The organism is Streptomyces sp. PT12 (genome assembly GCF_003311645.1).
Lineage (GTDB): Bacteria > Actinomycetota > Actinomycetes > Streptomycetales > Streptomycetaceae > Streptomyces.
Window position 1 is genome coordinate 1 of sequence record NZ_QEST01000149.1, and the last position, 56190, is coordinate 56190.

A 56190-nucleotide genomic window follows, 5' to 3' on the forward strand; every position below is an offset into this window, starting at 1 on the left:
CCCCGCCGCCCGCGCCTCCAACCCCACCGCGTCCACACCCGGCAGACCATGGAGGTAGGAGCGCCAGGCGGCGCGCGTGGCGCCGGGTCCTGGTGAGAGTGCGATGTCAGGCACGGGAACCCCGCTTCTCGATAGCCATGTTGAGGATGAGCGCGACGACCAGGATGAGCCCTGTGACGACCATCTGGAAGAAGGAGCCGAGGCCCATCAGGTTGCAGAGGTTGCGCAGCACGGAGAGCAGCAGCACGGCCACGAACGTGCCCATGACGCCGCCCCTGCCGCCGAAGAGGTTGGTGCCGCCGAGGACGACGGCCGCGATGGCGTCGAGTTCGAGGCCGTCGAACGCGGTGGGCTGGCCGATGGTGAGCCTGCTGGTCAGCAGCACCCCGGCGAGGGCCGAGAGCATGCCGGAGATCGCGAAGACGGCGGTGATGACGCCGCGGACCGGCAGCCCTGAGAGCCGCGCGGCCTCCTTGTTGCTGCCGATGGCGTAGATGTACTCGCCGAACGTGGTGCCGCGCAGGACGAGGCCCGCGACGATGGCGATGCCGACGAAGATGAGCCCGGCGATCGGTATGTAGCCGATGAAGCCGCCGCCGATCAGCTGGAACGTCTCGGAGGTGTCGGCGTTGGCCGGTTCGCCGTCCGTCAGCAGATAGGCGAGGCCGCGGATGGCGGTGAGCCCGGCGAGGGTGGTCATGAACGCGGGCAGCGACAGATAGGCGGACAGGCCGCCCATGATCGCGCCGAAGCCCGCTCCCGCCGCGAGGCTGATCGCGATGGCGAGGACGAAGTGCATGTCGTTGTCGATCAGCAGGGCGACGGTCATGCCGCCGAACGCCGCGACGCTGCCCACGGACAGGTCGATCCCCGCGGTCAGGATGACCATGGTCATGCCGATGGCGACGATGCCGGTGAGCGCCGACTGCTGGAGCAGGTTCGACATGTTGCGCGTGGTCAGGAACTCCGGCGCGAGCACGGTGGCGACCGCGCACAGCGCCAGGAAGACCAGCACCAGGTTGAACTTGACGATCAGCTCGGCGCCCCGCCGTCCGGCGAGGTTTCTGCGGACCACGCCATCCTGCCGCTCGTCGGTGGAGGTCGCGGTGGCGGTGGCGGTCATGCGGTCACTCCAGTCATGCGGTCGCTCCAGGGTCGGAGGGGTCGGGGGCGCCTGGCGTCGTTCCTGTGATGACGGCGTGGGCGATGTCGTTCTCCGCGGTGGTGCGGGGGTCGAAGCAGGCGACGTTGCGCCCCTCGTGCAGGACCCACACGCGGTCGGCGTTGGCCGTCAGCTCGTTGAGCTCGCTGCTGGCCAGCAGGACGGCGACGCCGTCGTCGGCCAGGCGGCGGACCTGGCGGTAGAGGTCGGCCTTGGCGCCGACGTCGAGGCCGCGGGTCGGCTCGTCGAGCAGCAGGAGCCGCACGCCGCCGCGGGTGATCCACTTGGCGAGGACGACCTTCTGCTGGTTGCCGCCGGAGAGCTGGCCCACCAGCTGCTCGGACGAGGAGTGGCGGACGCCGAGTTCGGCGAGCACGCCCGTGGCGCGGCGCTTTCCCCTGCGGCGCGGGGCCAGCCAGGGCGGGGCGCCCAGGGTGGTGATGCCCGCGTTGCGGCCGACGGACAGGCCGAGCATGAGGCCCTGCTCCTTGCGGCTCTCCGGCACCAGGGCGATCCCGGCGCGCACGGCGGACGCCGGGCTGCGCGGGGCGAGGCCGCGGCCTTCGAGCCGGGCCGACACGGTCGCCGTCGAGTCGCCGAAGAGTGCCTTGAGCAGGGTGGTGCGGCCCGCGCCGCCGAGCCCGGCGAGGCCGGCGATCTCCCCGGCGCGCACGTCGATGTCCCGCACGTCGATGAGGCCATCGCGGTGCACGCGGCGGATCTCGAGCAGCGGCGGGCCCTTGGGGCGGGGGCGGTGGGTGGTGCGGACCAGCTCGCGGGCCTCGCCGATCATGGCGGCGACCAGCTGGTCCGCCGTGGTGTCGGCGATGTCGCGCACGGCGACGGTGCGGCCGTCGCGCAGCACGGTGGCGCGGTCGCCGATCTCCATCACCTCGTCCATGCGGTGGGAGATGTAGATGACGGAGCGGCCCTCCGCGGTGAGGGAGCGGATCAGGTCGAGGACCTTGCGCAGGTCGCTCTCGCCCAGGGTCGCGGAGGGCTCGTCCATCACGATGATCCGCGCGTCGCTGGTGAGTGCCTTGGCGATGGCGGTCAACTGCTGGGCGGCGATGGGGAGTTCGCGGACCTTGGCGGTGACGGGGAAGTCGCCGCCGACGCGTTCGACCGCGGCCCTCGCCAGCTCGGCGCGGCGCCTGCCGCGGACGAGGGGGCCATAGGAGGGGGTGCGGCCGAGGAGGAGGTTCTGGGCGACCGTGAGGTCGGGTATCAGGTCGAGCTCCTGGTAGATGACCGCGATCCCGGCGGCGAGCCCGGCCTGGGGGCTGGTGATGCGCACCGGCTCGCCGTCCACCAGGATCTCGCCCTCGTCCGGCTGGTAGGAGCCGGAGAGGATCTTCATCAACGTGCTCTTGCCCGCGCCGTTCTCGCCGAGCAGGCAGTGGGTCTCGCCGGGGCGCACGGTCAGCTCGGCGTGGTCGCACGCGAGCGTGCCGGGGAAGCGCTTGACGATGCCGCGCATGGTGAGCCGGGGTATGCCGGTGGGCGGCGCCTCCCGGGGCGCGGTGTCCGCGGTGCTCATGGCGCTCACGACTCCTCGCGTGGGTCGGGGTGGAGCAGGTGGTCGGCGGTGTGGTCGTCGGTGACGAGGGTGTTGCACAGCCCGCTGGTCACCACGGCGCGGCACACCGCGTGCTTGGCCGCGCCCGAGACGACGGCGACGGAGACGGGCCGCCCGCGCAGGTCATCGAGCGGCATGCCCAGCGTGCGGGCGTCCAGGGCCGGGTCGACGATCCGCCCCGCGGCGTCGATGAAGCGGCCCGCCACGTCCCCGACGGCGCCAGCGTCGGCGAGGCGCCGCAGGTCGGCGGCGTCGAGGTAGCCGGACCCTACGAGCACCGAGTCGTTCCCTATGCCGCCGGGGCTGAACAGCGCGGTGTCCGCCGCCGACGCCTGGCCGAGGACCTCGGCCACGGCCGCGTCGTCCTCCAGCACCTGCCGCGTGGTCTCCTGCTCCACGATGGCGGGCGCGGGGAGCACGGTGACGGTGCCCTGGCCCAGGTGGGCGATGCGGCTCGCCATGTCCTGCGCGGAGCTGGGCCGCCGCGAGCGGCTGAGGCCGCCGTTTATCTGCACCACGTGCACGCCGTGGGCCCAGCCGGGGGTCAGGGCGCGGGCGAGGTGGTCGAGGGTGCGGCCCCACGAGACGCCCAGGAGGCGGGGGGATGGCCGCAGCCTCGACAGGTAGTCGGCGCCCGCCTCGGCGACGCGGGTGCGCAGCTCCTCGTCGTTCTCCGTGGCGGCGCGGGCGACCACGACGGCGTCGCGCAGGCCGAACGTCTGGGTCAGCCGCTCCTCCACGTGGTGCACGCGGGTCTTGGGGTGCACGACCTCGATGCGCACGATCCCGGCGTCGCGGGCCTCGTGGAGCAGGCGGCCGACCTTCCAGCGCGTGAAGTGGAGCTGGGCGCCGATCTGTTCCTGGGTGAGGTTGCGCTCGTAGTAGAGGGTCGCGACCTGGTAGAGCAGGGCCTCGTCCGTGGGTCCGTTCATCGGGCGCCTCCTCTCGCGGCGGCGGGCGTGGGGGCGGGGGCGGCCTGGGGCGCCGCGGCCCGGGTGCGGTCGGGCGCGCTCAGGCGGTGGGCGACGGGCCCGGTGGCGGCGGTCGCGGCCAGGTAGTCGGCGTAGCCGCGCTCGTGCAGGTCGCGGGTCGCGGGGTCGGGCTCGACCAGCTCGGCCGCGGGCGCGAACCCGGCGGCGGCCTCGGCGAGCGAGTCGGCGCCGCCGCCGATGCCCGCGGCGGCGATCACGGCGCAGGCGCGCAGGGTCAGGTTGTCGCCGCGCACCAGGTGGAGCGGGCGGCCCAGGACGTCGGCGGTGGTGCGCAGCCACAGGGGGTTGTGCCGTATCCCGCCCGAGATGAACACCTCGTCCACCGGGACGCCGCCCGCCACGAACGAGTCGAGCACCTGCCGCGTTCCATAGGCGACGCCCTCGACGGCCGCGCGGTAGACCTCCTCGGGCCTGGTGCCCGCGGTGAGCCCGAGGATCGCGCCGCGCAGCCTGGGGTCGCGCAGCGGGGTGCGGTTGCCCATGAAGTAGTCCAGGACCAGCAGGCCGTGCTCGCCCGGGGGCAGCGCGGCCGCGGCGGCGATCAGCCCTGGCAGCTCGGCGCGGGGGCGGCCGAGAAGCTGCTCGCCGACCCAGGTGAGCACGGACCCCGAGGTGACCTGGCCGCCCTCGACGAGCCAGCGGCCCGCGGTCAGCGCGTCGGGGTAGGGGCCCCAGACGGTGGGCGGGAAGACGGGCTCGGCGATCTCGGTGACGAACGCGGTCGACGTGCCGGAGACCACCGAGACGCGGCCGGTGCGGGGGCCGCCCACGGCGAGCAGGGACAGGTGGGCGTCGATGCCGCCAGAGGAGACGACGGCCTCGCCCTCGATGCCGAGCTCGGCGCGGGCGGCGGCCGAGACGGGGGCGATCGGGTCGCCCACGGCGACGATGCGCCCGGGGAGCTTGGCGCGCAGGTCGGGAACGCCGAGGTCGGCGTAGAGGTCGGCGGGGAGCCCGGCGCCGAGCGGGTCGTGGTTCCACTTGCAGACGGCGTTCATGCGCGAGGCCGCCCATGTGCCGGTGAGGCGGAACACCAGATAGTCGACGGCCTCGACGACGCGGTCCGCGGCGCGGTAGACGTGCGGCTCGTGCCCGGCCAGCCACATGGCCTTGGGGACCAGCCACTCCACGGCGTCGCCGCCGCCCGCGTAGCGCAGCACCGGGTGCCCGGTCGCGGCGGTGCGCTCGGACTCGGCGCTGGCGCGTGAGTCCATCCACAGCAGCGCGGGGCGCAGCGGGCGGCCCTCGGCGTCGAGCACGGCGACCGTGGACGCGGTGGTCGCCACGGCGACGCCCGCCACGCGCGGCGACCCGGCCCGCGCGACGGCGGCGCCCGTGGCGTTCACGACGGCGCGCCACCAGTCGTCGGGGTCCTGCTCGGCCCAGCCGGGGTGGGGGTAACGCGTGGGGTAGCCGCTCTGGCCCTCGCCGATGACCGTGCCGTCACCGGCGTAGAGCGCGACGCGCGCGCTCTCGGTGCCCAGGTCGATGGCGAGAAGGGCCTCGGGTGGGGTCATGGACGGTCTCCCGTGGGCTGGCGGACTCCGCCTGGCAGGGCGTCGGGCAGGGCGCCTGGCAGGAAGAGCACCTTCGAACTGAAGACGGACCGCTCGCCGAGCTGGTGCATGAGCCCGGGCAGGGCGTCGAGGCCCAGCTCGTGCGTGATCATGAACTTCCAGTGCAGCCGCCCGTCGCACATCGCCCGGGCCGCGACACGCCACTCGTCACCTGGGAAGGGGGCGGAGAAGGAGTTCCACGCGCCGTGCAGGGAGACCTCGCGGCGCAGGAAGTTGCTGAACGACGGCTTGGGCAGGACCACGGGGTCGTGCGGTATGCCGATGAAGACGGCGTGGCCGTGCCGAGCGGCCAGGGCCACGGCCTGGTCGGCGGTGGCGGGGACGCCCGCGGACTCCACGATGACGTCGTAGCCGTCGCCCGCGAGTTCTCTCGCGCGCTCGGGGCTTGTGGCGGTGTGGGTGGCGCCCGCCTCGACGGCCATGGCGGCCTTCCGCTCGCTGACGTCGATGGACAGCACCTCGGCGGCGCCCGCGAGGCGCGCCCACTGGATGGCGAACAGCCCGATGGGTCCCGCGCCGACGACGGCCACGCGGTGGCCGGTGCGGAGCTTGGTGCGCCAGATGGCGTGCAGGGCGATGGCGGCCGGGTCGAGCATGGCGGCGGCGCGCGGGTCGAGGTCGGCGGGCAGCACCATCAGATTCCCTGCGGGCACGGTGGCGTACTCGGCGTAGGCGCCCGCGCGGCGGCTGCCGAAGTAGTCGTAGTCCTCGCACAGGCTGAAGTGGCCGCGGGCGCAGGAGGCGCAGCGGCGGCAGGGGATCAGCGGGGGGACGGCGACGAGGTCGCCCTCGGAGACCGTACCGGCCGCGGCCAGCTCGGAACCGAGGGCGATCACGTGCCCGGCGAACTCGTGGCCGCAGATCAGCGGCAGGTGGTAGGCGCCGCCCGGCCGCAGCATGCGGTTGAGGTCGGAGCCGCACACGCCGCAGGCGGCCACGCGGACCAGCGCCTCGTCGGGTCCCGGTGTGGGCACGGGCACCTGCTCGACGCGGATGTCCCCGGGGGCGTGCAGGACCGCGGCTCGCATGGTCTCCGACATGGTGGTGTGGTTCCTCTCGTGCGTGGGGTGGTGCTCGGCGACGTGCCGGGCGGGGGTCACTCGGCCGCGGCGAAGGTGGTGTCGGCCGTCAGGTCGGCGGCGTTGTCCGGGTCGACGAGGGCGGTGCCCGCGTCGATGGACTCCTCGACGTCCTCGCCGTCCGCGATGGCGACGGCGGTCTCGACGGCCTTCTCGGCCATGGCGACCGGGTCGTTGAGGGCGGTGGCCAGGTAGGGGCCGCCCTCGGCGATGGCGTCGACGGCCTCCATCAGGCCGTCGACCCCGGCGACCATGACGTCGTCACGGCCGTTCTCGCGGAGCACCTGGAGGGCGCCCAGGGCCATGTCGTCGTTGTGGGCGTAGACGACCTCGACATCCGGATTGGTCTGGATCAGGTCCTGCATGGCGGTGACCGCCTCGGACCGGATGTAGTTGCAGTAGGGACCCTCGACGATCTCGATGCCGCCCACGGCGTCGATCGCCTCGTGGAACCCGGCGCTGCGGTCGCGCGCCACGGCGCCGCCCGCGTCGCCCATGATCTCGACGACCTTGCCGCCGTCGTCCCCCATGGCCTCGGCGACGCGCTCGCCGACAATGCGGCCCATCTCCTCGTTGTCGCGGCCGACATAGGAGGTGGCGCCCTCGGGGACGGGCCGGTCCACGGTGACGACCTCGACGCCCGCGGCCTCGGCGGCGGCGAGCCCCGGCCTGACGCCCTGCGGGTCGACGGGGTTGACCAGGAGAACGTCGACACCGCGGGTGATGAGGTCCTGGATGTCGTTGTTCTGCTTGGTGACGTCGCCTCCGGCGTCGGACACGAACAGCTCGGCGCCCGCGGCGTCGGCCGCCTCCTCGGCGCCCCGGCTCAGCTGCACATAGAACGGCGACTGCTGGGTCGCCTGGCTGAAGCCGATGGTGACCGACCCATCCCCATCCGACCCCCCGCCGTCGTTGTCGTCACCACCGGGAGTGGTCGAAACGGAACAGGCCGCGATCGCCAAAAACCCGGATATGGCAATAGAGGCTCTCAAGCCATGCTTGATACGCATATGACCCTCCACAAGTCGTCCTGGCGACGGACAGTAGGCAGCGGGAGGGGCGGAAGGCAACGGATGCGGATTTTTTTGCTCACGTGAGCAGCGGCTCGGGCCGCCGGGCCCAGCACGCCGAGGGGGTGGTGCCCGCGCTCACGACGCTCGGCATGTCGGGCGCTGGCGAGGACGACGCGGGTCTGGTGTCGGGGCTTTTCAACACCACGCAGCAGACCGGCGCGGCCGTCGGCGTCGCGGTCCTCTCCACGCTGGCCGCCTCCCGCACCGAGGGGCTGCTCGGCGACGGCGAGGCCAGGGCCGCCGCGCTCACCGAGGGCTACCGGCTGACGTTCACCGTGGGGATGGGACTCGTGGTCGCCGCCATCGCGCTCGCGCTCCTGGTGCTGCGCGCCCCGCGGGCCGACGAGCGCGCGGGGGGCGGGCGTTCGGCGCCCGAGGCGCCCGGCGTGCCCGAGGCGCGCGCCGCCACCGCGCTGTGACCGGGACGCCCCCGCGCCCCGAGGGCCCGCGTCAGGAGCGGCGGGCCAGGACCACGCGGGCGCGGGGGCTGCCGTCGGGGCGGGTGCCAAACCCCGGCAGCGGCACGGTGGTCACCGCGAAGCCCGCGCGGGTCAGCTCGGCCCGCACCGCGGAGAGCGGGAACGTCCGGTAGTACATGACGAACGGCGGGCGCCACACGGCGTTTCTGACCCGCATCGCCGCGTCGAAGCCCCACAGCGCCCAGTACGCCCGCGAGCCCACGCGGGGCGGGGCGCCCACGGGGAACGCGAAGAGGCCGCCAGGCCGCAGCGCCCCATGCGCCCGCGCGAACAGCACGGGCCGCTCCTCGGGCAGGAAGTGCCCGAACGCGCCGAAGCTGACGGCCAGATCGAACGAGCGGCGGAACGGCAGCGACCTGGCGTCCGCCCGCACCCACCCCACCGATGGCCCGCCTGGCGGCAGCGTCGCGGGCACCGCGGCCCTGGCCACCCCGAGCATGCCCGCGCTGAAGTCGACGCCCGTCACCTGCCGTTCGCACAGCCGGGCGAGCGCCGCGACGCCCGCGCCCGTGCCGCAGCAGATGTCGAGCCCCGAGGGGAAGGGGCCGAGCGGGCGCAGCGCCTCGACCACCGCGTCGAGGACGACGTCGGGGGTGCGGAACGGGGTGAGGTCGAACTTGGGCGCGAGCAGGTCGTAGCCGTGCTCGATGGAGGACAGTGCCTGCACGGCGAGTTCGCGGAGGGAGGGGCCCTGCGGAGTGAACACGGAACTCACAGTAGTCCGTGAAAGCCACCCCGCGTTCACCCGCGTGTGGTTGGCTTGCCCGGGACTTGGAGGCGCCGGTGATCTGTCCGCACTGCAACGCCAGCCTGTTGTTCAAGCAGCGCGCCGGGCGCCGCTGTTCCCTCTGCGGCAAGCAGTTCGCCGTGGAGCCGCGGGACAACGCGCTGCGGCTCAACGACCGGCGCGTGCGCCGGGCCGTCGAGGGGCTCACCGACGGCGGGCGGCTGGCGTGCACGGTCACCCAGCTGTGGTGGGCGCTGGCGCACCAGCCCGCGCGGGTGCCCGAAAGGCTCCCCTGGCGCACGCCCGTTCCCCAGCAGCGCACGCCCCCGCGCCCCCCGCACACGCCGGAGTGGTACACGCGCTGGGGCGCGGCGGGCCTGCTCTCGGGCGTCGCGCTGCTGGTGACCGGGGTGCTCAGCGAGAATGGCCTGCTGACCACCGCGGCGGCGGCCGCGTTCGTCTTCGGGGTGGTGATGCGCGGCAGGCGGTGGAAGGGGCGGCGGCACCGCGTCAGCCTGCTCAAGCGGCCATGGCCGTCGACGTACACGGGGATGACGCGGGCCACGTTCGAGGCGAAGGTCATCGCCCCGTGGAAGCAGGTCTATGGGCGGCTACCCCAGGGGCTCGTCGACGATGACCACAGGCCAGCGCGCACGCGGGCGCGCGAGCCTCGTTTCGCGCTGCTGTGCGAGGACGCGTCCGCGACCACGTGCCTCGCCGCCAACGGCGCGCCCGAGCGGCACGGGCTCGCGCTCGTCGCACAGGTGGCCGATGTGCCCGCGGGGCTGCCGGTCATCGTCCTGCACGACGCGGGCGCGGGCGGCGTGCTCCACCCCTCGCGGGTGCGGGAGGCGCTGCCGGGGCGGCTGGTGTTCGACGCGGGGCTGCCGCCGCGCGCCGTCATGGACCGGCGCGGCGCCGCGGTGGCGCGGGCGGTGCCGCCAGGGGCGGGCACCCTGCGGCTGCTGCGGGCCCTCGGGACGCTCAACGACGCGGAGCGGCGGTGGCTGGCCGGAGGGTGGCGTTCGCCGCTCGCCGCCCTGCCGCCCAAGGTGCTGCTCGCCGGGGTGGAGCGGGCGGTCGCCGAGGCACAGGCGGCGGTCGGCCGACACGGGCCCGCGGACATGGGATTCCTCGACTGGCCCCCGCCGCCGGTCACCGCAGCCGGGCCGTGACCGTCTTGGGCCGCTGGTACTCGTCGAGCGCAAGCACGCTCAGGTCCGTGCCCGCGCCCGAGGCGCCGCGCCCGCCGTGCGGCAGCTCGGGGGTCTGCACGAGGTGGCAGTTGAGCCACGCCTCGCCCGCGTCCAACCGGCCCGCCAGGTCGAGCCCGGTCGCCAGGTCGCGCGTCCAGACGCTTCCCGCGAGCGCCTGCGGAACGCCGTTGGCCAGGGCAAGCGCCTCATCGACGCCCGCCGCGCGCTGCACGGTCAGCAGCGGGCCGAAGACCTCGTCGACCACGGCGGGGTCGTCGGGCGGCACATCGGCGAGCAGGGTCGCGGGCCGCCAGTGCCCCTCGCGCTCCCCGGTCCCAGGGGCGATGCGGGCCGCGCGCCTGACGCGGGCGGCGGACGCGCCGACGATGCGGTCCCAACGGGCGGCCTGCTCCGCGTTGTTGAGCGGCCCGAAGTCGCGACCCGCGTGGCGGCGGGCCAGGGCGGCGGTCAGCCGGGCGACGGCGGTGGCGTAGTTCTCGGGGAGGGTGATGACGCGGGCGGGCGCGGCGCAGCTCTGCCCGGCGTTGTAGGTGACCGCGGCGGCGAGGTCGTCCCACGTGTGCTCGGGGGCGTCGGGCAGGACGAGCGCCGGGCCGTTGCCGCCGAGCTCAAGGCTGACGCGGCGGGTCCCCGCGGCCGCCGCGACGTGCGCGCCCGCGGCGGCGCTTCCGGTGAACGCGACCATGTCCACGCGGGCGGCCACCAGCAGGCGGCCCGTCTCGCGGTCGCCGGGCAGCGTCACGAGCACCCCGGCGCCCAGCGCCTCGGCGGCGTGCTCGGCCAGCAGCGCGGCCGAGTCGGGGGTGGTCTCGGCGGGCTTGAGCACCACGGTGTTCCCGGCCGCCAAGGCGGGGGCGCAGCGCCACGCGGCCATCATCAGCGGGTAGTTCCAGGGGACGATCGCGGCGACGGTGCCGAACGGCTCCCAGCGGACCCAGCTCTCGTGGCCCTCGACCAGGCGGCCAGCGGCGGGCGCCGTGCGCGCCCTCGCGGCCCCGGCGTAGAAGCGCAGCAGCTCGGCCGCCCCCGCCACCTCGGACTCCGCCTCGGCCCGCGGCTTCCCCGTGCCCGCGCGCTCGCGTTCGGCATAGGTGGCGGCGTGCCGCTCGACGAGCGACGCCAACCCGCCGATGCGCCCGGCCCGTTCCCCCGGGGTGAGGGCGCGCCAGGCCGCGGCCGCGTCCCGCGCCGCGGCGACGGCGGCCCCCACCTCGCGCTCGCGCCCGAGCACCGAGGTGCCGCGCGGGCGCCCCGTGCGGGGGTCGGTCAGCGTGAGGGCGGGGGCGTGCGGCCTGTGCGGGTCGGCCTTGGGTGCGTTCATCAGGGCTCCTGGGGTCCCGAGGTGTCCATATCCCTCATATCCCTCATATCCCTCATGTCGGGGGCAGGTCGTGGGCGCGCAGCCACAGCTCAAGGGTCAGCAGCAGCCACACCTTGGAGCCGTGGCGCGGCAGCAGCGTTCCGCGGCGGCGGGTCCATTCACGCACGGTGGAGGCGCGGAACAGGCCGCGGGCGCGGGCCTCGCGGCCGAGCAGCAGCTCGGCCGACAGGTCGCGCAGCGGCCCTTCGAGCCAGCGCTGCACGGGAACGCGCATGCCGCTCTTGGGGCGGTCCACCACGGTGCCGGGCAGCAGGTCGCGCACGGCCTCCTTGAGCACCCACTTCTCGATCGTGCCGCTGAGCTTGAGGCGCGGCGGGGTGGCGAACGCGTGGTCGATGACGCGGTGGTCGAACAGCGGTGCGCGGCCCTGGAGTTGGCGCGACGCGGTCAGGCGCTCGACCTTGGTGAGGATGTGGTGGGCGCCCTTGGTGCGGAGGTTGCAGTGCAGCAGCTGGTTGAGCAGGGCGTTCATCCGGCCCGGGCGCAGATAGGGGGCGACGAGGCGGCGCGGGTGCGGCGCCTCGGCCAGCGCCTCGGCGGCCTCGGGCGTCAGCAGGCGCGGCAGGTCGGTGTAGCACTTGCGGTACGACCTGAGGTACGCCTCGGCGCGCGCGTCGCCGTCGCCGTGGGGGCCCGCGGGGTCGGGGGCGCCCACGGCGAGTGACGGGGCGTCGGGGTCGGCGGCGCGGTGCATCTCGAAGACGAGCATCGGGAGGTTCTTGGGGCCGCCGAAGACGGGGTCGCCGCCCTCGCCGTTGAGGACGACGCGCAGCCCGTCCTCGGCCGCGGCCTCGGCAAGCATCAGGTTGGGCACGGTCAACGGGTCGCCCACCGGGGCGTCGAGGAGCGCGACGGTCTCGGCCAGCCGCTCGGCGACGGTGCGGCCCGGCACGGTCAGCACGCGGTGGCGGGTGTGGCAGTGGGTGGCGACCAGGCCCGAGTAGCCCAGCTCGTTGGGGAGTTCGGAACCGAAGCTGATCGAGTAGGTGTGCACGGGGTGGGCGTGCCGCTTGGCGGCGATGGCCGTGACCAGCGAGCTGTCGATGCCGCCCGAGAGCAGCACGCCGACCGGCTCGGCCTCGGGCAGGCGGCAGGCGACGGCCTCTTCGAGCAGGGCGCGCAGGCCGAGGACATAGGGCTCGGGGTCGTGGGGCCCGAGGTCGTGGGGCCCGGGGGCGAGGGGCCCCGGATCGTGGGGCCCGGGGGCGTACGGCTCACGCCCTTCGGCCACGCGCCCCGCGGGGGGCGGGAGGCGTTCCTCGGGCTCCCAGTAGCTCTCCTCCGTGGCCGAGCCGTCCGCGGCCAGGCGCAGCACGCGCCCGGGCAGCGCCTCGTGGACGCCGGTCAACAGCGTTTCGTCGCCCGGGAGATAGGCGAACGTGAGGAACGAGCGCACCGCGGCGAGATTGAGGCCCGTGGCGAGCGCGGGCCAGCGGCGCAGCGCGCGGAGCGAGGTGGCGGCGGCCCAGCAGCCGTCCGCGCGGGCGTAGAACGCGGTGCGCGCGCCCGCGTGGTCACGGATCACCACCAGGTCGCGGCCCTCGGCCACGAGCAGCGCGAACATGCCCTCGGCCGCGCGCAGCCCCACCGCGCCGAGCCGCGCCCAGCAGCGCAGCAGCAGCTCGCCGTCCGTGCAGCCCGGCGGGGCCTGGGCCCCCGCGGCGGCGAGCGCGGCGCGCAGCTCGGCGGCGTTGTGCAGCGTGACCTCGCCCACGGCGCTGAGGCCATCGGCGGTGAAAGGGCCCGCGGCATGGCCGGGTTCGCCGTCGAGCAGCGCCAGGGCCTGGCCCTGTGCGGGCACGGTGGCGCCCATCGCGGCGAGGTGGTCGCGCAGGCGGCCGGGCGTGGCGTCGCCCGCGCAGGCGCAGCAGCGGGGCATCAGCCGAAGTCCTCTGACCAGTCGGCGTCTGACGTGCCGGTCCAGGCGTCGACGACCAGCACGGCCCCGACCCCGGCGTCGCCGCCTTCACCCCGCTCGCCCCGTTCGCCCCGTTCGCCCCGTTGTTCGGCGCGGTACGCGGCGCGCAGCCGCTCCTCCTCCTCGGGGGTGAGGCGGGTGGGCGGCAGCAGCCCCGGGCCAAGGGCGCCGAGCCCTCGTCCGGCGCGCAGCCTGGCCCCCGGGGCGGTGGCGGCGGCTCGGTTGACGGTGACGCGGGCGCCCCCGTCCCACACGGTGCGGCCATAGCCGATGTCACGGCCGTACTCGACGCCGCCGTCGTCGTGGGTCCGCTTGACGAGCCGGTCACCCAGCGGCTCGTCCGTGCCGGAGCGGCCCCGGTCGTCGCGCCAGCGCACGGACCCGTCGGGCGCGCGCGTGCGCCACTCGCTGCGGCCCTCGTCGTAGCGGCGGTGCACGGTGCCGTCGGCGAGCAGTTCGTCGGTGTAGACGATCTCGCGTGGTCGCTTCGCCATGTCCATGGATCGGGTCCTCGGTGTCCTGGAAGTCCTTGGGCGGCTCGGGGAGTCGGGTCGGTCGTCGGCGGAACGGGCGGGCGCCGGGTCAGGTCGGGCGCCGGGTCAGCGCGTGGGCCAGGTGAGGAAACCGGTGTCGCGTGGGGCCTCCACTCCCCCGGTGGCGGCGCCGGGCGGGGACGCGCCGCCGTCGCGCACCAGCCGGTGGAGGGTGCGCAGCAGATGGGCGGGGTTGACCGCGGCGACCTCGGCGTACCGGCCGCGCGCGAGCCAGCGCAGCTCGCGGCGGTCGAGCGACGCGGCGGGCAGCGCGGGCCCGGTGGCCCGGCCGCGGGCGAGGTGCAGGGACGCCGCGTGCCGAGGGGTGAGGCCGAGGGCGGCCACGCGGGGCGCGCCGGGGCCGAGTTGGGCCCTGACGCGCCCGGGGAGCGCGGTGCCCTGGGCGCTGGCGTCGTGCAGCACGAGGACGACCGCGTCGGGGACGCGGCCGAGCGCGGCGGTCAGCCGGGGGTCCAACGGCAGGTCGTCGGCGGCGAGTACGGGGCAGGCGGCCTCCAGGTGCCAGTCGTTGGCCACGAGCATGCGGGCGATGGCCGGGTCCTGGCACACCAGCAGCCGGGGCAACCCGTAGTCGTACAGGTCGGGTTCGGCGGGCGCGCCGGGTCGTGGGCGCCGGTGCGGGGGCGCGGCGAGCAGCCCGGGAACGTCGCCGAGCCGCCCGAGCGCGGCGGCGAACCGGCCGTGCCCCAGCGGCGGCGCGAGCGTGAACGGCAGCCGCCGCGGCAGGAGATGGGCGGGCAGGAGAACGCGGCACAGCTCGTAGTAGAGCTGCCGCTCCGTGAACTTGAGGTCCCCGGGCGCGGCGGCTCGCGCGGCGGCGACGCGCAGGGCGCGTTCGAGCAACCCCGACCTCACGGGCGCCTCCCTCGGGAACAGCCGGGCCAGGGCAGGCTCGTCCGCGGCGGCGACCACTCCGTTACGGCGGCGCGAGGTGCGTGTGAACGGCCCCCGGCCGTCCGGGGGTTGTCGGCCCCGGCGCTCATCGGGGGCGCTCCAGCGCCGTGGCCAGGCCGCGCAGCCGCGCGGCGAGGCGTTCGCGGAGCCCGAGCGGCCCTGGGCCCGCGCCGCCCTCGCGCTCCAGGGAGCGCAGCGCGGCGGCGAGCGGGCCGAACTCCGGGGCCCCGGGCGCCCGTTGCTCCGCATCGTCGGCGGTGATGGCGTAGTCGTCGTGGTCGATGCCATAGCCGGTGTTGGCGGCGAGGATGTGCAATGGGCGGGGTCCTCGGTTCCCGAACGAGTGCGGCATCAGCTCGGGTATGCGGATCATCAGACCCGGCGGCAGGGCGATCGAGGCCACCCGGCCCTCGGTGGCGTCCCACAGGCCACACTCGGCGTGCCCGAGGCTGAGGACGATGTGCTCGCCGCCGTGCGCGTGGGGCGTGAACGCGCTGCGCGGGGCGACGACGCCGAGCTTGTAGGTGGCGTTGGACGGGCGCTCGGGGGACGTGGCGGCGTCGCCGACGAGGTAGTGCGCGAACTGGCCCTCGTCGATGAAGCGGTGCGTTCCGTCGGGCGGGCCGAGCTCCCTGGCCCCCGCGCGGTCGGCGACGAGGGCCCGGCCGTCCGCGCCGAGGGCGTACAGCCTTACTCCCTCGGGCAGTCGAGGGCAGAGCCTGGCCAGGTGGGTGAGCCGCCGCGGGCCGGTCCCACCGGAGCGGTCGACCACCCGTGCCCCCTCGGTGCGCTGTACCTGACCGCCACAATAGCTGCCCGGGGCGCCCGCGCCGAGATCGTCTCCGCCTCACCGCCCCCCGGGCGTGCGCGGCGCGGGCAACTCCGGGGGGCGGCGGGGGTGTTGGGGTGTTGAGGGCGCGGGCAGGCCCGGGCCCGGGCCGATCAGCCGATGCGGTCGCGGATCCAGACGCCCGCTTCCTTGAGGGCGCTCGGGTCGGCCCAGTTGCCGCTCGCGCACGTGCCGGTCCTGAAGACGGCACCACTGCGGAAGTCGTCGGAGTAGTTCCAGTTGGTCCAGCTGATGTTCTTCTCCGCGAGCAGGTCGAGGTAGCGCTGGGCGAACGCGAAGTCGTCAGGACCGTCGCCCGTGTACTCCTGAGTGCCGAACTCCGTGACGAACACCGGCACTTGGTCGGCCGCCCTGCTGAGCGCCGCCAGGTAGGCGTCCTGGTGCGAGGCCGCGTAGAAGTGGAAGGTGTACATGATGTTGTCGGCGTTCACGGGGTTGGCGACGACCTCGGACTCGTCGGAGCCCTCCGAGACGCCGAACGAGGACCAGGCGCGGGTGCCGACGAGGACGACGGCGTCGGGGTCGCCCGCGCGGACCACGGGGACCATCTCCTCGGCGTAGCTCTTGATGCTCGACCACGGGACGCCGCTCGGCTCGTTGGCGATCTCGTAGAGCAGGTTGTCCTGGTCGCCGTGGCGGGCGGTGATGTCCGTGAAGAACCGCTTGGCCAGGTCGGTGTTGGCGTTGGGGTCGCCCGGGCTCAGCATGTGCCAGTCCACGATGACGTACATGCCGCGCTCGGTGGCCTGGTCGATGATGCGGCTCGCGAGGTCCGTGAAGTACTCGGGGTCGCTCTCGTAGCCGTCCTCCTGGACATACGTGGACACGCGCAGCACGTCCGCGCCCCAGTCGTTCGCGAGCACGTCGAGCGAGGCGGGGGTGACGCAGTGCTCGAACCACTGGGTGCCATGGGTGCTCATGCCCCGCAGCTGAACGGGCTGGCCGTTCTCGCCGCACAGGGTGGTCCCGCACACCTCGAGGGCGCCGTACTGGGCGAGCGGGCTCACCTCGGCCGCGGCCGGAGCCGCCTCGGGTGCTCCGGCCGCTTGGGGCGGGGCGGGCGCGGTGACGGCGGGCGCGGCCGGGGCGGTGGCCGCGGTGGCCGCGCACACGGCCAGCAGTCCCGCGGCCGCGAGCAGGGCGCGGCGGCGGCGGGATGGGCGGGCGGACTGGGGTGTCGCCATGGTCGTCCTCTCCGATCGCCAGGGGCATGACACCCCTGGGTGGGGGGCGAGTGGGTGAGGGTGCAGGGGTCGCTGTGACCGTAGAAGGGGCCTGACGGTTGGTCAAGAGGTCCACACCAGTGGAGTGGAGATCCGGAACCGGGCCGGGCGGCGCAACGGCCGCCCGGCGTCCGGCAGTTCGCGGGCGTGGCGGGGGGGTGGCGGGCGAGGGGGCCCTCACCGCCCGGCGGCGGGGGCGGGCTCGGCGGGCTCGGCCTTCGTCTCGGCCGCGGGCTCGGCCTTCGTCTCGGCCGCGGGCTCGTCCGTCCCCGTGCCCGGTCCGGTCGCGCGCCGCACCGTCCATGGCAGCTGGGCCCCGATCGGGAGGCACAGGAGGAGCAACGCCCCCCACATCACCAGGACGAAGCTCCACAGGCCCATGACGAGGCCGATCCCCAGGTGGAGCGCGAAGCCGCCCACGAGGAGGTGGCGCCTGACCCGCGGCGGCATCAGCAGACAGATCGCGAGCGCGAACTCGATCACCAGGGGCGACCACGTGAGCAGGGCCACGGTCGGGCTCCACTCGACGAGCGGCCCCAGCAGCGGAGCCAGCCAGTCGGCGGCGCCGAAGGCCACGTCGTTCCCCCAGTAGTACAGGGCGGTGCCGTCCGCCCACTCCTGGTGGCTGAGCTTGGCGATGCTGGACTGGAAGTAGATCCCGGCGACCTGGAGCTGGGCGGCGAGGGTGAACGCCACGGCCGCCGTGACCGCCCACGCGCGGGCGCCGCGGGCGTTGCGGTGGCGCGCGACCGCTCCCTCCTGGATCCGTTGCCAGTGCGAACGGCGGGGATCGGCCAGGGTCACGGGGATCAGCAGGAGCGTCAGGACGACCGCGACCTGGTCGCCGCCGTCGGGGATGGAGATGCCGTTGTGGACGCTGAACGCCACATACCAGTGCGCGACGCCCGTCCAGCGGGGCCGCCAGCCCGAGGCGACGAGCAGCAGCACCGCGACGCACAGCCAGCGCGCGAGGCCGAGCTGCCCGTCGGGCGCCAGGCAGAACGCGCCCGCCCGCTGGATGCCGTCGCAGTAGGGCGCGGGGTCGCGCCCCACGACATGGCTGAAGAGCGTTCCCGTGCCGCTGAAGGCGAGCGTGCCCGCGGTGCCGAGCGCGATCAGGGTGCGGGCCAGGCCGTAGACGGTGCCCCAGGGGAGGGCGGCGCGAACGGTCGGGGCCGGGGCGGGGTCATGGGCCGGGCTCTGGTCCTGGGCCTTGGCCGGGTCCTGGGTCTTGGCCGGGTCCTGGGCCGGGGTCTGTCGCCCGCTCATGCCAGGCACTCCACGTCGATCCTCAGCACGCGCTCCGCGCGGTGGGTGTCGTCGACCAGGTCGCGCCAGGCCCATGGCTGGGGCTCGAGCGCGATCACGAAGAGGTCGCCGCACAGGGTGGGCGAGGGCACGTCGTTGACGACGGGCCGCGCGGGCAGCGACGGGTCGACGCACCCCTCGACCTCGGCGGTCTCGCAGTCGCGCCAGGCGTCCAGCGGGAACTCCGCCAGCAGGAGCGCGTATTCGGTACCTTGGGTCCTCGACTGCCGGTCGAACCCGAACGCGTTGTGCGGGGACGAGTGCGGGGTGAGCGAGGCCATGACGACATCGCCCGCCTCGTCGAGCCGGTGGATCTGGAAGGACGGGTCCCGCGGTGACTTGGTGAAGAACGCCCAGCCCTGGGGGAAGACCCTGGGCGCCTGCGCGCGCAGCTCCTGGCCCGCGCCAGGCAGGCGCACGGCCGACGGGGGCAGCTGCGCGTGGATCGCGTAGAGGGCGAGAAGGGCGATCACGGCGCCGACGGCGAGCGACCTGGCGCGGGAGAGCGGCAGCTCCGCGGCGGCCGTGGAGGCGCGGACGACGGTGAACTTTCCTGGTGTGCTGATCCTCAACTGAACTCCTTGCGCTCCTGCGTTTCCTGCGCTCCCTGCGCTCCGTGGACGACTCGACGAGAGGCGACCGCGCGGGCCGGGGTGAGGCCGGTGCGGGGCGGGCTGCCTCCCCGCCCCGCACCGGCCGGTCACGAGGACCGCGCGGTGGGCGTCAGAGCTGGAGCGCCGAGGTCACCTGGGCGATCGCGGCCTCCTGGCTGAGCCCTTCGGCCCCACCCGCGGGCGCGGACCAGAACCAGTTGGCGGCCACGACGAAGTTCGCCGCCGCGGCGACGACGGCGGCGTTGGCGACGCCGGCCACGTTGACGGCCGCGACGACGTTCACCAGGTAGACGCAGGTGGCGCCGCCGTCGATCTCCGTCTTCTCGATCTCCAGGGCCTCCAGGTCCTCCTGGGAGGCCAGGAGCGCGGCCTCGACCCGCTCGGGGGCGCCGGAGCGCAGCTCGGTCGAGAACGACGCGAAGTAGGCCGCGTCGTCGCTCTCCAGCAGGTCCAGGACCGCCGTGCCCCCGGCGATGGCCTCCTGGGTGTTGTTCTCGGCGTAGAAGTCGCCGACGGCCGAGAAGAGTTCGCCGTCGCGCTCGGCGAGCGCCTTGGCCGTCCCGCCCTGCCCGAAGAAGATCGCCCGGAACAGCTCGCGCCCATCCTCGGCGGAGCCCGGCGCGAACGCCGTCCTGACGGCCGCCGCCTGGGCGGTGCCCGAGCCGCCGCCGACGGCGTAGGCCGTCGAGGCGCCACCGGCGACGATCGCGACGGCCGCGATCACGGCTGCCGTTCTGGAAGGCTTTCTCAAAGAACTCACTCCCTCATTCGGTGAAGCCCGGCCGAAGCAACCGCGCAGCCCGCGTCCAACGGACCGCGCGCCCGTTATCGGGAAAAACAGATGGAAGTCTTCGACCAAGCCCCTGATGGTCGCTAGGAGATTAGCAACAGGGCATCGGCTGAATTCCGCGAATAAGCGGAACATTACAATCAGCAATGCGTGCAACTCGGACATTGACCGACGAAGAGGAAGCGAGGGCGCTCCTTCGCCCGAGAGGACGGGTGACGAACGTCACGACAACCCCTCTCCGTTACATTCGTGCCACACGAGAAGCGCGGGCGCTTCACCCCACGCCCGTCGGCCATTCACGAACTCCCCCTGGAGAGACGGCACTTCGCAGGTGAGCGCGCCCGCGAGGCGCGGATGCGCGGCCCCGTCGGACGCCGCTCACCGCCGCTCACCGCCGCTCGGCGCCGAGCGACACGGAATCCGCATTCCGGATCGGCGGCCCCGGAATAGCCGCGTGCTTTCCCCTCTGAAATGCCGCCGTGATTCGCCCCGCCGTTCCTGGGTGCGTTGAGGGGGCATTCAACGATCGTGGCATTGCTTCGACATCGCGCTCTGCCTCGCACCGGACCCTCGCACCGGACCCTCGCACCGGACGAAGCCGGGCGGAAAGGCGGCGCGTGGGCGACTTTGTGGGGATGAGTCGTCATGTGCCGGGCCGGGGAACCGGGAAGCGCAACGGGAACGCGCCGACGCCCCGCGGCGCGGGCGCGCGACGGGGCGTCGGGGGCGAACGGCGGTGTCGTCCGCGGGTCAGGAGTCGACCCAGCCGTGCGAGTGGGCGAGCTGGATCAGCCGCTGCCTAATCGCAAGGATCTGCTCGGAGGTGGCGGTCGGCGCGGCGTGCAGCAGTGCCTCGGTGATCTCCTCGACGAACTCGCGGGCCGACAGCACATCACACAGGTCGTCGCCCGGCGCGCCCGACGAGCCGCGCGACGGCGGGGCCAACTGCCGGTCGGCGCCCTCCTGGAGCCGCACATGGCTGGCCTTGAGCCCTCGGTCCCCCTCCTCGACGTCGAACGTCACCAGCATCCCTGGACCGAGGAGCCGCTTGTCGAACTCCAGGTCGTTCACATGGATGAAGACATCCTCACCCCCCGTGTCGGGCGCGACGAACCCATAGCCTCGGAGCTCGTCGAACCGCACTACCTTGCCCGTGACCATCACACACATCCAATCCCAGCCAACGCATGAACCCACGTGCCGGCTCGGGGCGCCAGGGCGGCCTCGCCGACGGGGGCCATCATCTCACCCGTCCGAGCCGCGGACATGGGGCCCCGACGCGGGTCAGGGCACGCCGCACAGGCGCAGCGCCGCCGTGGTGACCGCGGCGGCGATGACGACCAGCGGGAACGGCGCGCGCCGCAGCGCGAGCGCTCCCCCGGCGAGCACCCCCGCGGGACGGGCCCACCCCGCGAAGGCGGCGCCCTCGGCGGCGGATCCGTTGGCGAGTGACGCGGTGGCGACCAGCGCGACCAGCAGCACGGCCGCCGCCACGCCGAGGCGCCAGTGGGTGCGCTCGCCGATGCGCAGCCGGTCCCCGAGCGCGGGGCCCGCGAGGCGGAACGCGAAGGTCCCGGCGGCGAGCAACAGGATGGCGTAGAGGGGCATCAGGGGGCTCCCGGCAGAGGCTCGCGCGCCGGTCGGGGTGGTATGAGGGGGCCGCGCCCGGCCGCGAGCACCCCCAACAGCGCGCAGAGCACGGGCAGTCCTGGCGGCAGGAACGGCGTCGCGGCGACGGCCACGGCGGCGCCGACGAGGGCGGCGCGACGGGTCGCGCGGTCGGCGAGCGAGGGCAGGACCAGGGCGAGCAGGACCACGGGGAAGGCCGCGTCCAGGCCGAGCGCCCCGGTGTCCTCGATGCCGCCGCCCGCCAGGGCGCCGAGGACCACCGCGCCGTTCCAGCAGACGAACAGCGCGACGCCGCTCACCCAGTACGCCGCGCGGCGCGCGCCTGGCTCGCGCTGCCTGAGGGCGAACGCGACCGCCTCGTCGGTCATGAGGTGCGCGCCCATGAGCCGGGTGCGTATGCGCCCTTCACGCCCGCCGAAGAGGTCGGCGACCGCGAACCCGAAGGGCAGCAGCCGGGCGTTGAGCACGAGGGCGGCGAGCACCGCGGCGACCGCGCCGCCCCCGGAGAGCACGACGGCGACCGCGGCGAACTGCGCGGCCCCGGCGAAGACCACGAGCGACATCACCACGGGCACCCAGGGCGGCAGGCCCCCCGAGACGGCGATGGCGCCGAAGGAGGCGCCCACGAGGGCGTCGGCACAGCAGACGAGCGCGATGTCGCGCAGGGTGGCACGGTCAAGTGTTCGACAAAACGAACGCATGACCGGTATAGTGAACCCCAGGGCGCCCGTTCGTCAAGTCGAACGGTTGGACGTCCTGAGCGAACAGGAGCGGACACATGACCACGGGGAACGGACCGGCCGATCCGGCCGATCGGCCCGCGAGCGGGCTCATCACGCTGATCGCGACGGCCATCAGGCGGGAGCGGGAGGGCGCGGGCCTCTCGCTGACCGAGCTGGCCCGGCGCGCGGGCATCGCCAAGTCGACGCTCTCGCAGCTGGAGTCGGGCAGCGGCAATCCGAGCGTCGAGACGCTGTGGGCGCTCGGGGTGGCGCTCGGGGTGCCGTTCAGCAGGCTGGTCGACCCGCCGAGGCCGCGCATACGCGTGGTCAGGCGCGGCGAGGGCCCCGTGACGCACTCGGATCAGGCGGACTACTCGGCGGCGCTGCTGGCCGCGGGGGCCACGCACACGCGGCGCGACCTCTACCGGATCGAGGCGAGCCCAGGGCGCCCCCGCCTCTCGAAGCCGCACCTGCCGGGGACGACGGAGCACGTCGTGCTCTGCACGGGCCGGGCGCTCGCCGGGCCGACGGAGGAGCCGGTCGAGCTCGACCCCGGCGACTACGTCGCCTACCCCGGGGACGCCCCGCACCTCTTCGAGGCCCTGGCGCCCGACACCACGGCGGTGATCGTGACGGACCACATCTGAGCGACCCGTTCGGCCGCCGCCCCCGAGGCGGCCTTGGCAACGGGCGCGGGCGCTCGGCACACTCGCGCTGTCAAGGGCATGACGACCGCATGCCCACCACCTCAGGCCGGAGGACACCATGACACCCCCACACCCCACCCCCGACGTCGGCAGACGCGGGGCCCGCTGGGCCAGGTCCCTGGCGGCCGCCGCGTGCACGCTCGCCCTCGCCGCCGCCATCGCGCCGGGCGCGACGGCCCACCAGGCCACCGCCGCGCCGGAGTACGGCCAGGAGCACGGCCCGGAGCGGCTCGCCGCCGCGAGCGAGGCGGTGCGCGCCGCCGATGTCCCCGGCACCGCATGGACCGTGGACGCCGCGACCGGCAGCGTGCTGGTCACCGCCGACTCGACGGTGTCGGCCGAGGAGATCGCCCGGATCGAGCGGAGCGCGGACGAGCTGGCCGGGGCGCTGACGTTCGAGCGCACGCCGGGCGAGCTGCGCCCCCTGCTGGCCGGTGGCGAGGCCATCTTCACCGGGAGCACACGCTGCACCGCGGGGTTCAACTCCACATCGGGCGGCCGTGAGTTCGTCATCACCGCGGGGCACTGCACGATCCTCGGGAACACGTGGTACGCCGACCCGTCGGGCACCACGTCCATAGGCCCCACCGCGGGCTCCAGCTTCCCCGGCAACGACTACGGCATCATCCGGCACGCCAACGCCTCGCTGCCGCGCCCCGGTTCGGTGGTGTGCAACGGCGAGGAGATAGACATCGTCGGCGCGCGGAACCCCACGGTCGGCGAGGTGCTCTGGGTCGCCAGCCCCACCGGCTGCACAAGCGGCACGGTCACCGCGCTCAACCAGACGGTGAACTACGGCGGGGGCGACGTGGTCAGCGGCCTGGGCCGGTTCACGGCCTGCTCCGAGCCAGGCAGCAGCGGCAGCCCGGTGTTCACCCTGGACGGATACGCCGTCGGCATCGTCTCTGGCGGCTCAGGGAGCTGCTCGTCGGGTGGCACCACGTTCTTCCAGCCGATCCTGGAAGTCCTGAGCGCCTATGGGCTGACGCTCACCTGACGATCCGGTGCGGCCGCCGCGCCCCACGGGGCGGGCGGGCGGCGGCCGTTCGCTTATTATCGGCGCCGACTCCTATCCCGCGCTCGGCCCGTACGACGCGGGCGATCCCGCCGTCGTCGACCAGCACATGGCCTGGGTGCGCGGGGCGGGCGTCGGCGTGGTCGCCACCACCTGGTGGGGCCAGGGCGGCTTCGAGGACCAGCGGGTGCCGTTGCTGCTCGACGCCGCGGCCGCGCACGGCGTGCGCGTCGCCTGGCACCCGGAGCCCTACGGCGGGCGCACCGCCGCCTCGACCGTCGCGGACATCCGGTACGTCAACGCCCCCTATGGCGCGCACCCGGCGTTCCACCGCGACGCGGGCCATGGCGACCGGCCGGTGTTCTACGTCTTCAACAGCCTCTCGATCGCCGACCGGTCGCCCCTGTCCTCGGTCAACCAGGACAGCATCGTCCTGACCCAGACCACCGACAACTCCCGGGCCACCCACTTCGGCGGCATGACCGGCTGGAAGGGCATCGCCGACTGGTGCCGCGCCAACGGCCGGATCTGGGCGCCCTCGATCAGCCCCAGCTATCTGGACGACCGGGCCGTCCCCGGCAACACGACGCCCGAGCTGCCCCACGACGACGGCGAGACCTACGACCGGCAGTGGTCGGGCGCGCTGGCCCCGGAGAACGGCGGGCTGCCCGACCGGGTGTCGATCACATCGTTCAACGAGTGGCACGAGGGCTCGATGGTGGAGCCCGTCTCCTCCGACCCGCCGGCGGGCCATGGCTACAAGACGCTCGACGGCGCCTACGGCACCACGGGCGCCGCGTCGGAGACCGCGTATCTGGACCGCACGGCCCACTGGACCGCACGGCCCACTGGGCGGCGCGGTTCGCGGCGGCCCGCGCCGAGGACCGCCGCTGACCGCAGCACCGGCACCAGCACCAGCACCGGTGTGAACGGCCCTCGGGCGGCGGACCGTTCACACCGAACAGCCGGAACACCGGAACGCCGGGCTCAGGCCCAGGGGTCGAACGGAATGCCCGAGGGCTTCGCGCGCTCCAGGTGGCTGCCGAGCGTGTCGTCCTTCAGGCCGAGGACCGCGCTGCCGAAGTCGGCCTGGCTGAGCCGGTCGCGGTAGTCGGAGGGGAAGCCGTTCCAGCCGACCAGGTCGGGGAACTGCCAGCTGCCGTAGTGGTTCTCCGGCGGCTCGTCGTCGCCGTTGGCCAGCCGGAACGCATGCGTGCTCACGCCGTCCTTGTGATAGACGATCTTCGGGTGCGTGCCGTCGAACAGCACCGAGGACCGCGGGTGGATGTCGAAGCCGCCGTGCGCCGACGTCGAGACGTACTGGACCTCGTCGTTCCGCACCCAGACCACCACATGCTCCCAGTCGTGCCGGTGGCCGATGGCGCCAGGGCCCAGGGTGGCCTGGTCCTTCTCGAAGTAGAGGCCGTAGATGATCGCGCACCAGCCGTTGTTGCACTTCTCACGCGCGTAGCCGTTGGTGTTGTCCAGGTCCCACTGGTCGCGGCACTGGCCGTTGACGTCGCCGCCGAGGGCGAGGCCGGGGGCGATGGTGCCGTCGGCGCCGATGGCCGGGGTGGGGTAGCAGCCGTCCCCGTCGTAGTCGTAGGCGGGCTGGAAGGTCTGTTCAAGGCCGCTCGCGTTGGCGGGCAGTGCCTGTGGCGGGTCCGCGAGTGCGGTCCCGGGGAAGCCGATGAGCAGCGCGGCGGCGGCGCATCCGACGGCCGACATCCGGCCGAGCCGCCTGCGCCGCGAGGGCGCGGCCGACAGTCCGAGGTTCACGGCGGTGTCCTCCTGGTCGGCCCCGGCGTGGGCCGACGGGTTGTGGGGGGAGACGTCCTCCGAGACGGAGAAGCGAGCATGTGACGCTATCCCAAGTCCTCTGTGAGGGTGAAGAGTTGGCGAACGTCTCGCCCCACGCGCACGATCGGCCCCGCCCGGGCGGCGGCTAGCGCAACGTGATCACATTGCCCGTGATCAGGGATGCCTCGTCCGAGGCGAGATAGGCGATCACCTCGGCGACCTCGTCGGGGGACGCGACGTGGAAGTGCGACGCACTCGACGCCACGAACTCCCTGACCTCGTCCGTGACCCAGCCCGTGTCGGTCACGGGTGGCAGCACGACGTTGGCCGTGATGCCGAGGTCGCCGAGCTCGAGGGCGGCGGACATCGTGTAGTTGTTCTGCGCCGCCTTCGCCGCGCCGTAGGACACCTCGCTGGGAAAGCCCAGATCGCCCCCCGACGTCAGCCCGATGATGCGTCCCCACCTGGCGCCGCGCGCCCGGCTCCGGCGGGCCAGCTCGCCGATCAGGAGGGCGGGGGACATCGCGTCCACCGCGAACTGCCGCGACCATGTCTCGGCGGACACCGGCCGCATCGGGCGGCCGAGCGCGTCGACCGCGTCGGGGGTGAAGGTGTCCTGAATCCAGCCGGAGGCGTTGTTGACGAGGATGTCGACCGGGCCGAGCCGCTCCTCGGCGGCGTCGAAGAGGGCGGCCGCCGAGGCCGGGTCGGCCAGGTCCGCCTCGAACGCCGCCGCCCTGCCGCCCTCGCGCCTGATCTCCTCGGCCACCGCCTCGCCGCTGGCCGCGCGGGCCTCGGCGTAGCGTTCCCCCTGCTCCGCCTCCTCGGGGTCGCGCAGGCGCAGATACGCGCACAGCACGGCGACGCCGCGCACCGCGAGCGCCCTGGCCGTCGCGGCGCCGATGCCATGATTCGCGCCCGTGACGATGGCGACATGGCCGTTCGCGCTGGTACCGACCGGTGCTGATGGGGTGTCAGTCATGCCGCATGTCTAGCAAACGGCGCCCGCTCAGCGATAGTCGCAGCCCGAGGCCGCGGGCGATGACAGCACGGGGGGCACGCCCGCGAGGCGGCACACGGCGATGTACAGGAGCAACGGGTGCGTATAGGGCGTCGCGTCGTCGTCGGGCCAGTGGATCAGCCGGGGCGCCAGCCTCGGCAGGCGGCCCCTGCGCTGCGGCCCGGGGCGGCACGCGCCCGTCCAGTACCGCGCGGTCGACGGCCACATCAGGCCGACCTGCGACTCCGACGGCACCACCCACCACCACTGGAACCCCGTAGCGAACACCGCGCCCGCACGCGGCAGGCTCGTCATGATCGAGCGCCCGTGCTCCTCGGAGACGCCCACCGCGTCCCCTGATCTTCCGTCGGGCATGGTGACCGGCAGATACAGATGGGTGCTGACTCGTGGTCGATCCATGCTGGCGTCCCGTCAAGGGCGCCGGAGCGCGACCGTCCGGACCGACCGGCGGGCGCCGTCGGCGGGCTCGGCCACGCACCAGGCGGTGCTGAGAAGTGGCCCTGGCGAAGGGGACCACGGCGCGGCGAACCGACCCTGCACCGACACCGGCTCGCCGCGGCCGAGGGGGCGCGACCGGGCAGGGCCGGAGGGAGGCGCCGTGGCGGGAAAAGCCATGCTGCCGCCTTTCGTCTGGCCGATGAGCCGCGCACCCGTTCACTCAGGTGAAACGCGTCACTTCACTATGTCACTGCCAAGTTCAGGTCGCAACAAGAACTTTGAGAATTGCAGGGTGCGGGATGCGGAGTAGCCATGGCAACCTGGAAGGACACGCACGGGTGCGCCGTTCCGGTTACCGTGCGTGGCCGTGATGGCCCCCCCGGCGTCTACTGTGCCCATGGCCGCAACGCCCCCGACACGCCCAGACGCCGTCCCCGACGCGATCCCGCCGATGCTGGCCATCGACGCCGAACTCCCCACCGGCGCATGGGCGTACGAGTACAAGTGGGATGGTTACCGCGCCTGCGTCCGCGTCGCCCGCGACGGCACCACGCGGCTGACCAGCCGCAACGGCAACGACCTCACCGCCACCTACCCCGAGCTCGACGAGCCTCCCGGCCGGGCGCTGCGCGGCAGGGCCGCCGTCCTCGACGGCGAGATCGTGGCGCTCGACCAGGCCGGACGCCCCGACTTCGGGCTGCTCCAACGCCGCCGCCGACGCGGCCGCGAGGGCGGCGGCTCACCCGTCACCTACTTCGTGTTCGACGTCCTGCTGCTCGACCGGGCCACCCTGCTCGACCAGCCGTACGAGCGGCGGCGCGCGGTCATCGACGAGCTCGCGGCCGAGGTGGAGGGGACGGACGCGGCGGCGCGGCTGGCGTTCCCGCCGAGCTACTCGGGACCCGACGCGCGCCCCGACGAGCTGTTGGGGGTGGCCCAACGGCACGGCCTCGAAGGGCTGATGGCCAAGCGGCTCGACTCGCCCTACCAGCCGGGCCGCCGCTCCAAGCTGTGGATCAAGAAGCCGCTGATCAGGACGCAGGAGGCGATCATCGGCGGCTGGCAGCCGGGCGAGGGGCGGCGCGGGGGAACGCTGGGGTCGCTGCTGCTCGGCGCGTTCGACGAGGGCGGCGCGCTCCGTTACCTCGGCCATGTCGGCACGGGGTTCCGCGCGGCGGCGCTCGCGGACCTCATGGAACGGCTCGCCCCGCTGGCGCGCCCCACCAGCCCCTTCGCCGACCCGGTCCCCCGCGCGCACGCCCGCACCGCGCGCTGGGTGGAGCCGCGGCTGGTCGGCGAGGTGGCGTTCCGCAGCTGGACGCGGGACCGGCGGCTGCGCCAGTCGTCTTGGCGCGGGCTGCGGCCCGACAAGGACGCCGAGGAGATCGTGGTCGAGAGGCCCTGAGGGAGTCGAGAGGCCCTAAGGGAGCGGCGGCCAGGCGTGGGCGAGGAGCGACGCGAAGTGCTCGGGGAACCACTCCCCCACCGCGGGCCCGCCGCGCAGCGCGCCGCCAGGCGAGCCGCACGCGGTGCAGAGGCCGGAGCCGGGGTCGCCCTCCGGCGCGTCGGCGCCGTCGAGCCCGACCCCCGCCTGGTTGCACCAGTGGGCGGGGCTGAGCCGACGGTCGAGGCGCCCGTGTTCGACGTACTCGTCGGCGGTGGTCAACGGGCCAGGGCCCATGGGGCGTTCGGGGCCGCCCCAGCCGTTGCACGAGGTGTCGACCAGCATCCCGATGCCCGGGTCGAAGCCGAGGCCCACCAGCTCATCGCGCAGCGCGAGGGCGAAGGGGACTTCGTCGGCGAAGCGATCCCCGGCGATCCAGCTGCTGCCCAGGCGCACCGGCTCGCCGCCCACGACGAGGTGACGGCGTCCCGCGCCAGCCGGGCGGTGGGGCCGAAGGTGTCGTCGAAGCCCACGGGCTTGTGGCTGCCGAGGTCCAGGTAGACATAGACACGCGGAGGCGCGCCCAGCGTTTCCACGGCATGGTCGATGCCGCGGATGTGGTGGCCATTGGTTGCCATCTCCTGGCACTCGGGCGTGGCGCCCGCGCGGCCCCCGGTGTGGGCGACCAGGAGCGGCAGCGCGCGGCTCGACGATGACGACCACGCGCAGCCCCGCGTACTCGGGCGGGCGAGCGTCCCGGCGATCGGATCGACGAAGTCCGCCTCGTAGCGTTCGATCTCGTCCGGGCCCAACTCGCCCGTGGAGACGGCGCGGTGGCAGTCGCGGCCCGGGAGGTTGCGCAGCACCAGCCGAACGGCGTCCGCGCCCTGCGCCAGCCCCTCGACCAGGTGGTCGCTGCAGGCCAGGGGCGCCGGGCTCGCCGGGAACGTCCGCCAGCTCGTCGAGCCATACCGCGGTGGGCTGCCCGGCGATCGCGCCGCCGGGGACGGAGGCGGCGAGGAGCGTTCCCAGCGGGGCGCGCAACGGCATCGGGGCTCTCCTCGGGGTGATGGGAGCGCTCCCAAGATAGCGGCACGGAACGGGGAAGGGAAAGACTCGGGGCATGGAACTCACGGAGCGGGCCCAGGTGATCGAGGCGGCGCGGGCGCTGGTGCGGGAGGACCGGCGCGCGGTACTCGGCCTCGCGGGGGCGCCGGGGGCGGGGAAGTCCACGCTGGCGCGCGCCGTGGTGGAGGCGCTGGGCGAGACGGCGGCGTATGTGCCGCTCGACGGCTTCCACCTGTCCAACGCGCAGCTGGACCGGCTCGGCCTGCGGGACCGCAAGGGCTCCGAGCCGAGCTTCGACGTGTGGGGCTATGCGGCGCTGCTGCGGCGGCTGGCGCGGGACGACGGTCGGGACGTGTACGTCCCCGACTTCGACCGCGACCTCGACGAGCCGGTGGCGGCCAGCCACCGGGTGGCGCCGGGGGCGCGCCTGATCGTGACCGAGGGGAACTATCTCGCGTGCGACCTCCCCGGCTGGCGCGAGGCGCGCGCCCTGATGGACCGGCTGTGGTACGTGGACGCGCCGCCCGATGAGCGCGACGAGCGGCTGATGCGGCGCCATGTGGCGCACGGCCGCACGGAGTCCGCGTCCCGCGCGTGGATCGACGCGAACGACGCGCCCAACGCGGGGCTCGTCGAGGGGACGGTGGTGGGGTGCGACGCGTGGGTTCGCCTTGGGGGTGGGGGGCGGCCGTCCCGGTCGCCGAGCGGCTTGTAGGCGCCTGAGGCCGTGCGCCGAACGGGCTCGGCGGATACCGTCGGCACTCGTGCGCACACGGTGTGGAGGGCGCCAGCACCCCGCACCCATTCCACGGCACCCCGCCTTCATCCCACAGCCCCCCGTACCGTGGCTAGGGTCACAGCGACCGCGGCGTTCTGCTTTGGGGCGCATTTAGCCGTGCGGCATAGAGTCGGTGCATGACGGTCGTGACTGATGAGGGGCTCCCGCTGGCCGCCGAGTTCCCCGAGGCCACCCGCGAGCAGTGGCAGCGCCTCGTGGCCGGGGTGTTGCGCAAGGCGGGCAAGGGTGAGCTGGCGGGGCGCGCGGTCGAGGACGCGCTGGCGACGCGGCTGGAGGACGGGCTCGTCACCCGGCCGCTCTACACCGCGGAGGACGCGGTGGACGACGCGGGGCTCCCCGGCTTCCCGCCGTTTGTGCGCGGGGGCAGGGCCGCGGGGACCGCGGTCTCGGGGTGGGACGTGCGGCAGCGGCATGTGGACCCCGATCCGGCGCGGACCAACGAGGCGGTGCTCGCCGATCTCGAGGGCGGCGCCACGTCGGTGTGGCTGGCGGTCGGCGCCGAGGGCATTCCCGTGGGCGACCTCGGCAGGGCGCTCGACGGCGTGCTGTTCGACCTGGCCCCCGTGGTGCTGGACGCGGGCGCCGACACGGAGGCGGCGGCGCGGGAGTTGATCGCGCTGTTCGCCGCGCGGGGCGTCGCGCCCCAGGACGCGCTTGGCCACCTCGGCGCCGACCCGCTCGGCCTGGCGGCCCGCACGGGCGACACGTCGGGCCTCGCCGAGCGCTCGTCGGCCGCGGCCGATCTCGCCGCGCGCTGCCACCGGGAGCTGCCCAGGGTGACGGCGCTGACCGTCGACGCGCTGCCCTACCACGAGGCGGGCGGCTCCGCCGCGCAGGAGCTCGGCTGCTCGCTGGCCACCGGCGTCGCCTATCTGCGGGACCTCACGGCGGCCGGGCTGCCGGTGGACGCGGCGTGCGGGCTGCTCGAGTTCCGCTACGCGGCCACCGCCGACCAGTTCCTGACGATCGCCAAGCTGCGGGCCGCGCGGCGGCTGTGGGCGCGGGTCGCCGAGGTGTGCGGGGTCGCGCCCGCGGGGCGGGCGCAGCGGCAGCACGCCGTGACGTCGCCCGTGATGATGGCGCGCCGCGACCCGTGGGTGAACATGCTGCGCACCACCGTGGCCTGCCTGGCCGCGGGGACGGGCGGGGCCGACGCGGTGACGGTGCTGCCGTTCGACGAGGAGCTGGGCCTGCCCGACGCGTTCGCGCGGCGCGTGGCCCGCAACACGTCGGCCGTGCTGATAGAGGAGTCGCACCTGGCGCGGGTCATCGACCCCGCGGGCGGCTCGTGGTACGTGGAGCGGCTGACGCACGATCTGAGCCAGGCGGCGTGGGCGTGGTTCCAGGAGATCGAGGGGGCGGGCGGCCAGGCGGCCGCGCTCGGCTCTGGCCTGGTGGCCGCGCGGCTCTCGGACACGTGGGAGCGGCGTTCGGCGCGGCTGGCGACGCGCCGGGAGCCGGTCACGGGCGTCAGCGAGTACCCGGAGCCCGAGCAGGCGCCCGTGGTGCGCGAGCGCGCGCCGAGGCGGCCGGGCGGCGGGCTGCCGCGGGTGCGCAGGGACGAGGCGTACGAGGCGCTGCGGGCGCGCACCGACGCGCACCTTGCGTCGACGGGCGCGCGCCCTAGGGTGTTCCTCGCGGCGCTCGGCCCGCCCTCGGCGCACACGGCGCGCGCGACGTTCGCCGCGAACCTCTTCAAGGCGGCGGGCATCGAGCCGGTGCACGAGCCGGTGACGGTGGACGCCGCGTCGGCGGGCGACGCGCTCGCGGCCAGCGGGGCCACGGTGGCGTGCCTGGTCTCGAGCGACGCGCTGTACGCCGAGCGGGCCGAGGCGGTCGCCAGGGCGCTGACCTCGGGCGGCGCGAGCCGGGTGTTCCTCGCGGGTCGGCCTGGGGACGCGCGGGAAGCCTATGAGAAGGCTGGCATCGACACGTTCGTCTTCGCGGGCTGCGACGCGGTCGCCGTCCTCACCTCCGTCCTCGACCACCTGGGAGTGGCGTGATGCAGATCCCCGACTTCGCGGGCATCGGCCTGGGCCCCGCGAGCACCGAAGGCACGGTGGAGCAGTGGCGTTCCGCGGTGAAGGAGGGCGCGGGCCGCGGCGTCGAGGACCTGCTGTGGGAGACCCCCGAGGGCATCTCGGTCAAGCCGCTGTACACGGCGGAGGACCTGGAGGGCCTTGACTTCCTTGGCACCTACCCGGGCGTGGCGCCGTATCTGCGTGGCCCCTACCCGACGATGTATGTGAACCAGCCGTGGACCATTCGGCAGTACGCGGGGTTCTCGACGGCCGAGGAGTCCAACGCGTTCTACCGCAGGAATCTGGCGGCGGGCCAGAAGGGCCTTTCGGTGGCGTTCGACCTGCCGACGCACCGCGGCTACGACAGCGACCATCCGCGGGTGACGGGTGACGTCGGCATGGCGGGCGTGGCGATCGACTCCATCTACGACATGCGGCAGCTGTTCGACGGGATCCCGCTGGACCGGATGTCGGTGTCGATGACGATGAACGGCGCGGTGCTGCCCGTGCTCGCGCTCTACATCGTCGCGGCCGAGGAGCAGGGGGTGCCGCCCGAGAAGCTGGCGGGGACCATCCAGAACGACATCCTCAAGGAGTTCATGGTCCGCAACACCTACATCTATCCACCGCGGCCCTCGATGCGGATCATCTCCGACATCTTCGCGTTCACGTCGCGGCGGATGCCGCGGTACAACTCGATCTCGATCTCCGGGTACCACATCCAGGAGGCGGGGGCGACGGCCGATCTCGAGCTGGCGTACACGCTGGCCGACGGCGTGGAGTACCTGCGGGCCGGGCTCGGCGCGGGGCTCTCGGTGGACGCGTTCGCGCCGCGCCTGTCGTTCTTCTGGGCGATCGGGATGAACTTCTTCATGGAGATCGCCAAGCTGCGCGCCGCCCGGCTTCTGTGGGCCAAGCTGGTGCGGCAGTTCGGCCCCGAGAACCCCAAGTCGCTCTCGCTGCGCACCCATTCGCAGACCTCGGGCTGGTCGCTCACGGCGCAGGACGTGTTCAACAACGTCACCCGCACATGCGTCGAGGCGATGGCCGCGACCCAGGGGCACACGCAGTCGCTGCACACCAACGCGCTAGACGAGGCGCTGGCGCTGCCGACGGACTTCTCGGCGCGCATCGCGCGCAACACCCAGATCCTGCTCCAGCAGGAGTCGGGCACCACGCGCGTGATCGACCCGTGGGGCGGCAGCGCGTATGTGGAGCGGCTCACGCACGATCTGGCGCGGCGGGCGTGGCAGCACATCGATGAGGTCGAGGCGGCGGGCGGCATGGCCGCGGCGATCGACGCGGGGCTGCCCAAGATGCGGGTCGAGGAGGCGGCGGCCAGGACGCAGGCGCGCATCGACTCGGGCCGCCAGCCGGTCATCGGCGTCAACACCCGGCGCGTGGACGCCGACGAGCAGATCGAGGTCCGCGCGGTCGACAACTCCGCGGTCCGCGCCCAGCAGATCGAGAAGCTGCGGCGGCTGCGCGAGGAGCGCGACGAGGACGCGTGCCGCTCGGCGCTCGCCGCGCTGACGGCCGCGGCCGGGGACACCTCGGGGCGCGGCGGCCTCGAAGGCAACCTGCTGGCGCTCGCCGTGTCGGCCGCGCGCGCCAAGGCCACCGTGGGCGAGATCTCGGACGCGCTCGAGAAGGTCTTCGGGCGCCACTCGGCGCAGATCCGTACCATCTCCGGGGTGTACCGGGAGGAAGCGAAAGAGGCGCCGAGCGTGGACCGCACCAGGCGTCTTGTGGCCGCGTTCGCCGAGGCGGAGGGGCGGCGCCCGAGGATCCTGGTGGCCAAGATGGGCCAGGACGGGCACGACCGCGGCCAGAAGGTGATCGCCTCGGCCTTCGCGGACCTGGGCTTCGACGTGGATGTCGGCCCGCTGTTCCAGACCCCTGCCGAGGTCGCGCGGCAGGCGGTGGAGGCGGATGTGCACGTGGTCGGCGTCTCGTCGCTGGCCGCGGGGCACCTGACGCTGGTGCCCGCGCTGCGCGAGCAGCTGGCCGAGGCGGGCCGCGAGGACATCGTGATCGTGGTCGGCGGGGTGATCCCGCCCGCGGATGTGGCGACGCTGCACGAGATGGGCGCCGCCGCGGTCTTCCCGCCCGGCACGGTCATCCCCGACGCCGCGCACGACCTGCTGATCACCGTGGCGGCGGCGCTGGGCCACGAGCTGTAACGGCCCGCCGCGCGATGGTGTCAGGGCAGGTGTCAGGGAGGAACGCGTCCGAGGAGCCGAGGGTGCCGCGCGCTATCGACATCGACGCCTATGCCAAGGGCGTCCTGGAGGGGTCAAGGGCCCATGTGGCCCGGGCCATCACGCTGGTGGAGTCCACGAGGGCCGACCATCAGGAGCTGGCCCAGCGGCTGCTGCTCGACCTGCTGCCGCACGCGGGTCAGTCGCGGCGGATCGGGATCAGCGGGGTGCCGGGCGTGGGCAAGTCCACGTTCATCGACGCCTTCGGCTCGATGCTGACCGGGCTCGGGCACCGGGTGGCGGTGCTGGCCGTCGACCCGTCGTCCACCAGGACGGGTGGCTCGATCCTGGGCGACAAGACGCGCATGGAGCGCCTGGCCGTCGACCCCGCCGCGTTCGTCCGCCCCTCCCCCAGCGCCGGAACGCTGGGCGGGGTGGCGCGGGCGACACGCGAGAGCGTCGTGGTGATGGAGGCGGCGGGGTACGACGTGGTGCTGGTGGAGACCGTGGGCGTGGGGCAGTCGGAGACGGCCGTGGCGGGCATGGTCGACTCGTTCCTGCTGCTGAGCCTGGCGCGCACCGGGGACCAGCTCCAGGGCATCAAGAAGGGCGTGCTCGAGCTGGCCGACGTCATCGCCGTCAACAAGGCGGACGGCGAGCACCGTGGGGACGCCAAGGCGGCGGCGCGCGAGCTGGCGGGGGCGCTGCGCATGATGCACCCGGCCGAGGAGGGCTGGACGGTGCCGGTGCTGACGTGCAGCGCGCGGGAGTCCACGGGGCTCGACACGGTGTGGGAGCGCCTGGAGAAGCACCGGGCGACGCTGGACGCGTCGGGGCGGCTGACCGCCAAGCGGCGCGAGCAGCAGGTGGACTGGGTGTGGTCCATGGTCCGCGACCACGTGCTCGGCGCCCTGGAGCGGCACCCCGCGGTGGCCGCGCTCGCGCCCGATGTGGAGGAGCGGGTCAGGGAGGGCAGGCTGACGGCGACGCTGGCGGCGGGGAAGCTGATCGAGGCGTTCCTCGGCGAGCGGTGAAGCGCCGAGGCGTCAGGGCGTCAGGGCGTCAGCCGTCGAGGACGGCGGCGGGTCCGCGTTCCGCGCGCACAAACGCCGGGAACTCCCCTGGCCCGCACCGGACTTCGTGCCAGCCGGGGCCGCTGAGCGGCGGGCAGCCGAGCAGCGGTGTCCACTCGCCTTCCGGCACCCACAGGGCGCGGTGGCCGCCCGGCTCAAGGACGGGGGCGACCAGCACATCGGGCCCGAAGAGGTACTGGAGGTCGGCGTCGCGCGCGGCGCGGTCGCCCGGGTAGGCCAGCGGCATGGGGCGCATGAGCGGCGGGCCCCCGGCCGCGGCGCGCGCGATGTAGGAGCGCATCCGGTGGCGCAGGCGGCACGCGGCGACGGCCGCGCCGCGCGCGGGCTCGGGGTAGGCGGTGGGCTCGCGGCGGCCCGTTCCGTGGAAGCGCATGATCGGGGAGAACGCCGCCCACTGCGCCCAGCGGCCGTACAGCTCGGGCTCCACATCGGCGAGGACCCGGTCGGGCTCCATGGTCTTCCGCAGCCGCCCGGCGAGCGCGTAGGACTCGGGGGTCCAGTAGCCGCCCGCGTCATAGGTGACCACGCCCACGCCGGAGAGCGCCATGGAGAGCACGGCCCGCAGCGTGGAGACCATGCCGCCCCAGGTGGAGGGCAGGTCGCCGGCCCAGTGCGCGGGGTCGCGCTGCGAACCGGCCGTGCCCGAGCGTGAGATGGCGAGGAAGTCGCCGTCGCGCGCGGCCAGGCCCGCCTCGCTGATGGCGTCCTGGTAGATCAGTCCGTAGCTGTTGCGGCGCTCCCAGCCGAGCGTGCCATCGGCGAAGACGGCCTCCTCGGGGATCTCCTCGCCGAAGTCGGCGAGGAACGCCGCGTTCCCCTCCCGCTCCAGGGTGTGGGCGACGCGGCGGTTCCACCAGGCACGGGCGGCGCCGTTGGTGAAGTCGACGACAAAGGTGTCGGAGTTGTCGGCCGTGGGCACGGGCGTTCCCTCGCCGTCGGTGACGAGGAAGCCGCGGTCGGCGAGCTCGGCGGCGAGTGGGGTGCCGCGCTTGACGTAGGGGTTGATCCACAGGCTGGTGCGCACGCCGCGCTGGGCCAGGGCGCGGGCCCAGCCCTCGGGGAAACGGGCGCGGTCGGGCTCGGTGCTCCAGGCGGCGTCGTCGAGGACGGACTCCGAGAGCCACTCGTCGACGTGGATGACGTCGACGGGGCAGCCCGCCTCGCGCAACTCGTCGACGGTGGCGACCACTTCGTCCGCGGTGAAGTAGGAGGAACGGCTCATCCAGACGCCGAAGGCCCATGCGGGCAGGTCGCGGGGGCGCCCGGTGAGGGCCTGGTAGCGGTCGAGGATCTCGGTGGCGGTGCCGGAGAGCAGGAAGAGGTCGAGGCTGCGGGAGCCGATGGCGACCTTGGCGGCCTCGGAGTGGGTGGCGCCCAGGTCGGCCTCGACCGAGCCCCCGGTGTGGGCGAACAGGCCCCAGCCCGCGTCCGACCAGATCAGGGGCACATTGAGATAGGCGGAGTCGCGGCCAGCGGCCCTGCTCTCCTCGGTGTTGCGCAGCCTGCGGTGCCCGCCGCGCAGGTTGATGCCCTGGTAGCTCTCGCCGCCGCCGTAGACGGCCGCGTCGGGCGCGAGGTGGATGGCCTCCACCCAGCGCCCCACGGGGTGGCCCGGCGACGGTGGCTCGTATCCCGCGCTGAACGGCACGGTGTCGGCCTGCGGGTCGGCGAACCGCTCGTACGCGCCGAACCGCAGGCCCTGCCCGCCGCGCCACGTGGCGCGCACTCCGGGCCCGGTGATCTCCACGCCGCCGCGGACGGCGACGACGCGGGCGGGGCGGGTGGCCACCGGGGTCATCACGGGCGAGCCGTCGTCGGACGTCGCGTCGGGGCCCTCCTGGCGCAGCCGCAGCACCCCGGTCACGGGGATCGTGCACGCGAACCGCACCGCGCGCCCCGAGGCGAGGGTGACCCGCAGGGACCCGCCGTCGGTGGCGTCGGGGTCGGGCTCGACCGCCGCGTAGGGGTCGATCTCGGCCGTCGTCTCGCTCACCGCCTGTCGCCTCCCTCATGTGTCGGTGGCCCCGCCCGGGTACCCGCCGCTGGCCTGCGGAAACGGGCCACGCGCCCTCAAGGCGCCGGGGGCGTGCGCCGATGAGTCGGTAGGGGGGTTCCCCGTCCGGCGGACCGTCGCGCGCATGGCCGCCGCCAGGGTGGGAACCTTCAGGAGTCGCTGGCCACGCGCGTGTCCCAGACCCGGAACAGGGGTGATTCGGTGATCGAGGTGCTGCTTCTCCTGGTGGCCCTGCTGCTCACGCTGGCCTGCGCGGTGTTCGTGGCGGCCGAGTTCTCGCTGACGACGGTGGAGCGCGGCGATCTCGAACGGTCGGCCGCGGCGGACGAGCCTGGCGCGGCCGGTGCGCTGCGGGCGGCGCGGGCGCTGACGTTCCAGCTGTCGGGGGCGCAGCTGGGCATCACGGTGACCTCGCTGGTGATCGGCATGCTGGCCGAGCCGTCGTTCGCGAGGCTGCTGCGCGGCCCGCTCGAGGCGGCCGGGCTGCCCGAGGCGCTTGCGTCCTCGCTCGCGGTGGGGCTCGGCGTCGCGGCGTCGACGGTGGTGCTGATGGTGATCGGGGAGCTGGTCCCGAAGAACTGGGCGATCTCGCGGCCCCTGCGGGTGGCGCGGGCGGTGGCGGGGCCGCAGCGGGCGTTCACCGCGGCGTTCGCCCCGTTCATCCGGCACCTGAACGAGACGGCGAACCGGCTGGTGCGGCTGGTCGGCCTCGAACCCACGGAGGAGCTGGCCTCGGCCCGCACCCCACAGGAGCTGATCGCGCTGGCCCGGCACTCGGCCGAGGAGGGCGTGCTGCCGTCGGACTCGGCGGAGCTGTTTGTGCGCACCCTGCACCTGGGCGAGCTGACCACGGAGAACGTGATGACGCCCCGCGTGGACGTACACGCCCTGCGCAACACCGCGACGGCCGCCGACGCGGCCAATCTGACGCTGGCCACGGGCCTGTCCCGCTTCCCCGTGTACGACGCGGGGCCCGACGACGTGATCGGCGTCGTGCACATCAAGGACGTGCTGGCCCTCGACGAGGCGGAGCGCTCGACGACGCCCGTGGAGCGGCTGGCGAGCGCGCCCGTGCTGGTGCCCGACAGCCTGCCGGTGGACCGGCTGCTCGAACGGCTGAGGGAGCGGCACTCGATGGCGGTGGTGGTCGACGAGTACGGCGGAACGGCGGGCGTCGTGACGCTTGAGGACATCGTCGAGGAGGTGGTCGGCGAGGTGCGCGACGAGCACGACCCCGAGGAGGGCCCGGGGCTTGCCCGCACGGCCCCCGGCACATGGGAGGCGGACGGCGGCGTGCGCCTCGACCAGCTGGCCGCGCTCGGGATGCCGGTGCCCGACGGGCCCTATGAGACGGCCGCGGGGCTGCTCGCCAACCGGCTGGCCCGGATCCCGGCCACCGGCGACCATGTGACGATCGACGGCTGGCGGCTGACCGTGATGTTCACGGCCAGGCACCGGGCCGAGCGGGTGCGGATCGCCGCGCCGGCCGAGGGGCCTCAGGCGCCATGACGGCGCTGCAACTGGCGCTCGGCGCGCTGACCCTGGTGACCAACGCGTTCTTCGTGGCGGCCGAGTTCGCCCTGATCTCGGTGCGCAGGGACCAGATCGAGCCGCGCGCGGACGCGGGCGAGCGCGGGGCGCGCACCGTGCTGTGGGCGCTGCGGCACCTGTCGCCGATGATGGCGACCGCGCAGCTGGGCATCACCGCGTCATCGCTCGTGCTCGGCGCGGTGGCGGAGCCCGGCGTCGCGCACCTGCTCGAGCCGCTGTTCGACGCGCTGGGCGTGCCCGACGGGGTGGTGCACCCGATCTCGTTCGCGATCGCCCTGACCCTGGCGACCTATCTGCACATGCTGGTCGGCGAGATGGTGCCCAAGAACATCGCGCTTGCCGCGCCCGACCGGGCCGCGCTGCTGCTGGGGCCGCCGCTGGTGGCGGTGACGCGGGCGCTGCGGCCCGTGGTGTTCGCGATCAACGCGGCGGCGAACGGGCTGCTGCGGCTGATCCACGTGGAGACCAGGGACGAGGTGGCGTCGGTGTTCACGGACGACGAGCTGGCGCGGCTCGTGCAGGACTCGAGCGACGCGGGGCTGCTTGAGGCGCGGGAGAGCAGGCGGCTGCGGGACGCGCTTGAGCTGGGCAGCCGGACGGTCGCCGAGATCGTCGTCCCGCTGAGCCGCATGGTGGCGGTGGACCACCGGGTGACGCCGCGGCGCCTTGAACGGGTCTCGGCGGAGTCGGGCTACTCGCGCTTCCCCGTGACCGGGCCCGGCTCGACCGTGCTTGGCTTCCTGCATGTGAAGGACGCGCTGGGCGCGGCGGCGCGTGACCGGCCGTTTCCGCGCGAGGCGCTGCACCCGGTGGTGCGGGTGCGGCCCGACACGCCGCTCGACGACGCGCTCACGACGATGCGCGCGGCCGTGACGCACCTGGCCGCGGTCACCAGCGCGCGGGGCAGGCTGCTGGGCTTTGTGACGATGGAGGACGTGCTCGAAGAGCTGGTGGGCCCGGCGGCGAACGCGCGCTGAACGCCGTGCGGGCGAACGCCGTTCACCGGCGCGTGCGTCCGCCGTCGCGCCGGGGCCGCGCGTCCCGGGGGAACCCGTTGTCCTTGTTCCGCTCGCCCTCGGCCTGGGACGGGGGCCGCCTGGGGTGTGGCTGCCCGCGGTGTCTTGGCTCGGTCTGGTCGCCGTTCTCGCGCTCGCCCTCGGCCTGCGAGGGATCCTGGTCGCTCATGCCCCGCGGGTATCCGGGAGCGGCGAACGCAAACGGCCGGAGCCGCGCCGGTGCGGCGCGGTGCCGGTCAGGCCGCGGCGGCCAGGGGTGCGGGCGCCTTGGTCAGGGACACCGCGGGCGCCGCGGCGGGGGCCGTGCGGCGGCTGTGGACCAGGAGTCCGGCGCCCGCCGCGGTGGCGATGACGAGTCCGCCGATGACCAGGGCGGCCCTGGCTCCCACCAGCTCCATCAGCAGGCCGATGGCGGGCGGGCCGATCAGGCCCCAGCCGGTGGACAGGCTGCGCCAGACGCCGAGCACACGCCCTCGCATGTGCGGGGGCGGGTCGGTCTGGAGCACGGTGGTGCCCGCGGTGTCGGACACCGACTCGACCACGGCCATGGGGATGACCAGGGCGATCAGCAGCGCCAGCGTCGGGGTCAGCCCCGCGGCGATCTGGAGGACCGCGCCGATCCCGGCCATCGCGGCGACCATGCGGACCGAGGGCCGCTGGAGCACACCGGCGAGCAGCGCGCCCGCGATGCCGCCGACGGCGAGGGCGGTGGAGACGGTGCCGAACGCGCCCGCTCCCGCCGCCAGCGGACCGGTCACCAGCACGGCGAGGGTCAGGGCGTAGTTGCGGCCGAAGACGGCGCCGAGCCCGGTGATCGCGGCGAGCGCGACCAGCCGGGGGCGGCGCATGAAGAACCGCAGCCCCTCGCGCGCGGTGCCATCGAAGCCCTCGGGCTTCGCGGCGGGCACCGGCGCGGCGCCTTGCTCGCCGCTCTTGTCGATCAGCTTCAGGAACGGGATCACGCTCGACACGAAGGCGAAGGACAGGCCGTTGGCGGCGAACGCCGCGGCGGGGCCGAAGGCGACCATGGCGACGCCCGCGAGGGCCGTTCCCGCGAGGCGGCCCACGCTGTGCACGGCCGAGCCGAGCGCGATGGCCGATGGCACGTCCCTGGTGGGCACCAGGTCGTTGCCGAGCAGGGCGGTCGCCGGGGCGTCCACGGTGGCGATCACGCCGGTGACGGCCGCGAGGATCAGCAGCGCGGGCACGGAGAGCGCGCCGAACGCCACGAGGCCCGCGGTCACGAGCGCGACCAGGCCGAGTCCGGCCTGGCTGAGCGCCGCCGTGCGCTTACGGGGCCAGCGGTCCACCGCGGCGCCGCCGAGCAGGCCGAGGAGCAGCCCGGGGCCCGCCTGGACGGCCAGCGAGAGGCCGGTCATCGCGGCGGACCCGGTGACCTGGAGAACCAGCAGGTTCTGCACGGTCAGCTGCATCCAGGTACCGGCGTTGGAGACGAGGTTGGCCACCGACCACCAGCGCATGCTGGGCGTCCGCAGCGAACGCCACGGGCTGCGCGACCCTGTCGTCAGGGCCGCGGGCGAAAGGCGCGGCAGCGAGGGAACGAGGCGCGAGGCAAGAGAGGCCATGGGAGAGAACGGAGGGGTCGGGGGCCAGCGCGGAGAGCGCGCGCCGGGCGACGCGGCCCACCATGGCAAACGCGGCGAACCCCCGGAAGACCAAGATCGCCAGGGGCCCTGCGGCGGACGCCCCGATCCCTTGCCCCACCTGGCATCCACGCGGTGCGTGGAATGGGTCACACGCCCTCGGCCGCGACCGCGAGCGCCACGATCGCCAGGGTGGCGCAGCCGAGCAGCGTGCACAGGGCCACGGCGAGCAGGCGGACGCGAAGGCGGCGGTAGCGCTCGCCGTACTCCGCGTCGAGGGCCGCGCAGCGCTCGGCGACGCCGGTGAGCACGCGGCGGGCGAGCCTGACGCGCTCCTCGGCGTAGCGCTCGGCGATGTCGGCGCGCTGCTCCTCGGTCAGCCAGGTGAGCGCGGCGGCGAACGACGCGCCCTCGACGCGGGCGTTGGACAGCTCGGCCTGCCACAGCAGATAGCCCTCGATCTTGGCGATGCCGAGGACGGCCTCGCGCCGGGTGGGGGTCGCGGTCATGTCAGCGGCCCTCGCTCTCGCCGCCGCCGGGGCCGGGCGCGTGGTCGGGCGCCTCGGTGATGTCCCTGCGGCCCGTGTGCCGCGCGTGGTCGAGCTTGATGATGTCCGGGTGGTGCAGGTCGAACGCGGGCGACTCGGAGCGGATACGGGGCAGCGCCACGAAGTTGTGGCGGGGCGGCGGGCACGAGGTGGCCCACTCCAGGGAGCGGCCGTAGCCCCAGGGGTCGTCGCCGTGGTTCTTCGGGGCGTTGCGGTGGGTGTGCCAGACGTTGTAGAGGAACGGCAGCGTCGAGAGGCCGAGCAGGAACGCGCCGATGGTGGAGATCATGTTGAGCGTGGTGAACCCGTCGGCGGCGAGGTAGTCGGCGTAGCGGCGCGGCATGCCCTCGGCGCCGAGCCAGTGGTGGACGAGGAACGTCCCGTGGAATCCGACGAAGAGCGTCCAGAAATGGATCTTCCCAAGGCGCTCGTCCAGCATTCTCCCGGTGAACTTGGCCCACCAGAAGTAGAATCCCGCGAACATCGCGAACACCACGGTCCCGAAGACCACGTAGTGGAAGTGGGCGACCACGAAATAGGTGTCGGTGACATGGAAGTCCAGCGGCGGCGACGCGAGCAGGACTCCGGTGAGGCCGCCGAAGAGAAACGTCACGAGAAAGCCGATCGCCCACAGCATGGGCGTTTCGAAGCTGAGCGAGCCTCTCCACATCGTGCCGATCCAGTTAAAGAATTTCACGCCCGTCGGCACGGCGATGAGAAACGAGACCAGCGAGAAGAACGGCAGCAGCACCGCGCCCGTCGCGAACATGTGGTGCGCCCACACCGTCATCGAGAGCCCGGTGATCGCGATCGTGGCGGCGACCAGGCCGATGTAGCCGAAGATCGGCTTGCGCGAGAAGACCGGCAGGATCTCGGTGACGATCCCGAAGAACGGCAGGGCGATGATGTAGACCTCGGGGTGCCCGAAGAACCAGAAGAGGTGCTGCCACAGCAGGGCGCCGCCGTTGGCCGGGTCGTAGATGTGGGCGTCGAAGATCCGGTCGGCGCCGATGGCGAGGAGCGCGGCGGCGAGCACGGGGAACGCCATCAGCACGAGCACGCTGGTCAGCAGGACGTTCCAGGTGAAGATCGGCATCCGGAACATGGTCATGCCGGGGGCGCGCATGCAGACGATGGACGTGATGAAGTTGACCGCGCCGAAGATCGTCCCGAAGCCGGAGAGCACGAGGCCCATGACCCACAGGGTGGGGCCGTGCCCCGGCGAGTAGCGCTCGTCGGTCAGCGGGCTGTAGGCGAACCACCCGAAGCTGGCGGCCCCGTCGGGCAGCAGGAGCGCGCCGACGACCATGATCGCGCCGAAGAGGTAGAACCAGTACGCCAGGGCGTTGAGCCGGGGGAACGCCACGTCGGGGGCGCCGATCTGCAGCGGCATGATCCAGTTGGCGAACCCGGCGAACAGCGGCGTCGCGAACAGCAGCATCATGATCGTGCCATGGATCGTGAACGCCTGGTTGTACTGCTCGGCGGAGATGATCTGCATGCCGGGCCTGGCCAGTTCGGCCCGCATCACCATCGCGAGCAGGCCGGCGACGCAGAAGAAGAAGAACGACGTGGTCAGGTAGAGCGAGCCGATCTGCTTGTGGTCGGTGGTGGTGAGCCACGACACCAGGATCTGCCCCGGCGTCCTGGGCGCCGGGGCCTGCTCCTCGGGGCGCGTTTCGGTGAGGGTCGCCATGAACGGGTCCTTTCTCGGGTCGCGGCCCGTTTGTACCGCCGGAGGGACGCGATAACCCGGTTTGACTCGTTCGTGGGCGTGTGCGAACGCGCCGGTGGCGCTCGGCCGTTGGCGCCGTTGATCAGGGACCGCTCAACGGCTTCCGCCCGGGGCCTCGACCGAGGACTCCACGACGCGGGCGAGATTGCGCAGCATGAGGCGGTGGCGGAGCTGGAGCACCGCCTCGAACAGGGGGTTGTGCAGATGCCGGATCACGCCGGTGAGGGGGTGCTCGTCCACCGTGACCAGGGTGGTGTCCCGGCCCCATGGCCGGACCTCGATGGCGATGCGGGCGGTGCCCGCCGACCTGCTCTGCGCCTCGAGCTCGATGCGGCGCCCCGGCTCGTGGAAGCGGACGACGGTGCGACCCCGCGCGCGCAGCGGGCCGAGCCTGACGACATAGCGGATGGCCGAGCCGACCGCGGGCCAGTCGTCGTCGAGCGGCGCGGAGTCATGGGTGCCGACGACCCAGTCGGCGAAGCGGCTGCCGTCGCACAGGACGGCCCAGACCGCGGGCGGCGGGCGCCTGATCAGGATCGGCCGGACCGCCATGGCGGCCTCCTTGGCAGGTCGAGGCCCGCGGGCGTGAGCCGGGCGCGCAGCGCGGCGCGCGCGGCGTTCGCCCCGCAGGCGCCGTGCACGCCGCCGCCGGGGTGGGCGGATGACGACGCCAGGTAGAGACCGGCGACGGGGGTGGCGGGGCGCCCCGTGCCCGGCACGGGGCGGAAGATCAACTGCTGGTGCACCGCGGCCGTTCCGCCGTTGACCGCGCCCCCGTGGAGGCTGCGGTTGTGCCGTTCGAGGTCGCCTGGGGCCATGATCCGGCGCGCGGCGATGGCGTCGCGGAAGCCGGGCGCATAGCGCTCGACCTCGGCCTCCAGCCGGTCGGCCAGCGCCTCGGGCGGGGCGGGGGCGGCGTTGTCGCGCGGCAGATGGGTGTACGCCCAGGCCGACTCGGTGCCCTCGGGGGAACGGCTCGGGTCGGACGTCGTCATCTGGCCGAGGACGGCGCAGGGCCGCCGCGGCGGGGTACCGGTGACGAGGTCGGCGGCGTAACGCGTCAGGTGGTCGACGCTGTCGGCCAGGTGGACGGTGCCCGCGGCGCCCGCCTGGGGCGAGGCCCAGGGGATGGGCCGGGTCAGCGCCCAGTCGACCTTGATGGTGGGGTGGTCCCACTGGAAGCGGCGCACATCGGCGCGCAGCCGGTCGGGCAGGTGCTCCCAGCCGACCAGTCCGCCGTAGAGCGCGGGCGCGGGGACATCGGCGAGCACGGCGCGCCTGGCGCGGATCGGCTCGCCGTCCGCGGTGGTGACGCCGAGGCAGCGCCCTTCGCGGACGACGACTCCCGACACGGGCGTGGAGCAGCGCAACTCCCCGCCGCGGTCGGCCAGTCGGCGGGCGAGCGCGGCGGTCAGCGCGGCGGCGCCGCCGACGGGGACGGGCCAGCCGTGGCGCTGCCCGAGCATCACCAGCAGCCAGCCGAACAGGCCGCTGCCCGCCGACTCGGGCAGGAAGTCGGCGTGCAGGCCGCAGCCGGTGAGCAGCAGCGGGGCGCCGTCCCCCGCGAACTCCTCCTCGCCGAGCCGCCGCGCGGGCAGCGTCAGCATCCGCAGCATCCGCAGGCCGCCGGCCGCCCTGAGTCCCGGCAGCAGCGTGGCCAGGCGGCGCACGGGCGGGAAGGGGCCGAGCAACGCGCCGAGCAGCTGCGGGCCGAGCCGGTCCCAGCGGGCGAGCAGCCGCAGATACGCCTCGCCGTCGCCCGGCGCGAACCCCTCCATGCTCATGGCCGTGCGCTCCTGGTCGCGGTGCAGGACCGCACAGCGCCCATCGGGCGTGGGGTGGGCGAGCACGGCGGGGGCGTGGCTCCAGGTGACGCCCCAGCGTTCGAGGCCGAGGGCGCGCAGCGGGGGGGACGCGACAGCCAGCGGGTAGAACGCGCTGAACAGGTCGTGCACATAGTCGGGGTGCACGCCCCTGTCGCTGCGCACCGCGCCGCCCGGCTCGTCCTCCGCCTCCAGGACCAGGACGCGCCAGCCCGCGTCGGCGAGGACGTTGGCCGCGGTCAGGCCGTTGGGCCCGGCGCCGATGACGATCGCGTCGGGGGCCCCGCCGTGGGCCGGGCTCATGGTCGTTCCCCCGATGCGGCGCCTGGCCCTTCGACGAGCGCGGCGATGGCGGCGCGGGCGGAGTGGCGCGGGGCCCAGCCCAGGACGCCGCGGGCGCGGGCGGTGTCCATCAGCGGCAGCGACAGCACGGAGTCGAGGGTGCCAGCGGACGTGGGCACCAGGCGCAGCGCGAACGCGGCGGCCAGGGCGGCGCGCGCGGCCCGCGCGGGGACGCGGACGCGGCGCGCGCCGGTCAGCTCGGCGAGCAGCGCGGCGTCCACGGGCGGGTCGGCGGCCACGTTGAACGCGCCGCGCGCGCCCCGGTCGAGCGCGGCGCGGCGAAACGCGTCGGCCGCGTCGTCGGTGTGCACGGCCTGGAAGCGCAGCCCCGGCACGTCGGGCAGGGCGCGCAGCGGGCCAGGCGGCAGCCGCGTGGGCGCCAACGGGCCCGCGAACCGGCGCCGTTGACCGGGCGCCCCGGCGCCGTGCAGCGCGATGCCGGGGCGGATGCGGGCGACTCTGACCCCGGGGTGGCGGCGTTCGAACGCGTCGAGGAGCCGCTCGGCGTATGCCTTCTCCCTCGGGTAGGCCGCGGCGGGCCAGCCATGGGTGGGCCAACACTCGTCCACCGCGCGGTCCTTGGGGCCCGGCGCGTAGGCCATCACCGACGAGGCGTGCACCAGCGCGGGGACCCCGGCCGCGGCGGCGGCCTCGAACACCCGGTCGCTGCCGATGACGTTGGTGCGCCACGTCGCGGCGGGGTCGCGCGCGGGCGGCGAGAGCGAGGCCAGATGGACCACGGCGTCGGCGCCAGCGAAGAGCCCCGCGAGGTCGGGCTCGGTCGTGAGGTCGGCGCGGACGAAGCGCACCCGCTCCGGCGCCGGGGTGTCGCGGTGGTCCGCTGGGTGGCGGGGGTCCGCTGGGTGGCCGGTGTGGGGTGGGTGGCGGGAGAGGCCGACGACCGTACCGACGCGCGGGTCGGCGGCGAGCCCGCGCACCACCGCGGGGCCCAGCGCCCCCGTCGCGCCCGTGACCACGACGCGCAGCGCGGCGGATCCGGTGTGCATGGCCATCCTCGCTCCCGGCGCTCTCCGTGGAATGGTGGGAAATCCGGGGCCGGGTATCCGCCCTGGCCCCTGAGAAACGTGCCGTTGCGCCGATCGCCGCCCGGTGGCGCGGCATACCCGGGAAGGGCGGGGTGAATCCGCCCGAGATGTGCGTGACCCGGATAGCAGGCAGACTGGTCGGAACGGCCTCTTCCCGTGGCGAGCAGAGCGGCACGCCCACCCTCACCTGGGAGAGCAGAATGAATACACCCGCGCATTCCCGAAAGACCCGCAAGAATCGCCATCCGCACGACGACGCACCGGACACAAGCTGGCAATTCAAGCGCATCGCGGAATTGCCGCCCTGCCCCGAGCGGGAGGAGCTGTGCCGGGACGTGATCTGCGCCTGGATTCCCATGGCGGACCGGCTCGCCCGCACCTTCAGGGACCGCGGCGAGGCGCTCGAAGACCTGGAGCAGGTGGCCGCGCTGGGTCTGGTGAAGGCCGTGCACCGCTACGACCCGAGCCGGGGGCGCCCGTTCGAGAGCTACGCCGTGCCGACGATCGTCGGCGAGGTGAAGCGGCACTTCCGCGACCACATGTGGGGGCTGCACGTGCCCCGGCGCACGCAGGAACTGCGGAACCGGGTCAGGGCGGCCATCAGGCAGCTGAGCTTCCGCCTGGACGACCGCGGCCCGAGCGTCGAGCAGATCGCGGGTCACTGCGGGCTCACCGAGGAGGAGGTCAAGACGGGGCTCGAGGCGCTCGAGAGCTACAGCACCCTGTCGCTGAACGCCGAACTGCCAGGCGCCGACGGCGACTACTCGCTGCTCGACACCCTCGGCACGCACGAGCCGGGGTTCGACCGGGTGGTGGATCGGGAGGCGGTCAAGAGCCCGCTGCGGGCGCTGCCCGAGCGGGAGCGGCAGATCCTCTATCTGCGGTTCTTCCACGGGATGACGCAGAGCCGCATCGCGCGGCAGCTCGGGATCTCGCAGATGCATGTGTCGCGGCTGCTGAGCCGGGCCTGTGAGCGGATCAGGGCCGAGGTCGAGGACGTCGAGGCGGGCCGGGCGGCCTGAACCCGGCGCGTTCGGGCAGGAGAGGGGGGGACGGGGCTTTTGTCGGCCGGAGATCGGCCGGAGATGGCCGGACGTCGGCCGGAGATCGGCCGGAGATCGGCCGGAAGGAGGCGGCGCGCGATGCGTCTCGGACCACTCAAGCGGCCCATGGTCGCACTCGGCGTGGCCCGCATGGTGTGGCGGGCGGTGCAGCGGTACAGGGCCCGCAAGCGCGACACCCCCTCGCGTTGAACGTCGACCGCTCACGCCGCGGTGACCGGTGGGATTCTTCGTTGCCACGCTCGGAGTAAGGACGTTGAACAGCTGCTCGGGCACGGTGACCGTCTCCCGGTAGGCGGCCACGTCGCCGAACAGCGCGTGCCGGTCCACCTCCCGCCGGTCCATCTCCCGCTGGTACGCGCCGCCCAGGGCGGTGCGGCTGGTCTGGCCGACGGCGGCGAGCACGGGAACGTGGTCGAGCGCGGCGTCGTGGAGGCCGTTGAGCAGGTGGATCGCACCGGGGCCCGAGGTGGCGACGCACACGCCGAGCCCTCGGCCGAACGTGGCGTGCCCCACGGCCTCGAACGCCGCCATCTCCTCGTGCCTGAGGGCTTGATGAAGCGCGGCTGGTCGGCGGCTCGGCCCCAGGTGGCGAGCAGTCCGTTGATCCCACCGCCCGGGTAGCCGTAGACGGTCTCGACGCCCCAGGCGCGCAGTCGGCAGCAGATGATCGGCGACCGTCTCGGTGTGGCTCACATCATTTCCCTTTCAACGGAAGCGGGCGGGCCGAGCCGGGAAACCCCGAGGTCCGCTCCAGGCGGTCAGGGGCGCCGCCCCGCGCCGGTGGCCGCCTCGGCCAGTCGGCCGCCCGGCACCTCGGGGCGCAGCGGCGGGGTGTCGAGCCCCGTGCGGTGGCGCAGGCCGTGGATGAGGTCGGCCAGCGCGTCGCGCGCGTCGCGGCGCGGGGTCCAGCCCAGGTCTTCCTCGGCGCGCGTGCGGTCCATGAGCGGCAGGCGCACCAGCGCGTCGAACAGCCCGGGCGCGGCGGGCGCGAGCCGCGCGCCCCACGCGGCGGCGAGCGCGGTGCGCAGGAGCGGGCGCGGCACCCGCACCGTGCGCGCGCCGAACATGTCGGCGAGCAGCGCCGGGTCGACGACGGGGTCCGCGGTGAGGTTGAACGCCCCGCGCACCGGGCGGTGCACGGCCAGCCGGTACGCCTCGGCGGCGTCGGCGGTGTGCAGCACCTGGAAGCGCAGCCCTGGCGCGTCGGGAACGACGGGGGTGCGGCCAGGGCGGACCAGCGGGGCGGGGAGCAGCGGGCCGAGGAAGAGGCGGCGCTGCCCTGACGCGGCGTGCCGCGCGAAGAGAAAGCCGGGGCGCATCCGCACCACGCGGATGCCGGGGTGCTCCAGCTCGAAGGCGTCGAGCATGCGCTCGACATACGCCTTCTCGCGGGTGTACGAGGCGGTGGGCCAGCCATGGGTGGGCCAGCTCTCGTCCACCAAGCGGTCCTTGGGGCCCGGCGCGTAGGCGCCGACGGACGAGGCGCAGATCAGCGCGGGAACGCTGGCCGCCGCTGCGGCGGCCAGCACCTCGTCGGTGCCGAGGACGTTGGTGCGCCACGTCGTCAGCGGGTCGCGCGCGGGCTGGATCATCCAGGCCAGGTGGATCACGGCGTCGGCGTCGGCGAAGTGGGCGGCGAGCGCGTCGCGCGCGGCGCCCGTGTGCCCGAGGTCCACGGCGGCCCATGTGGTCTTCTCCATGGACCACCCGGGGACGCGGCGGGCGAGGCCGACGACCGATGCGACCTCGGGGTCGCCCGCGAGGGCGCGGACGACGGCGCTGCCGACGTTGCCGGTGGCGCCGACGACCACCACGCGCCTGCCGTCGTCGGGGCTGCTTTCGCTGGCGGCTGTCATCGGGCTTCCCTTCGCGCCGGGCCGCCCGCGGATGGTCCGGCCGTCCGGCGGTGTGTGGGGCGGCCCCTGCCGGGTACCCCGCGGCGTCTTGCGCCACACGCCAAGGCATTTGTGGGCGTTTCACCTGTTTTGTCGCGGGTACCTGGGGACGGTCGCTCACGGTCGCCAACCGAAGCTGACCGAAGTGGGGCGGACCGAAGCCGACCGGAAGTGGACCGGAGGAGATGTCATGCGTTTTCGACACGCCGTCGTCACGGGCGGGGCCGGGTTCCTCGGCTCGCACCTGTGCACCGCGCTGCTCGACCGAGGAGCGGCCGTCACCTGCATCGACGACCTGAGCACGGCCGACCCCCGCCATGTCGACCACCTCCGCGACCGCCAGGGCTTCTCGCTCATCGAGGCCGACGTGTGCGACGCGTTCGACGTGGCGCGCCCCGCCGACCTGGTGCTGCACTTCGCGTCACCCGCGTCACCCGCCGACTATCTGAGGCTGCCGATCCACACGCTGGAGACCGGCAGCCTCGGCACGCGCAACGCCCTCGCGCTCGCCAGGCGGCACGGCGCGCGGTGCGTGCTGGCCTCGACGTCCGAGGTGTATGGCGACCCCAAGGAGCATCCGCAGAACGAGGAGTACTGGGGGCATGTGAACCCCGTCGGGCCGCGCAGCGTGTACGACGAGGCCAAGCGGTTCGGCGAGGCGCTGACGGCGGCCGAGGCCGCGGTGCACGGGACGGACACGGGGATCGTGCGGCTCTTCAACACCTATGGACCCCGGATGCGCGGGCACGACGGGCGGGCGGTGCCGACGTTCGTCCGGCAGGCGCTCGACGGGGAGCCGCTGACGGTGACGGGCGACGGGCACCAGACGCGTTCGCTCACCTATGTCGACGACACGGTGCGCGGCGTGCTCGCGATGGCGGAGTCCGACCTCCGCGGGCCGGTCAACATCGGTAATCCGGCGGAGATATCTATGCTGGATCTGGCACATCTGGTCATCCGCCTTACGGGTTCGGACTCGGCGGTGCGGTTGATCGAGCGGCCCGTGGACGACCCGACGGTGCGGTGCCCCGACATCACGCTGGCGCGCGGCAAGTTGCAGTGGGAGCCGCGCGTGCCGCCCGAAGAAGGGCTGGCGCGCACGATCGCGTGGTACCGGGAGCGGGCGGCGGCGGCCCCGGCGCGCTGAGGTCTTCCCGGGGCTTCCCGGGGCTTCTCAAGGCTTCTCAGGGGGCGACAACCGACCAGTGTGCGCGGAGGGTTCATGCGAGTTCTAGGTATCAACGCCCTGTTCCACGACCCCTCGGCGGCGCTCGTCGTCGACGGGCGGGTGCTGGCCGCCGCCGAGGAGGAGCGTTTCTCCCGGCGCAAGCACGGCAAGCGGCCCCTGCCGTTCTCCGCGTGGGAGCTGCCCGAGCGCTCGGCCGCCTGGTGTCTGGGGCAGGCCGGCCTGCGGCCCGAGGACCTGGACGCGGTCGTCTACTCGTTCGACCCGACGCTGGCCAGGCCCGCCGAGGCCATGGGCCTCGACGACCCGTGGGACGAGCTGCGGCTCACCTACGCCAGGGAGGCGCCGCGCTTTCTCGCGACCGCCCTGCCGGGGCTCGACCCCGGCATCGTGCGCTTCGTGCCGCACCACATGGCGCACGCGGCGTCGTCCGCGTTCGCCGCGCCATCCGCCGACACGTCGTCCGTGCTCGTGCTCGACGGGCGCGGCGAGTCGGCCTCGCACCTGGCCGCGCGCCGGGTCGGCGACCACCTGGAGCCGCTGACGAGCCAGGCGCTTCCGCACTCGCTCGGCCTGGTCTACGAGGAGCTGACGGAGCACCTGGGCTTTCTGCGCTCGAGCGACGAGTACAAGGTGATGGCGCTCGCCTCCTACGGCACGCCGCGCTTCGCGCCCGAGCTGCGGCGCCATGTCTACCCGACGGGCGACGGGGGGTTCCACGCCATGGGCGTGCCATGGGCGGAGCTGACCCCGCCTCGGGACGGCGAGAAGGCATGGACGCGGGACCACGCGGACCTGGCGGCCAGCGCGCAGACGGTGCTCGAGGAGACGCTGCTTGACCTGGTGCGCTGGCTGCACGGCCGCACCCACGACGAGACGCTGACGATGGCGGGCGGCGTCGCGCTCAACTGCGTGGCCAACGCCCGGATCGCCCGCGAGGGGCCGTTCTCCCGGGTGTGGGTGCAGCCCGCGGCCGGTGACGCGGGCACCGCGCTGGGCGGCGCGCTGCTGCACGCGGCGGTGGAGGACACGGCGCCCACGGTGCCGCCGCGCGGCGCCGACCTGGGGCGCGGCTGGTCGGACGCGGAGATCGAGGCGTGGCTCAAGACGGCGGCCGTGCCGTTCGAACGCCCGCAGGACGTGGCGGTCGCGGTGGCCGAGGCGCTGTCGGAGAACGCCGTGGTGGCGTGGTTCCAGGGCAGGTCCGAGTTCGGGCCCCGCGCCCTTGGGCACCGTTCGCTGCTCGCGCACCCCGGCAAGTCGGGCAACCTGGAGCGGCTCAACGACATCAAGGGGCGCGAGCAGTTCAGGCCCGTGGCGCCGATGGTGCTCGCGGGGCGGGCCGCGGATGTGTTCGAGGGCCAACTCCCCAGCCCCTACATGCTGTTTGTGCACGATGTGCGGCCCGCGTGGCGCGAGCGGATCCCGGCCGTGGTGCACGTGGACGGCACGGCCCGCGTGCAGACGGTCGATCCGGCGAACGAGCCGCTGGTGGCGCGGATGCTGGCCCGCTTCGAGGAGCGCACGGGCCTGCCCGTGGTCGTCAACACCAGCCTGAACACCGCGGGCCGCCCCATGGTGGACGACCCGAGGGACGCACTGGAGTGCTTCGGCTCCGCGCCCGTGGACGTCCTGGCGATCGGCCCGTTCCTGGTGCGCAGGCGCGCGTTCTTCGCGAACGGCGGAGGCGGGGGCGCGAACGGCGGGGGCAGGTCGTGAACGAGGACGCGGGCGCCGTCGCATACGCCGTGGTGATCCCTACGCTCGGGCGCCCCAGCCTGGGCCGGGTGCTGACGGCGCTCGCCGCGGGCGAGGGGCCGCGCCCCACGCGCATCGTGCTGGTGGACGACCGCCCGCCCGACGACCCCAACCCCCTGCCGGTCGCGGTGCCCGCCACGCTGCGCGACCTGGTGGAGATCGTGCCGGGCAGGGGCGCGGGGCCCGCGGCCGCGAGGAACACCGGCTGGCGGCGTTCGCCCGAGCCATGGATCGCGTTCCTCGACGACGACGTGGTGCCGGGGCCCGACTGGGCGGCGGCGCTCGCCGACGACCTGGCGGCCGCGGAGCCCGACATCGCGGGCGTGCAGGCCAGGATCGCCGTGCCGCTGCCGCTCGACCGGGCCCCCACGGACTGGGAGCGCTGCACCGCGGGGCTCGCCACGGCGCGCTGGATCACCGCCGACATGGCCTACCGCAGGGCGGCCCTGGAATCGGTGGGCGGCTTCGACGAGCGCTTCCCGAGGGCGTTCAGGGAGGACGCCGACCTGGCGCTGCGCGTGCTGGCCAAGGGCTGGATCCTGGCCGTGGGCGAGCGGCGCACCCAACACCCCGTGCGCCCCGCGGACGCCTGGGTGTCGGTGCGGCAGCAGGCGGGCAACGCGGACGACGTGCTCATGCGGCGGCTGCACGGCCCCGACTGGTGGGCGCGCGCCGACGCGCCGCGGGGGCGGCTCGCGCGCCATGCGGCGATCACCGCCGCTGGCCTGGGCGCGCTCGGCGCGGCGGTGGTGCGGCGGCGCGGGGCCGCGGCGGCGCTCGGCGCGCTGTGGCTCGTGGGCACGGGGGAGTTCGCGGCGGCGCGCGTGCTGCCGGGGCCGCGCACCAGGGAAGAGGTGCGCCGGATGCTGGCCACCAGCGCCCTGATCCCGCCGATGGCCGTGGCCCACTGGCTGGTCGGGCACGTGCGGCACCGCTCGGTGGTGAGCGAGCGCGAGGCGGCGGCCGAGGCGCAGGCCCAGGCCGAGGCGGACGCGCGGGCGCGCGCGAGGTCCGACGGGCGGGCCAGCGATCGCGCCGAGGGATATACCCCGTTTCATTCTGCTATTTCGGGCAACTCAGACGCTTATGAGTAGCGCCTCGATACCCACGAGCAGGAGGCCGCCCGCCGACTCTCCGCCCGGCGGGCCCTGGATGCTGCCGCCGTGGCCCGGCGGCCGCCCCGCGCGGCCGACCGGCAGGGGCCCCGACGCGGTGCTGTTCGACCGCGACGGCACGCTGATCGAGGATGTCCCCTACAACGCGGACCCCGAGCTGGTGCGCCCGCTGCCCGGCGCCAGGGAGGCGCTCGACCTGCTGCGCGCGCGGAACGTCGCGGTGGGCGTCGTCAGCAACCAGTCGGGCGCGGCCCGCGGCCGCTTCACCCGCTTCGGGGTCGAGGCCGTGCGGCGGCGCATGGAGGCGCTGCTCGGCCCGTTCGACGTCTGGGCGATCTGCCCGCACGCCGCCTGGCAGGGCTGCCGGTGCCGCAAGCCAGCGCCGGGGCTCGTCTACGCCGCCTGCGGGCGGCTCGGCGTATCGCCGCACCGCTCGGCCGTGATCGGCGACATCGGCACCGACATGGCCGCGGCCCGCGCCGCGGGCGCGCGCGGCGTGCTCGTGCCGACGCCCGTGACCCGGCGCGCCGAGATCGCCGCGGCGCGCGAGTGCGCCCCCGACCTGCTGAGCGCGGTACGCGCCGTGCTCGCCACGCCTGAGGGGCGCCCGTCATGAACCACACGCCCCCGAATCCGCCCCCGCCACCGCCCCCGGCCCCGGCCCCGGCCCCGGCCCGGGTCAACGCGCCCCGCACGCTGGTCGTGCGGCTCGACAGCGCGGGCGACGTGCTGCTCGCGGGGCCCGCGATCCGCGCGGTCGCGGCGGGCTCCGCGGCGACGACGCTGCTGTGCGGCCCGCGCGGCGACGCGGCGGGGCGGCTGCTGCCCGGGGTCGACGACCTGGTCACGCACGACGCGCCCTGGGTCAGCCTCTCCCCGCCGCCCGTCGAGCGGGAGGCGGTGGACGCGCTCGTGGAGCGGCTGGCCGCGGGCAGGTTCGACCGGGCGCTGATTTTGGCGTCGTTCCACCAGAGCCCGCTGCCCACCGCGCTGCTGCTCAAGATGGCGGGCGTGCCATGGGTCGGCGCGGACAGCGAGTACTACCCAGGCTCGCTGCTCGACCTGCGCCACCGGCGCGCGCCCTACCGGCACGAGGCCGCGGCCGCCCTGGAGCTGGCCGAGGCGGCGGGCTTCGCCCTGCCGCCCGGCGACGACGGCGCGCTCGCGATCACCGGGCACCCCGACACCACCGCGCTCACGGGCGACGAGCCCTATGTCGTGGTCCACCCGGGCGCGGCCGTGCCCGCCCGCACCTGGTCGCCGCAGCGCGCCGCGCGGGCCGTCGAGGCGCTGGCCGACGCGGGCCACCGCGTCGTGGTCACCGGCAGCCAGGGCGAGGAGGCGCTGACCCGGCGCGTCGCGGGGAGGCACGCGAGGGACCTGGGCGGGCGCACCGGGCTGCCCGAGCTGGCCGGAGTGCTGGCCCGCGCCCGGGTGGTCGTGGCGGGCAACACGGGTCCCGCCCACCTGGCGGCGGCCGTGCGCACCCCGATCGTCAGCCTGTTCTCGCCGGTGGTCAGCGCCGACCGGTGGCTCCCCTACCGCGTGCCGCACCTGCGCCTCGGCAGGCAGGACACGGCGTGCGCGGGCACCAGGGCGCGGCTGTGCCCCGTGGCGGGCCACCCGTGCCTCGACTCGATCACCGACGACGAGGTCGTCAGCGCGGTCGAGGCCCTGACGGTCACGCGGCCCCGGGCGCGCACGGCACGGTCCGCCGAGCGGAGGGCGGCAGCATGAACATCCTGATCTGGCACGTCCACGGCTCCTGGACCACGGCGTTCGTCCAGGGCAGCCACTCCTACCTGGTGCCGGTGCTCCCCGACCGGGGCCCCGACGGGCTCGGCAGGGCGCGGACCTACCACTGGCCCTCGTCCGTCACCGAGCTGACGCCCGACGAGCTGCGCGACGCGCCCGTCGACCTGGTGATCCTCCAGCGCCCGCACGAGGAGGAGCTGGCGGCGCGGTGGCTCGGCGGGCGGCGCCCAGGGCGCGACGTGCCCGCCGTCTACCTGGAGCACAACGCCCCCGTCGGGGATGTCCCCGACACCCGGCACCCGTGCGCCGACCGCGACGACCTGCTGCTCGTCCATGTCACCCACTTCAACCGGCTGTTCTGGGACAGCGGCACCACCGCCACCGCCGTCGTCGAGCACGGCGTGGTGGATCCGGGCCACCGC

General features: G+C 74.4%; 49 protein-coding genes and 4 pseudogenes (1 of these 53 only partly in view). 19 read left to right on the forward strand and 34 right to left on the reverse strand.

Going from position 1 to position 56190, the window contains the following annotated elements:
* Positions 1 to 106 precede the first annotated feature (106 nt).
* The 6 genes from DEH69_RS16890 to DEH69_RS16915 are packed head-to-tail and all read right to left on the reverse strand — an operon-like array spanning position 107 to position 7381.
* Entirely contained in the window at positions 107 to 1123 is a 1017-nt protein-coding gene (locus tag DEH69_RS16890) for an ABC transporter permease (RefSeq protein WP_113687817.1), read from the reverse strand.
* A gap of 13 nt (positions 1124 to 1136) precedes the next feature.
* Positions 1137 to 2702, reverse strand: coding sequence for a sugar ABC transporter ATP-binding protein (locus DEH69_RS16895; RefSeq protein WP_113687818.1), 1566 nt, complete (start codon positions 2700 to 2702; stop codon positions 1137 to 1139).
* 5 nt (positions 2703 to 2707) lie between these two features.
* Positions 2708 to 3673, reverse strand: a complete 966-nt coding sequence (locus DEH69_RS16900) for a sugar-binding transcriptional regulator (protein WP_113687819.1) — start codon at positions 3671 to 3673, stop codon at positions 2708 to 2710.
* A complete protein-coding gene (locus DEH69_RS16905; protein ID WP_113687820.1) occupies positions 3670 to 5250 on the reverse strand; it encodes a ribulokinase in 1581 nt (526 codons plus the stop codon). The genes DEH69_RS16900 and DEH69_RS16905 overlap by 4 nt, the downstream gene beginning before the upstream one ends.
* Positions 5247 to 6350 (reverse strand): galactitol-1-phosphate 5-dehydrogenase, encoded by a 1104-nt coding sequence (locus DEH69_RS16910; RefSeq protein ID WP_220131280.1) that lies wholly within the window; start codon positions 6348 to 6350, stop codon positions 5247 to 5249. The genes DEH69_RS16905 and DEH69_RS16910 overlap by 4 nt, the downstream gene beginning before the upstream one ends.
* A 56-nt stretch (positions 6351 to 6406) precedes the next feature.
* Positions 6407 to 7381, reverse strand: coding sequence for a substrate-binding domain-containing protein (locus DEH69_RS16915; protein ID WP_220131281.1), 975 nt, complete (start codon positions 7379 to 7381; stop codon positions 6407 to 6409).
* 146 nt (positions 7382 to 7527) lie between these two features.
* Here DEH69_RS16915 and DEH69_RS16920 point away from each other — a divergent pair.
* Positions 7528 to 7881, forward strand: a pseudogene (locus tag DEH69_RS16920) (MFS transporter); the annotation flags it as partial.
* A 31-nt stretch (positions 7882 to 7912) separates the two neighbouring features.
* Here the strand turns inward: DEH69_RS16920 and DEH69_RS16925 are convergent.
* Positions 7913 to 8647 carry a class I SAM-dependent methyltransferase gene (locus DEH69_RS16925; RefSeq protein WP_113687822.1) on the reverse strand — a complete coding sequence of 245 codons (735 nt, stop codon included), beginning with the start codon at positions 8645 to 8647 and terminating at the stop codon, positions 7913 to 7915.
* A 77-nt stretch (positions 8648 to 8724) separates the two neighbouring features.
* On the opposite strand from DEH69_RS16925, the gene DEH69_RS16930 reads away from it, so the two are divergent.
* On the forward strand, positions 8725 to 9843 hold the full coding sequence (locus DEH69_RS16930; RefSeq protein ID WP_113687823.1) for a hypothetical protein: 1119 nt from the start codon (positions 8725 to 8727) through the stop codon (positions 9841 to 9843).
* Here the strand turns inward: DEH69_RS16930 and DEH69_RS16935 are convergent.
* From DEH69_RS16935 to DEH69_RS16990, 12 genes are all read right to left on the reverse strand, one after another.
* The gene (locus DEH69_RS16935) at positions 9824 to 11206 is read right to left on the reverse strand and encodes an aldehyde dehydrogenase family protein (RefSeq protein ID WP_113687824.1); all 1383 of its coding nucleotides are present in this window, start codon (positions 11204 to 11206) and stop codon (positions 9824 to 9826) included. The two genes, DEH69_RS16930 and DEH69_RS16935, sit on opposite strands and share 20 nt — an antisense overlap.
* Before the next feature lie 52 nt (positions 11207 to 11258).
* Positions 11259 to 13145, reverse strand: coding sequence for an asparagine synthetase B (locus DEH69_RS16940; protein WP_113687825.1), 1887 nt, complete (start codon positions 13143 to 13145; stop codon positions 11259 to 11261).
* A complete protein-coding gene (locus DEH69_RS16945; RefSeq protein ID WP_147255642.1) occupies positions 13145 to 13678 on the reverse strand; it encodes a hypothetical protein in 534 nt (177 codons plus the stop codon). The genes DEH69_RS16940 and DEH69_RS16945 overlap by 1 nt, the downstream gene beginning before the upstream one ends.
* A gap of 105 nt (positions 13679 to 13783) precedes the next feature.
* Positions 13784 to 14593 (reverse strand): hypothetical protein, encoded by an 810-nt coding sequence (locus DEH69_RS16950; protein ID WP_258534725.1) that lies wholly within the window; start codon positions 14591 to 14593, stop codon positions 13784 to 13786.
* 124 nt (positions 14594 to 14717) lie between these two features.
* Positions 14718 to 15404 (reverse strand): cupin domain-containing protein, encoded by a 687-nt coding sequence (locus DEH69_RS16955; protein ID WP_258534726.1) that lies wholly within the window; start codon positions 15402 to 15404, stop codon positions 14718 to 14720.
* 170 nt (positions 15405 to 15574) lie between these two features.
* Entirely contained in the window at positions 15575 to 16666 is a 1092-nt protein-coding gene (locus tag DEH69_RS16960; RefSeq protein WP_113687827.1) for a glycoside hydrolase family 5 protein, read from the reverse strand.
* Between the two features lie 216 nt (positions 16667 to 16882).
* Positions 16883 to 17974, reverse strand: a complete 1092-nt coding sequence (locus DEH69_RS16965; RefSeq protein WP_147255644.1) for a sporulation-delaying protein SdpB family protein — start codon at positions 17972 to 17974, stop codon at positions 16883 to 16885.
* Entirely contained in the window at positions 17971 to 18585 is a 615-nt protein-coding gene (locus DEH69_RS16970) for an SdpA family antimicrobial peptide system protein (protein WP_181727466.1), read from the reverse strand. Before DEH69_RS16970 ends, DEH69_RS16965 begins: the two co-directional genes overlap by 4 nt.
* 151 nt (positions 18586 to 18736) lie before the next feature.
* Positions 18737 to 19351 (reverse strand): hypothetical protein, encoded by a 615-nt coding sequence (locus DEH69_RS31565; RefSeq protein WP_181727467.1) that lies wholly within the window; start codon positions 19349 to 19351, stop codon positions 18737 to 18739.
* A gap of 816 nt (positions 19352 to 20167) precedes the next feature.
* Positions 20168 to 20578, reverse strand: coding sequence for a cold shock domain-containing protein (locus DEH69_RS16980; RefSeq protein WP_113687829.1), 411 nt, complete (start codon positions 20576 to 20578; stop codon positions 20168 to 20170).
* A 123-nt stretch (positions 20579 to 20701) separates the two neighbouring features.
* Positions 20702 to 21025 carry an AzlD domain-containing protein gene (locus DEH69_RS16985; protein ID WP_113687830.1) on the reverse strand — a complete coding sequence of 108 codons (324 nt, stop codon included), beginning with the start codon at positions 21023 to 21025 and terminating at the stop codon, positions 20702 to 20704.
* The gene (locus DEH69_RS16990) at positions 21025 to 21747 is read right to left on the reverse strand and encodes an AzlC family ABC transporter permease (protein ID WP_113687831.1); all 723 of its coding nucleotides are present in this window, start codon (positions 21745 to 21747) and stop codon (positions 21025 to 21027) included. The genes DEH69_RS16985 and DEH69_RS16990 overlap by 1 nt, the downstream gene beginning before the upstream one ends.
* Before the next feature lie 77 nt (positions 21748 to 21824).
* On the opposite strand from DEH69_RS16990, the gene DEH69_RS16995 reads away from it, so the two are divergent.
* From DEH69_RS16995 to DEH69_RS17005, 3 genes and pseudogenes are all read left to right on the forward strand, one after another.
* On the forward strand, positions 21825 to 22415 hold the full coding sequence (locus DEH69_RS16995; protein WP_113687832.1) for an XRE family transcriptional regulator: 591 nt from the start codon (positions 21825 to 21827) through the stop codon (positions 22413 to 22415).
* A 118-nt stretch (positions 22416 to 22533) separates the two neighbouring features.
* Entirely contained in the window at positions 22534 to 23472 is a 939-nt protein-coding gene (locus DEH69_RS17000) for a S1 family peptidase (protein ID WP_113687833.1), read from the forward strand.
* A gap of 7 nt (positions 23473 to 23479) precedes the next feature.
* Positions 23480 to 24319, forward strand: a pseudogene (locus tag DEH69_RS17005) (hypothetical protein); the annotation flags it as partial.
* Positions 24320 to 24477: 158 nt separating this feature from the next.
* Here the strand turns inward: DEH69_RS17005 and DEH69_RS32795 are convergent.
* The 3 genes from DEH69_RS32795 to DEH69_RS17020 all read right to left on the reverse strand — a co-directional run bounded on the left by DEH69_RS32795 (position 24478) and on the right by DEH69_RS17020 (position 26710).
* Positions 24478 to 25218 carry an NPP1 family protein gene (locus tag DEH69_RS32795; RefSeq protein WP_113687903.1) on the reverse strand — a complete coding sequence of 247 codons (741 nt, stop codon included), beginning with the start codon at positions 25216 to 25218 and terminating at the stop codon, positions 24478 to 24480.
* Between the two features lie 217 nt (positions 25219 to 25435).
* Positions 25436 to 26272 carry an SDR family NAD(P)-dependent oxidoreductase gene (locus DEH69_RS17015; protein ID WP_113687834.1) on the reverse strand — a complete coding sequence of 279 codons (837 nt, stop codon included), beginning with the start codon at positions 26270 to 26272 and terminating at the stop codon, positions 25436 to 25438.
* A 27-nt stretch (positions 26273 to 26299) separates the two neighbouring features.
* Complete coding sequence (locus DEH69_RS17020) at positions 26300 to 26710, reverse strand: hypothetical protein (protein ID WP_147255646.1); 411 nt, start codon at positions 26708 to 26710, stop codon at positions 26300 to 26302.
* A gap of 436 nt (positions 26711 to 27146) precedes the next feature.
* On the opposite strand from DEH69_RS17020, the gene ligD reads away from it, so the two are divergent.
* Positions 27147 to 28154 carry a non-homologous end-joining DNA ligase gene (gene ligD / locus DEH69_RS17025; RefSeq protein ID WP_258534727.1) on the forward strand — a complete coding sequence of 336 codons (1008 nt, stop codon included), beginning with the start codon at positions 27147 to 27149 and terminating at the stop codon, positions 28152 to 28154.
* A 15-nt stretch (positions 28155 to 28169) separates the two neighbouring features.
* Here the strand turns inward: ligD and DEH69_RS32800 are convergent, their stop codons facing one another.
* Positions 28170 to 28604: a glycoside hydrolase family 6 protein gene (locus DEH69_RS32800; RefSeq protein ID WP_113687837.1), complete on the reverse strand. Its 435-nt coding sequence runs from the start codon at positions 28602 to 28604 to the stop codon at positions 28170 to 28172.
* Positions 28605 to 28663: 59 nt separating this feature from the next.
* A pseudogene (locus DEH69_RS33655) lies at positions 28664 to 28999 on the reverse strand (glycoside hydrolase family 6 protein); the annotation flags it as partial.
* 257 nt (positions 29000 to 29256) lie between these two features.
* Here DEH69_RS33655 and DEH69_RS17040 point away from each other — a divergent pair.
* The 4 genes from DEH69_RS17040 to meaB all read left to right on the forward strand — a co-directional run bounded on the left by DEH69_RS17040 (position 29257) and on the right by meaB (position 35256).
* Positions 29257 to 29916 carry a nucleoside/nucleotide kinase family protein gene (locus tag DEH69_RS17040; protein WP_113687839.1) on the forward strand — a complete coding sequence of 220 codons (660 nt, stop codon included), beginning with the start codon at positions 29257 to 29259 and terminating at the stop codon, positions 29914 to 29916.
* Between the two features lie 200 nt (positions 29917 to 30116).
* Positions 30117 to 32003 carry a methylmalonyl-CoA mutase subunit beta gene (locus DEH69_RS17045; RefSeq protein ID WP_113687840.1) on the forward strand — a complete coding sequence of 629 codons (1887 nt, stop codon included), beginning with the start codon at positions 30117 to 30119 and terminating at the stop codon, positions 32001 to 32003.
* Complete coding sequence (gene scpA / locus DEH69_RS17050; protein ID WP_113687841.1) at positions 32003 to 34204, forward strand: methylmalonyl-CoA mutase; 2202 nt, start codon at positions 32003 to 32005, stop codon at positions 34202 to 34204. Before DEH69_RS17045 ends, scpA begins: the two co-directional genes overlap by 1 nt.
* 62 nt (positions 34205 to 34266) lie before the next feature.
* A complete protein-coding gene (gene meaB, locus DEH69_RS17055) occupies positions 34267 to 35256 on the forward strand; it encodes a methylmalonyl Co-A mutase-associated GTPase MeaB (RefSeq protein WP_113687842.1) in 990 nt (329 codons plus the stop codon).
* Positions 35257 to 35284: 28 nt separating this feature from the next.
* Here the strand turns inward: meaB and DEH69_RS17060 are convergent, their stop codons facing one another.
* Positions 35285 to 37309: a TIM-barrel domain-containing protein gene (locus DEH69_RS17060; protein ID WP_113687843.1), complete on the reverse strand. Its 2025-nt coding sequence runs from the start codon at positions 37307 to 37309 to the stop codon at positions 35285 to 35287.
* A gap of 222 nt (positions 37310 to 37531) precedes the next feature.
* Here DEH69_RS17060 and DEH69_RS17065 point away from each other — a divergent pair, with 222 nt between their 5' ends.
* A complete protein-coding gene (locus DEH69_RS17065; protein ID WP_113687844.1) occupies positions 37532 to 38839 on the forward strand; it encodes a hemolysin family protein in 1308 nt (435 codons plus the stop codon).
* Complete coding sequence (locus DEH69_RS17070) at positions 38836 to 39858, forward strand: hemolysin family protein (RefSeq protein WP_113687845.1); 1023 nt, start codon at positions 38836 to 38838, stop codon at positions 39856 to 39858. The genes DEH69_RS17065 and DEH69_RS17070 overlap by 4 nt, the downstream gene beginning before the upstream one ends.
* A gap of 22 nt (positions 39859 to 39880) precedes the next feature.
* On the opposite strand, the gene DEH69_RS17075 is transcribed toward DEH69_RS17070, so the two are convergent.
* The 7 genes from DEH69_RS17075 to DEH69_RS17105 all read right to left on the reverse strand — a co-directional run bounded on the left by DEH69_RS17075 (position 39881) and on the right by DEH69_RS17105 (position 46956).
* The gene (locus DEH69_RS17075; RefSeq protein WP_113687846.1) at positions 39881 to 40066 is read right to left on the reverse strand and encodes a hypothetical protein; all 186 of its coding nucleotides are present in this window, start codon (positions 40064 to 40066) and stop codon (positions 39881 to 39883) included.
* A 67-nt stretch (positions 40067 to 40133) separates the two neighbouring features.
* Entirely contained in the window at positions 40134 to 41483 is a 1350-nt protein-coding gene (locus DEH69_RS17080; protein WP_113687847.1) for an MFS transporter, read from the reverse strand.
* A 167-nt stretch (positions 41484 to 41650) separates the two neighbouring features.
* Entirely contained in the window at positions 41651 to 42010 is a 360-nt protein-coding gene (locus DEH69_RS17085; RefSeq protein WP_113687848.1) for a hypothetical protein, read from the reverse strand.
* Between the two features lies 1 nt (position 42011).
* Positions 42012 to 43745, reverse strand: coding sequence for a cytochrome c oxidase subunit I (gene ctaD, locus DEH69_RS17090; RefSeq protein ID WP_113687849.1), 1734 nt, complete (start codon positions 43743 to 43745; stop codon positions 42012 to 42014).
* 132 nt (positions 43746 to 43877) lie between these two features.
* A complete protein-coding gene (locus DEH69_RS17095) occupies positions 43878 to 44336 on the reverse strand; it encodes an SRPBCC family protein (RefSeq protein ID WP_113687850.1) in 459 nt (152 codons plus the stop codon).
* Positions 44315 to 45910 carry an NAD(P)/FAD-dependent oxidoreductase gene (locus tag DEH69_RS17100; RefSeq protein WP_113687851.1) on the reverse strand — a complete coding sequence of 532 codons (1596 nt, stop codon included), beginning with the start codon at positions 45908 to 45910 and terminating at the stop codon, positions 44315 to 44317. The genes DEH69_RS17095 and DEH69_RS17100 overlap by 22 nt, the downstream gene beginning before the upstream one ends.
* Positions 45907 to 46956: an NAD-dependent epimerase/dehydratase family protein gene (locus DEH69_RS17105; RefSeq protein ID WP_258534729.1), complete on the reverse strand. Its 1050-nt coding sequence runs from the start codon at positions 46954 to 46956 to the stop codon at positions 45907 to 45909. Before DEH69_RS17105 ends, DEH69_RS17100 begins: the two co-directional genes overlap by 4 nt.
* A 239-nt stretch (positions 46957 to 47195) precedes the next feature.
* On the opposite strand from DEH69_RS17105, the gene DEH69_RS17110 reads away from it, so the two are divergent.
* Positions 47196 to 48017, forward strand: a complete 822-nt coding sequence (locus DEH69_RS17110; RefSeq protein ID WP_113687853.1) for a SigB/SigF/SigG family RNA polymerase sigma factor — start codon at positions 47196 to 47198, stop codon at positions 48015 to 48017.
* 270 nt (positions 48018 to 48287) lie between these two features.
* Here the strand turns inward: DEH69_RS17110 and DEH69_RS17115 are convergent.
* Positions 48288 to 48727, reverse strand: a pseudogene (locus DEH69_RS17115) (thiamine pyrophosphate-binding protein); the annotation flags it as partial.
* A gap of 90 nt (positions 48728 to 48817) precedes the next feature.
* Positions 48818 to 49915: an NAD-dependent epimerase/dehydratase family protein gene (locus DEH69_RS17120; protein WP_113687854.1), complete on the reverse strand. Its 1098-nt coding sequence runs from the start codon at positions 49913 to 49915 to the stop codon at positions 48818 to 48820.
* Between the two features lie 229 nt (positions 49916 to 50144).
* Here DEH69_RS17120 and DEH69_RS17125 point away from each other — a divergent pair, with 229 nt between their 5' ends.
* The 6 genes from DEH69_RS17125 to DEH69_RS17150 form a co-directional block, all read left to right on the forward strand.
* Complete coding sequence (locus DEH69_RS17125; RefSeq protein WP_113687855.1) at positions 50145 to 51101, forward strand: NAD-dependent epimerase/dehydratase family protein; 957 nt, start codon at positions 50145 to 50147, stop codon at positions 51099 to 51101.
* Between the two features lie 75 nt (positions 51102 to 51176).
* On the forward strand, positions 51177 to 52859 hold the full coding sequence (locus DEH69_RS17130; protein WP_113687856.1) for a carbamoyltransferase C-terminal domain-containing protein: 1683 nt from the start codon (positions 51177 to 51179) through the stop codon (positions 52857 to 52859).
* Complete coding sequence (locus DEH69_RS17135; protein ID WP_113687857.1) at positions 52856 to 53992, forward strand: glycosyltransferase family 2 protein; 1137 nt, start codon at positions 52856 to 52858, stop codon at positions 53990 to 53992. Before DEH69_RS17130 ends, DEH69_RS17135 begins: the two co-directional genes overlap by 4 nt.
* A 58-nt stretch (positions 53993 to 54050) precedes the next feature.
* Positions 54051 to 54629 (forward strand): HAD-IIIA family hydrolase, encoded by a 579-nt coding sequence (locus DEH69_RS17140; protein ID WP_258534738.1) that lies wholly within the window; start codon positions 54051 to 54053, stop codon positions 54627 to 54629.
* Positions 54626 to 55750, forward strand: coding sequence for a glycosyltransferase family 9 protein (locus DEH69_RS17145; protein ID WP_113687859.1), 1125 nt, complete (start codon positions 54626 to 54628; stop codon positions 55748 to 55750). Before DEH69_RS17140 ends, DEH69_RS17145 begins: the two co-directional genes overlap by 4 nt.
* Positions 55747 to 56190 carry the 5' portion of a glycosyltransferase gene (locus DEH69_RS17150; RefSeq protein WP_113687860.1) on the forward strand. It continues 522 nt past the right edge of the window, so only the first 444 of its 966 coding nucleotides appear in the window; its start codon is at positions 55747 to 55749; its stop codon lies beyond the right edge, outside the window. Before DEH69_RS17145 ends, DEH69_RS17150 begins: the two co-directional genes overlap by 4 nt.

What these genes read in the sequence shown, in the direction of transcription:
- DEH69_RS16890 (WP_113687817.1), bottom strand. Translation starts at nt 1,123, where the DNA reads ATGACCGCCACCGCCACCGCGACCTCCACCGACGAGCGGCAGGATGGC.
- DEH69_RS16895 (WP_113687818.1), bottom strand. Translation starts at nt 2,702, where the DNA reads ATGAGCACCGCGGACACCGCGCCCCGGGAGGCGCCGCCCACCGGCATA.
- DEH69_RS16900 (WP_113687819.1), bottom strand. Translation starts at nt 3,673, where the DNA reads ATGAACGGACCCACGGACGAGGCCCTGCTCTACCAGGTCGCGACCCTC.
- DEH69_RS16905 (WP_113687820.1), bottom strand. Translation starts at nt 5,250, where the DNA reads ATGACCCCACCCGAGGCCCTTCTCGCCATCGACCTGGGCACCGAGAGC.
- DEH69_RS16910 (WP_220131280.1), bottom strand. Translation starts at nt 6,350, where the DNA reads ATGTCGGAGACCATGCGAGCCGCGGTCCTGCACGCCCCCGGGGACATC.
- DEH69_RS16935 (WP_113687824.1), bottom strand. Translation starts at nt 11,206, where the DNA reads ATGAACGCACCCAAGGCCGACCCGCACAGGCCGCACGCCCCCGCCCTC.
- DEH69_RS16940 (WP_113687825.1), bottom strand. Translation starts at nt 13,145, where the DNA reads ATGCCCCGCTGCTGCGCCTGCGCGGGCGACGCCACGCCCGGCCGCCTG.
- DEH69_RS16945 (WP_147255642.1), bottom strand. Translation starts at nt 13,678, where the DNA reads ATGGCGAAGCGACCACGCGAGATCGTCTACACCGACGAACTGCTCGCC.
- DEH69_RS16960 (WP_113687827.1), bottom strand. Translation starts at nt 16,666, where the DNA reads ATGGCGACACCCCAGTCCGCCCGCCCATCCCGCCGCCGCCGCGCCCTG.
- DEH69_RS16965 (WP_147255644.1), bottom strand. Translation starts at nt 17,974, where the DNA reads ATGAGCGGGCGACAGACCCCGGCCCAGGACCCGGCCAAGACCCAGGAC.
- DEH69_RS16980 (WP_113687829.1), bottom strand. Translation starts at nt 20,578, where the DNA reads ATGGTCACGGGCAAGGTAGTGCGGTTCGACGAGCTCCGAGGCTATGGG.
- DEH69_RS16985 (WP_113687830.1), bottom strand. Translation starts at nt 21,025, where the DNA reads ATGCCCCTCTACGCCATCCTGTTGCTCGCCGCCGGGACCTTCGCGTTC.
- DEH69_RS16990 (WP_113687831.1), bottom strand. Translation starts at nt 21,747, where the DNA reads ATGCGTTCGTTTTGTCGAACACTTGACCGTGCCACCCTGCGCGACATC.
- DEH69_RS16995 (WP_113687832.1), top strand. Translation starts at nt 21,825, where the DNA reads ATGACCACGGGGAACGGACCGGCCGATCCGGCCGATCGGCCCGCGAGC.
- DEH69_RS17000 (WP_113687833.1), top strand. Translation starts at nt 22,534, where the DNA reads ATGACACCCCCACACCCCACCCCCGACGTCGGCAGACGCGGGGCCCGC.
- DEH69_RS32795 (WP_113687903.1), bottom strand. Translation starts at nt 25,218, where the DNA reads ATGTCGGCCGTCGGATGCGCCGCCGCCGCGCTGCTCATCGGCTTCCCC.
- DEH69_RS17015 (WP_113687834.1), bottom strand. Translation starts at nt 26,272, where the DNA reads ATGACTGACACCCCATCAGCACCGGTCGGTACCAGCGCGAACGGCCAT.
- DEH69_RS17020 (WP_147255646.1), bottom strand. Translation starts at nt 26,710, where the DNA reads ATGGATCGACCACGAGTCAGCACCCATCTGTATCTGCCGGTCACCATG.
- ligD (WP_258534727.1), top strand. Translation starts at nt 27,147, where the DNA reads ATGGCCGCAACGCCCCCGACACGCCCAGACGCCGTCCCCGACGCGATC.
- DEH69_RS17040 (WP_113687839.1), top strand. Translation starts at nt 29,257, where the DNA reads ATGGAACTCACGGAGCGGGCCCAGGTGATCGAGGCGGCGCGGGCGCTG.
- DEH69_RS17045 (WP_113687840.1), top strand. Translation starts at nt 30,117, where the DNA reads ATGACGGTCGTGACTGATGAGGGGCTCCCGCTGGCCGCCGAGTTCCCC.
- scpA (WP_113687841.1), top strand. Translation starts at nt 32,003, where the DNA reads ATGCAGATCCCCGACTTCGCGGGCATCGGCCTGGGCCCCGCGAGCACC.
- DEH69_RS17070 (WP_113687845.1), top strand. Translation starts at nt 38,836, where the DNA reads ATGACGGCGCTGCAACTGGCGCTCGGCGCGCTGACCCTGGTGACCAAC.
- DEH69_RS17075 (WP_113687846.1), bottom strand. Translation starts at nt 40,066, where the DNA reads ATGAGCGACCAGGATCCCTCGCAGGCCGAGGGCGAGCGCGAGAACGGC.
- DEH69_RS17080 (WP_113687847.1), bottom strand. Translation starts at nt 41,483, where the DNA reads ATGGCCTCTCTTGCCTCGCGCCTCGTTCCCTCGCTGCCGCGCCTTTCG.
- DEH69_RS17085 (WP_113687848.1), bottom strand. Translation starts at nt 42,010, where the DNA reads ATGACCGCGACCCCCACCCGGCGCGAGGCCGTCCTCGGCATCGCCAAG.
- ctaD (WP_113687849.1), bottom strand. Translation starts at nt 43,745, where the DNA reads ATGGCGACCCTCACCGAAACGCGCCCCGAGGAGCAGGCCCCGGCGCCC.
- DEH69_RS17095 (WP_113687850.1), bottom strand. Translation starts at nt 44,336, where the DNA reads ATGGCGGTCCGGCCGATCCTGATCAGGCGCCCGCCGCCCGCGGTCTGG.
- DEH69_RS17100 (WP_113687851.1), bottom strand. Translation starts at nt 45,910, where the DNA reads ATGAGCCCGGCCCACGGCGGGGCCCCCGACGCGATCGTCATCGGCGCC.
- DEH69_RS17105 (WP_258534729.1), bottom strand. Translation starts at nt 46,956, where the DNA reads ATGCACACCGGATCCGCCGCGCTGCGCGTCGTGGTCACGGGCGCGACG.
- DEH69_RS17110 (WP_113687853.1), top strand. Translation starts at nt 47,196, where the DNA reads ATGAATACACCCGCGCATTCCCGAAAGACCCGCAAGAATCGCCATCCG.
- DEH69_RS17120 (WP_113687854.1), bottom strand. Translation starts at nt 49,915, where the DNA reads ATGACAGCCGCCAGCGAAAGCAGCCCCGACGACGGCAGGCGCGTGGTG.
- DEH69_RS17125 (WP_113687855.1), top strand. Translation starts at nt 50,145, where the DNA reads ATGCGTTTTCGACACGCCGTCGTCACGGGCGGGGCCGGGTTCCTCGGC.
- DEH69_RS17130 (WP_113687856.1), top strand. Translation starts at nt 51,177, where the DNA reads ATGCGAGTTCTAGGTATCAACGCCCTGTTCCACGACCCCTCGGCGGCG.
- DEH69_RS17140 (WP_258534738.1), top strand. Translation starts at nt 54,051, where the DNA reads ATGCTGCCGCCGTGGCCCGGCGGCCGCCCCGCGCGGCCGACCGGCAGG.
- DEH69_RS17145 (WP_113687859.1), top strand. Translation starts at nt 54,626, where the DNA reads ATGAACCACACGCCCCCGAATCCGCCCCCGCCACCGCCCCCGGCCCCG.